This window comes from Herbaspirillum sp. GW821-FHT09A12, from assembly GCF_059418325.1.
The window spans coordinates 1-57534 of record NZ_JBWKPR010000013.1; the positions used below are offsets into that span (position 1 = coordinate 1).

The following is a 57534-nucleotide window of genomic DNA, read 5'->3' on the forward strand; positions in this document are numbered from 1 at the left end:
CTATGTCCCGGTACACGTGTTACCTATGTCTCAGGTCTATACAGCGGGCCAAAGAAAGTGAGCGGCTGCCGGGCCGCACCCGGCGCTCCCCTCCGACCGGAGAAAGAAAAGCATAGAGCCAGTACATCTGCACAAAGCAAAAGCAGACTACCCAAAAACATCAAACCAAACTACCCAACAGCCTTAACACAATAAGCAGAAATAGCCCGCAACACAGCATCGTCCTCACCAGCAGCCGGTACATCATCAATCCGCACTTGCGGATAAGCCTGACGCAGTTGCCCCAGCAATTGCGGCAAGTCACGCCGCACATGCCCCCCCTGCCCCAAAAAGACCGGCACGACGGTAATACGCTGCGCGCCGCCAGCCACGGCCTGCGCCGCGGCGGCAGGCAAATCCGGCTGCATCAGTTCCAGAAAAGCCAGTTGCACATTCACATCCGGCATCGCGGCCTGCACCAGCACGCGCAAACGTTCAAACGGCCCCGCCCAGGCCGGATCACGCGCACCGTGCGCGAACAGGATCAGGCTGTGGGCAATAGAGGCTGGCATGAGCGGCATGGCTGGCTGGGGCGTATGGCCTAGTTGCGTTCAACCCACCACAACGCGCCGATGGCCAGCACCATGAACAGCAGGCTGGGCAGCGCCGCCGTCACGAAGGCCGGCCAGGTATTGAGCAGGCCGAGGTGCGAGAACAGGCTGTTGATGAGCTGGAAGCACACGCCGATCATGATCCCGGTGAAGATCTTCAGGCTCACGCCGCCGGCGCGGAAATGCAGGTAGGCGAACGGCAGCGCCAGCGCCATCATCACGAAGATGGACAAGGGATAGACGATCTTCTTCCAGAACGCGATCTCGTAACGGTCGGTGCGCTGGTTGTTGGCTTCCAGGTGCTTGGTGTAAGCGAGCAGGTCGTAGGCCGACATGTGGTCCGGATCGGCGAACAGCACCGACAGGATTTCCGGCGTCACTTCCGATACCAGCCGCATGCTGTCCAGCCTGGTGGTCTTGATCGGCTCGGTGATCTTGCGATCCTTGTTGCCGTCGGCGAAGTCCGATTGCAGCACGCCGGAGAGTTTCCAGACATGGTCGCCCTGATAATCGCCGGAGGTTGCCGTGATCATGCGCGCCATGTGGAAATCCGTGTCCAGCTCGTACAGCTTGACGCCTTGGATGCGGCCGTCCGGCTGGATCGACTGAATGTTGATGAAGCGGCTGCCGGTGACATTGCCGTCCAGCCCCTGGTCCTTGATCACATCCTTGGCCCACATGCCCGAACGGAACTGCGACGACAGCGAGGCGCCCTGGGCCTGCAGCTTGAGTTTTTCGGCCCATTCGGAAGCCTTGGGGGCGATGATTTCGCCGAACACGATGGTCAGCGCCACGAAGCCAATACCGATGCGCGCCAGCACGCGCGCGGCCATGCCGGTGGACATGCTGGACACGCGCATGATGGTGAACTCGGAACGCGCCGCCAGTTGCGACAGCGTGTAGATGGTGCCGATCAGCACCGCCGTGGGCATCAGTTCATACACATTGCCCGGCAGCCCCATGACCACATAGAGCACCGCCTGCTGCAGCTGGTAGCCGTTGCGGCCGACCTGCTCCAGTTGGCCCATCATCTCGAAGAAGGCGAACAGCGCCAAGAAGGCCGCCAGGGCGAACAGCACCGAGCGGGTGATCTCTGTTCTGAAGTAACGTTGGATGACTCTCATGTCAGGCCTCGCGCTTGAAGATCAGGGCGCGGCGCATGGCCGACCAGATGACCGCCGGATGATAGCGGCTGTTGATATTGAGCCGCAGCACGAACATGCCCACGATCAGCAGCACCACCATCGCATGCACCGGCCACCAGGCCAGCATGAAGGACATGCGCCCCTGCGCCACCGAGGCCTGGAATACGCTGACCGTATTGCTGTAGACCACGAACAGCAGCAGCGCCACCAGCAGGCCCAGCGAACGGCCCGCGCGCGGGTTGACGAAGGACAACGGGATCGCCAGCAACATCAGCGACAGCCCCATCAGCGGCAGCGCGATGCGCCACAGCAATTCGCCGCGCGCGAAACCGTCGTTCTTGGCCAGCAGCTCATTCATCTGCATCGCCCGCGCCGAGCGGTCGCCGGCGGCGGCCTGCGACTGGCTGCCGATCAGCAGGCCGTAACGCTCGAAGTCGACGATCTGGAAATCCGGCAGGCCGGGGGCGCCGTCATAGCGGCGGCCCTGGCTCATGACCACGAACTTCTCGCCGTCCTTGTCGACCACGGTCTCGCCTTCCTTGGCCACCACCACGCTGTTCTTGCCGTCGGAATTGATGGTGTTGACGAACACGTTGCGCACCTTGGCGGCGTCGCCGGAAATGCCTTCGACGAAGAAGATGCGGTTGGCGCTGGCCGACTCCTGGAACTTGCCGGGAGAGACCCGCGCGATATCCTCACGCTTTTCAAAGCGTTCGCGGTATTCGCTGCTCTGCTGGTTGGCCCAGGGGGTGACGACGAAGGAAAGCACCGCCACCAGCACCACGATGGGCCAGCCGAACAGCAGCACCGGCTTGACCCAGCGCGTCAGGGAAAGCCCGGCGGAAAACCAGACCACGATTTCGGAATCCTGATAACTGCGGGTCATCACCAGCAACACCGAAATGAAACCGGTCAGCACCAGGATCACCGGCATGTAATTGAGCGACTGGAAACCGATCAGGGCGATCACGTCCTGCGACGCGACCTGGCCACCGGCGGCCTGGCCGAGGATCTTGATCAGCATCACGGTGAGCGTGATGGTGAAGAGCGTGGTGAAGACGGCACCTGCGGTGCTCGTCAATTCGCGTCGAAGTGCGCGCTGGAAAATCATGCGAAGCCGGGAACTTGTCTAATAGGTGGGCGTAAATGCGGAAAGATCCTGTCCGACCCGGCGCAACGTATCCGGGAGGCATCTCCACCGCACGTGGCGGCGAAATGGGCTCTATAATCGCCGGGTAAATCAAACAAAGGACGAACGATGGACTTTAGCACAAAAACATTGGACGCAAAAACCGCTGTAACCGCTGTCAAGACTGGCGCATTGGTGGTCGGCATCCATGAAAACCGCAAGCTGACCAAGGCTGCCGCCGCGCTGGACAAGCTGGGCGCGATCAGCGCCGCGCTGAAGTCCGGCGACATCTCCGGCAAACCCGGCTCGACCCTGCTGCTGCGCGGCGTGACCGGCATCGCCGCCGAACGCATCGTGCTGCTGGGCCTGGGCGCCGAAGAAGAGAACTCCGACAAGAGCTTCGCCGCCGCCACGCAAGCGCTGGTGCGCACGCTGGCCACGCTGGGCTGCGACGACGCGGCGCTGGCGCTGCCGTTTTCCGCGGTCAAGGGCCGCGACCTGGCCTGGGCCGTGCGCAACGTGGTGCTGGCCGGGCGCGACTCCATCTACCGTTCCGACGCCCTCAAAAGCAAGAAGGACCCCGCCCCCACCGGCGTGAAGAAAATTGCCTTCCTGACATCGGCAGCCGAGGCGCCGGCCGCCAAGGCCGCGGTGGCCGAAGCCGTGGCGCTGGCCAACGGCATGGCGCTGACCAAGGAACTGGGCAACCTGCCCGGCAACGTCTGCACCCCGACCTACCTGGCTAACACCGCCAAGAAGCTGGCCAAGGAATTCAAGCTGGGGGTGGAAGTGCTGGACCGCAAGCAGCTCGAAGCGCTGAAGATGGGCAGCTTCCTGTCGGTCACCAACGGCAGCGACCAGCCGCCCAAGTTCATCGTCTTGAAGCACATGGGCGGCAAAGCCAAGGATGCGCCGATCGTGCTGGTGGGCAAGGGCATCACCTTCGACACCGGCGGCATTTCGCTGAAGCCCGGCCTGAACATGGATGAAATGAAGTACGACATGTGCGGCGCCGCCTCCGTGCTGGGCACCTTCCGCGCCATCGCCGAACTGGACCTCAAGCTCAACGTGGTCGGCGTCATCCCGACCTGCGAAAACATGCCTTCCGGCCGCGCCACCAAGCCGGGCGACATCGTCACCTCGATGTCGGGCCAGACCATCGAAGTGCTCAATACCGATGCCGAAGGCCGCCTGATCCTGTGCGACGCGCTGACCTACGTCGAGCGCTTCAAGCCGGCTGCCGTGATCGACATCGCCACCCTGACCGGCGCCTGCATCGTGGCCCTGGGCCACCACAACTCCGGCCTGTTCACGCGCGAGGACGAGGCCCACGACCAACTGGCCAACGACCTGCTGGCGGCCGGCCGCGCCACCGGCGACACCGCCTGGCGCATGCCGGTGCAGGACGTCTACCAGGAACAGCTGAAGTCCAACTTCGCCGACATCGCCAACATCGGCGGCCAGCCCGGCGGCAGCGTCACCGCCGCCTGCTTCCTGGAGCGCTTCACCCGCAAGTACACCTGGGCCCACCTGGATATCGCCGGCACCGCCTGGAAGAGCGGCGCCGCCAAGGGCGCCAGCGGCCGGCCGGTGCCGCTGCTGACCACGTACCTGCTGAACCAGGCGCGCCGTAAGCCCTCCCGCGCCTGATGCACGGCGGCGCGCCTGGCATGAGCAATGTCCCGCACCTTGCATGCGATGGCGCCGCCTGAACATCGCCAGCACGGCCAGCCACCGCATCGCCGGTGGCTTTTTTTCTTGCCCGCTGCAGCAGCGCTGGCGCTGGCCTTGACGCTGCCGCCTGCGGCGCCGTCGCATGCAGCAGCAGCGGCGGCCTTGCCGCAGACCGTCTACTTTCCCTCCGCCGACGGCCGCACCGAACTGACCGGCTATCTCTTCGTACCCGCCGGCCCCGGGCCGCATCCCGCCATCGTGATGCTGCACGGACGCGGCGGCCCCTATTCCAGCAACATCAACGCCCAATGCACGCGGGTCGGCCGCGACATCGCCTCGCCCTGCGCTGCCGGCGCGCTGACGCTGCGCCATCGCGCCTGGGCAAGTTACTGGGCCGGGCGCGGCTACCTGGCCCTGCACGTGGACAGCTTCGGCCCGCGCGGCGTGGCCCATGGCTTTGGCCGCCACACCCACGGCGCGCCCGAACGCGCCGCCGTCAATGAGCTGGATGTGCGCCCGCTGGATGCGGAAGGCGCGCTGGCCTACCTGGCCGCGCGCGCCGATGTCGCGCCTGGCCGCATCATGCTGCAAGGCTGGTCCAACGGCGCCAGCACGGTGCTCAACGTGATGCACCGCCAAGCCTTGCGGCATGGCGACGGCAACCCCGCATTCGCGGCGGCGCTGGCCTTCTATCCAGGCTGCGGCCCACGCGCCCTGCTCTCGCAAACGCCGCGCATCGATCGACCGCTGCAGGTGCTGCTGGGCGCCGACGACGAGGAAGTCTCGGCGGCAACTTGCGAACGCGTACTGGCGCATGCCCGCATCGCGGCCGATACGCCGCCCCCGGTGGTCACCACCTATCCCGGCGCCACGCACGACTTCGACGATCCCGGCCGCCAGCGCCAAAGCCTGGACGCCAACCGCGCGGCGCGCCGGGATGCGCTGGAACGCCTCGGCCCCTGGCTGGAGCAGGCGCCATCCCGGTAATGCCCTGCGCATTGCCAGGCGAAACAGCCGCCAGGATTGCGCCCCAACCCGCCGGGGTCAATCCGGATACAATGGCGCGCAATATATCGCCATGTATCATCATGTAACGCCATGTTTATAGCCATGCTCCAGACTCATGCAGTGCCTGCCACCGGAAAAATAATGAAGACGTCGATCGCGATCGCCCTGGCCTTGTGGTGCGCCGCCCCCGCCATGGCGCAACAAACCGCCCCCGACAGCATCGACAGCGCCGCGCTGCCGGATCGCATCGTCGGCGACCTGGGCGCCGGCGTCTATCACCTCGAACGCAATGTGCTGGACAAGAGCGCCCACAACACCGTGCTGCCTTATGCCTATTTCGATTACGGGCGCTTCTTCGCCCGCCTCGATACGTTCGGCGTCAAGACCGCCAGGATCGGCGCCGGCTACCTGGAGCTGGCCGCACGCGTCAGTTTCGATGGCTTCGATGCGGAGCGCGGCTTGCAGCGCCGTTCCAATCCGATCCCGCTGGGCATCGGCACCTTCCAGGAAACGCCTTACGGCGCCTTTTTCCTGAACGCCTTCTACGATTTCAACCAATCGCACGGCACCCTGGCCGAAGCGATCTACGCGGCCCAGGTCGATGTCGGGCCGGTCAGCATCTATCCCCAGATCGGCGTGGAGCGCCGCAGCGCCAACTACAACAATTACTTCCTGGGCGTGAGCGCGGCCGAATCGGCCGCCAGCGGCTACCGCCAATACCATGCCGGCGCTTCCAACAACGCCATTGTCGGCCTGAGCGCCGATATCCCCGTCAATGCCGACTGGCGGCTCAATCTCACCTGGCGCCGCAAATGGCTTGGCAGCGGCGCCGCCGACAGCCCGATCCTCAACCACAAGATCGAAGACATGGGGCTGGTCGCGCTGAACTACCACTTCAAGTAAGCGCGGGTGAATGCGGTAAGATGGCGGACTTCGCCCGCACAGGCGGAACTGTCCGTTCATCACCTGCCATCGCTACCATGAAAATCGCCACCTGGAACGTCAACTCCCTCAAGGTCCGCCTGCCGCAAGTACTCAAATGGCTGGAAGAAAATCCGGTCGATGTGCTGTGCCTGCAGGAAACCAAGCTGACGGACGACAAGTTCCCCGTGGCGGAAATCGCGGCGGCCGGTTACATGGTCGAATTCTCCGGGCAAAAAACCTACAACGGCGTGGCCATCCTGTCGCGCCATCCGATGAGCGACATCGTCAAGAACAATCCGCTGTTCCCGGATGAGCAGCAGCGCATCATCGCCGCCACCATCGAAGGCGTGCGCTATGTGTGCGCCTACATCCCCAATGGCCAGTCGCTGGAGTCGGAAAAGTATCCGTACAAGCTGGGCTGGCTGGCGGCGCTGCATGCGTGGCTGCAACAGGAGCTGGCAACGCACCCGCGCCTGGCGCTGCTGGGCGACTACAACATCGCGCCGGAAGACCGCGACGTGCACGACCCGGCCGCCTGGCAAGGGCAGGTGCTGGTGTCGGAACCGGAGCGCGAGGCTTTCCGCAAGCTGCAGGCGATGGGCCTGACAGACGCGTTCCGCCTGTTCGAACAGCCGGAAAAAATATATAGCTGGTGGGATTATCGCCAGATGGGCTTCCGCCTCAACCGCGGCTTGCGCATCGACCATATCCTGCTCACGCAGGCATTGAAAGAACGCTGCACCGCCTGCGTGGTCGACAAGGTTCCGCGCAAATGGGAGCAGCCGTCCGACCATGCGCCGGTGATTGCAACGCTGGCGGATTAGGGCTTGTTTATTCACGCACACAGAAAGCAGGCCATATGAACGCGTCACGTCCTGTCGCCCTGGTGACCGGTTCAACCTCAGGAATTGGTGCGGCAATCGCGCGCCGGCTCTCAAACGACGGCTATTCCATTGTGCTGCATTCGCGCAGCTCGGCCGAGACGGGCCGCGCACTGGCCGGCGAACTCGGATCAGCCGCTTATGTGCAGGCCGATCTGGCTATCGATGCCGACCGCATCAGGCTCGTTCGTGAAGCCATTGCGACATGGGGCCGGCTCGACGTTCTCATCAACAATGCCGGAATCAGCCGCGTCATCCCGCACACCGACCTGGCTGCGGCCACACCCGATGTATGGCAAGAGTTGCATGAGGTGAATGTGGTCGCGCCGTTTCGCCTCGTCGCCGAAGCATCGGCTGCGCTGCGTGAGGCTGCCGCACGAGGCCGGCCGGGCTGTGTCGTCAATGTGAGCTCACATGCCGGTGTGCGCCCCAAGGGAGCGTCCATCCCCTATGCGGCGACCAAGGCGGCGCTCAACCATGTGACCCGCCTGCTGGCTTTATCGCTGGCCCCGGAGATCCGGGTCAACGCCGTTGCCCCCGGCCTGGTCGACACACCCCTGACTGCCGAGTGGACGCAGGCGCAGCAACTCTGGAAGGAACGCGCTCCCATGCGACGATCCGCCAAGCCGGAAGACATTGCACAAGTTGTTTCCATGCTGGTGGCGTCGAACTACCTGACCGGGGAAATCCTGTTATCCGATGGCGGCCTGAACCTGACCTAAGAACAGCGCAGGAACCCGCAACAGGTTCTCATGATGCATCTTCTTTCTTGTTGCGCATGTTTTTCTCGAACTGCACGTCCAGCTTGCTGACCCGCCTGGGCGTCTGCGGCCCATAGGCGTTGACGAAGGCGACAAAGTCGTCCAGCTCCAGCGCCTCGCTCAATTTCTCCATCGGCTTGCCCGCCACGCGCTGGACCAGTTGGAAACGTTCGTCCGAGGTGCGCAGCATCGAATACTGCTTGCTCTGGGCACGCCTGTTGAGGCGTTCGATGGCGCTGGCCGCGCGGGTCGATCTCATTGACCCGGCTCCGCCAGGTTGAGCTGCCAGTAAGCGACATCCAGCCAGCGGTCGAATTTGCGGCCGACCTGGCTGAAATGCGCGCACTTGACGAAGCCCATGCGCTCATGCAAGGCCACACTGGCGGGATTGGGCTGGGTAATGCCGCCAATCGCCAGATGCACGCCCAGCGGCTTCAACGCCTCCAACAGCCGCGCATACAGCCGCTTGCCGGCGCCACGTCCGGCGGCATCCTGGCGCAGGTAGACCGAACACTCGACCGAGTGGCGATAAGCCGCGCGCGGCTTCCATTTGCTGGCATAGGCATAGCCCAGCACGACGCCGTCCTCCTCGTACACCAGCCAGGGAAACTGCGACTGCACCTCGGCCATGCGCCCCTGCATGGTCTCCACGCTGACCGGTTCGGTCTCGAAGCTGATGGTGGTGTGTTCAACGTAGTAGTTGTAGATGCCGCAGATGGCTGCGGCATCGGAGGCCAGGGCGTGACGGATGGGATTGGGCATGATGGTCGGGGGAGCGTGGCGGCAAAGCAGGTAGTTTAACCAAAAGCGGCCCGCCACGCATGCCCGGCCCCGGCCCTGCCGGCCATCAGAAGCGATGCAGCATGCCAACGTTGAGGCCGACCTGGCTGCCGCTTTCCGAATACAGCCGGGACGAATTGCCGACGCCGATCGGATCGCCGCAGGGTATCCAGGCATAGGCTGCCGTGGCATACAGCTCGGTGCGCTTGGACATCGTATGCTTGAGGCGGGTGGCGAAGAGGTTGGGATTGCCGTTGCGGCCCATTGCGGCATTCCTGACATCGACGTGGTAATAACCGAACGCCAGGGTATTGCGGACATCCAATGGCATGGACAGCCCCAGCCAGATAAAGTCGCTGCGCCGGTCGGGGCGATCGCCGATGCCATGCTTGACGTGGCGGCGGTAACCGGCGTAGGACTTCAGCTTGCCGATCGGCGCCACGCCGGACAACGATACGTTTCCCGCACGGCTGTAGCCGCGCGCCAGGGTATCGCTGTTTTCCCGGTCGTAGGTCAGCGTCCAGCCGAAACCGGCATGGCGGTAATCCAATGCGGCGGAATATTTGGCGCCGGCCGATGCCTGGCCTGCCACTTCGCCCAGGCCGTAACTGGCGCCGAAGCGGTAAGGGCCGCTACGGCCTTCATACTTGATCTGATTCGATACCCGCCCCAGCGTACCGTCGCGCCGCCCGCCCCGCAGGTGCGTGCTGACGCCCGACCACGAGTAATTGCGGCCAATCGCATCATTGAGCTTGAAGTCGCCGGTGGTGCTGTCGCTGCGCCCCAGCGACAAACGCCCGTATGCGCCGGCAATGCCGACGTTGGCCTGGCGGTTAAATATCGAACGCGGATCCGCCATGCCTCCGGTATCGGGGCGAAAACCGCTTTCCAGCTGCACGAAGACCTTGTTGCCGCCGCCCAGGTCTTCTTCCGCGCGCAAGCCGATGCGCGAAGAGGAAGTGCCGCCCGGATGCATGCGCAAGATGGCGCCGCCATTCTGGCCCGCATTGTTGATGTATTCGACGCCGACGTCGATCCGGCCGTACAGCGTCACGCCAGAAGGATTGGCCGCGGCCGCGGGCGCCGCCGGCATTGACAGGAAAACGGCACATGGCAGTGCCACGCCGGAAAAGAGAACATTTCGCATCAGATTCGTCCATTGATTAAGGAAACGTCCGGCGCTGCAAACGCAGGGCCGGACGCGAATCGATGCTAAGAAGACTATGTGACCACCCGGTTACCGCCCGAGCCGCCAACGGCAATCTTTATACAACTCTCAAATCTTTTTCAATACATGTACTAACCGCGCCACGCCGCTTTCACCTGCTCCAGCGCCGCCGGGTCTTCAATGGTCGGCAGATCGCCCGGATCGCGCCCTTCGCAGATGGCCTGGATGGCCCGGCGCAGCAGCTTGCCCGAGCGCGTCTTGGGCAGCAGGCCGACGAACAGCACGCGGGATGGCCGCCCGACGGCGCCGATCTGCCGCTCCACCACGCCCATGATCTCGCCCTCCAGCGTCAGCTTCTGCTGCGGCGTGGCGGCGGCATCGGCATGCTTGAGGATGACGAAGGCGTAGGCCGCCTGCCCCTTGAGCTGGTCTTCCACGCCGACCACCGCCACTTCCGAGACATTCGGATGGCTGGAAATGCTCTCCTCGATTTCGCGCGTGCCCAAGCGGTGGCCGGCCACGTTGATCACGTCGTCGGTGCGGCCGAGGATGAAGTAGTAGCCGTCCGCATCGCGAATGCCCCAGTCGAACGTGGAGTAAGTCTCGCGCGCGAAGTTGCGCCAGTAGGTATTGACGAAGCGCTGGTCGTCGCCGTACACGGTCTGCATGCAGCCCGGCGGCAAGGGACCGTCGATCACCACCACGCCCTTTTCATTGGCGCCGCATGGCTGGCCGCTGGCCTCGTTGATGATGGCCATCTTGTAGCCGGGCATCGGCACGCCCGGGCTGCCCAGCCGCGTGGGCTTGTCATCCACGCCGCGGGCGATGGAGATGATGGGCCAGCCGCTCTCGGTCTGCCAATAATTGTCGATCACCGGCACGCCCAGTTCGCCGGCGATCCAGCTGGAAGTGGTTTCATCCAGCGGCTCGCCGGCCAGGTAGAGCGCCTTGAGCGACGAGGTGTCGTGCTTCTGCATGCATTCCGGCGGCTGCTTCTTCAGCACGCGGATGGCGGTCGGCGCCGAGAACATGCGCGTGACCTGGTATTTTTCGACGATGCTCCACCAGATGCCGGCATCGGGCCGGATCGGCAAGCCTTCATAGAGCACCGTCGCCATGCCATGGATCAGCGGGCCGTAGACGATGTAGGAATGCCCGACCACCCAGCCGATGTCGGAGGTGCAAAAGTAAGTCTCGCCGGGATTGCCGCAGAAGATATGTTGCATCGACGATGCCAGCGCCACCGCATAACCGCCGACATCGCGCTGCACGCCCTTGGGCTTGCCGGTGGTGCCCGATGTGTAGAGGATGTAGCTGGTCTCGTTCGATTCCAGCCAGGTTACCGGCACCTGCGTTGCCAGGTAGCGCTCGCGCAGCGGCGCGTAATCGACGTCGCGCTCAAGCGTGCGCGGCATTTCCGCCAGGCCGCGATCGGCCAGCAGCACATGCGCCGGCTTGTGCGCCGCCAGCCGGATGGCCTCATCGAGCAACCCCTTGTAGGGGATCACCTTGCCGCCGCGCGAACCGGCATCGGCCGAGACGATCAGGCGCGGCCTGGCATCGTCGATGCGCGAAGCCAGGCTGTTGGAGGCGAAACCGCCGAACACCACCGAATGCACGGCGCCGATGCGCGCGCAAGCCAGCATGGCGAACACCGCTTCGGCAATCATCGGCATGTAGATCAGCACGCGCTCGCCGCGCGCCACGCCCAGCGACTGCATGGCGGCGGCCATGGCCATGACCTCCTGCTGCAATTCGGCGTAGGTATAGGTGCGCTCGCTGCCGGTCTCGGTGGAAATGGTGATCAATGCGGGCTGCTGCGCCCGCTGCGGAAGATGGCGGTCGACCGCGTTGTAGCAGAGATTGGTCCGGCCGCCGATGAACCAGCGCGCAAACGGCGGCTGCGAATAATCCAGCGTTTGGGAGAACGGCTGCTCCCAGTGGATGCGTTCGGCCTCCCTGGCCCAGAAGAGCTCCGGCTGCTCGATCGACTGCTGATAGAATTCCTCGTATTGCATGACGTCTCCTCATGTCTTCGAATTGGAATCTGTTATTTGCCCGCTGTTGTTTGTTGGTGTTGCGGGCATCGCGACGATGACCACAGTGTGGCATCGCAAACTTACTTGCTGCTGAATAGCATGTTGCTCATTTGCGTGCGGCCGAAGCGGACAGCGGCGCGCGGCGCCGCATCCGATACCCGCAAACAGGCATCAGGCATCAGGCATGGAGATCGGGCGGCGAACGCCGCCCGGGAAGGAAAGGCGCGCATCCGTTACCCGTTACCCGACGAATGCGCCAACCGGAGACGGACTTACCTGGCCTTGCAGTCGTTGGCGAGCTGCTGCCCGATTTTGGAATTGAGCAACATCGACTTGGACGGAATCTGGATCCACACCAGCCCTTCGCTCTTGTTCTCCAGGCGTACGGCGCCGGTCGATGTGCCGACCGGGTTCATCAGGTACGAATTGCCCTTCCACACCAGCGTGACGCCGTCGGTGACGCGGCCATCCATGCGCAGCTCCACCTTGTTGCCCAGCTCGCAGTTGAAGTTGCCGGTGACCAGTTGCGTGGCCCAGGTGGGCTGGCTGGCGGCCGGCGCCTTGATAATCTGGGGCAGCACCGGCTTGGTGTCGGTCACCGGCATTTTTTCCGAAGCGCAAGAGGCCAGCACGGCGGCGGCGGCCAATACGGAACAAGACTTGAAGACGAAGGAGAGGCGCGAAGCGTTCAATACGGTCATCGGGATATCCAGGAGATAGTCAGATCCGGATACCGCAATGCAGCGAACCGGATCGGGAATGGCAAAACTGATCCGACCGCATCTTAACAATTAATTGCAACTCGCTCGACTTCTTCGCACGCTTGTTACAAATATCCACAACGGCCGGCGACGCATGGGTCGCCGGCAGGCGCTCCTTACTTGCGCTTGGAGATGGGCACGAACTTCAGGTCTTCCGGGCCGACATAGTTGGCCGACGGGCGGATGATCTTGTTGTCGACGCGTTGCTCGATGATGTGCGCGGCCCAGCCCGAAGTGCGGGCGATCACGAACAGCGGGGTGAACATCGCGGTCGGCACGCCCATCATGTGGTAGGACACGGCCGAGAACCAGTCCAGGTTGGGGAACATCTTCTTGATGTCCCACATCACCGTTTCCAGGCGTTCGGCGATGTCGAACATCTTGGTCGAGCCGGCGTCCCTGGACAGCTTGCGCGCCACTTCCTTGATCACCTTGTTGCGCGGGTCGGAAATGGTGTAGACCGGATGGCCGAAACCGATCACCACTTCCTTGTTCTCGACGCGGCGGCGGATGTCGGCTTCGGCCTCGTCCGGGTTGTCGTAGCGCTTCTGGATCTCGAACGCCACCTCGTTGGCGCCGCCATGCTTGGGGCCGCGCAGCGCGCCGATGGCGCCGGTGATGGCCGAGTACATGTCGGAACCGGTGCCGGCGATGACGCGGCCGGTGAAGGTGGAGGCGTTGAATTCATGTTCGGCGTACAGGATCAGCGAAGTGTGCATCGCCTTTTCCCATTGCGCGGACGGCTTTTCGCCATGCAGCAGGTGCAGGAAGTGGGCGCCGATCGAATCATCGTCGGTCTCGACTTCGATGCGCTTGCCGTTGTGGCTGTAGTGGTACCAGTACAGCAGCATGGAACCCAGCGACGCCATCAGGCGGTCGGCGATGTCGCGCGCGCCGGGGGTATTGTGATCGTCCTTCTCGGGCAGCACGCAGCCCAGCGCGGAGACGCCGGTGCGCATCACGTCCATCGGGTGCGAAGCGGCGGGCAGCCATTCCAGCGCCGCCTTCACATTGGCCGGCAGGCCGCGCAGCGCCTTCAACTTGGCCTTGTAGGCGCGCAGTTCGGCCGCGGTGGGCAGCTTGCCGTGCACCAGCAGGTGGGCGATCTCTTCGAATTCGCAGCTATCGGCCACGTCCAGGATGTCGTAGCCGCGGTAATGCAGGTCGTTGCCGGTCTTGCCGACGGTGCACAGCGCGGTGTTGCCGGCCGTCACGCCGGACAGCGCCACGGATTTCTTGGGCTTGAAGGCGCCGGCTGCCGGGGTTGTCTGCTGCTCGCTCATCGTGTTCTCCTCAGGGGTATCGGTTATGTATTGCTTATGCGTTGATGGCGCCCGGCTGGCCGCGCGCCATGTGATGACGTTTTCTCTTATTTGCTCTTCTGCTGCGCGAACAGCGCATCGAGCTTCTGCTCGTAGGTGTGGTAATCGATGCGATCGTACAACTCCATGCGCGTTTGCATGGTGTCGACCACGTTCTTCTGCGTGCCGTCGCGGCGGATCGCGTTGTAGACGTTCTCGGCCGCCTTGTTCATGGCACGGAAGGCCGACAGCGGATACAGCACCAGGCCGACGTCGGCGCCCTTGAGTTCATCTACGGTAAACAGCGGGGTCGAGCCGAACTCGGTGATGTTGGCCAGGATCGGCACCTTCACCGCATTGGCGAATTTCTTGTACATCGCCAGGTCGGTGATGGCTTCCGGGAAGATCATGTCGGCGCCGGCTTCGACACAGGCCACCGCGCGCTCGATGGCCGCCTCCAGGCCTTCGACGGCCAGGGCATCGGTGCGCGCCATGATCACGAAATTGTCATCGGTCCGGGCATCGACGGCGGCCTTGATGCGATCCACCATTTCCTGCTTGCTAACGATTTCCTTGCCGGGGCGGTGGCCGCAGCGCTTGGCGCCGACCTGGTCTTCGATGTGGATGGCGGCGGCGCCGAACTTGATCATCGACTTGACGGTGCGGGCGACGTTGAAGGCCGAGGCGCCGAAACCGGTATCGACATCCACCAGCAACGGCAGGTCGCAAACGTCGGTGATGCGGCGCACATCGGTCAACACATCGTCGAGATTGGAGATGCCCAGGTCGGGCAAGCCCAGCGAGCCGGCCGCCACGCCGCCGCCGGACAGGTAGATCGCGCGAAAGCCGGCGCGCTTGGCCAGCAATGCGTGGTTGGCGTTGATCGCGCCGATGACCTGCAGCGGGGATTCTTCCTGGACGGCCTTGCGAAATGCTGCGCCTGCGGAGTGGAGAGCCATGGTGACACCTTCTGGATGGGTTGCTGGATACGCTGGACCGGGCGCCAGGCAATCGCGGCGACGTTTCAGCGGACAAACTGGCAGACTGCATTGCAACGCCCGTGCCACACCCCGGATCGAAAAGCGAACCCCGCCGACGGCCTCCTCCCGCCCCTGGTTCCAAACGAAGCAAAATCAATGACTTAGGGGATTCCTTTCCCTAGCCATAACGCGACAGAGACTTGTTTCCCATGCTTAGATCGGACAGCGAAATGGTTTCATATGTGTTACATTTTTGTTTCATGAAACACCAAATGAAACACATCATCTTCCAATGAAACGCCCTGCCTATCGCGATGCCGACCGCCCGGCCGACAAACCCGTCATCTGGACGGTATCGGTTTCCCGCCTGTCCGAGCTGTTCCGCGACATCACGCTGGAGTTCGACGAGCTGGCCGACATCGAGCCCATCCACCTGGGCTTCGACGACGCGGTGCGCCACATCCGCGAACGACTGGCGACCGAGCGCTGCGACGCGGTCATCTCGGCCGGCTCCAACGGCGCCTACCTCAAGAGCCGCCTGCCGGTACCGGTGATCGTGGCCTGCGCCAGCGGCTTCGACGTGATGCAGGCGCTGGCCCGCGCCCGCAAGCTAACGCCGCGCATCGGCCTGATCACCTATCAGGAAACCATGCCGGCGCTGGCCGAATTCCAGCAGATGTTCGGCCTGGACATCGTGCAGCGCACCTATGCCACCGAGGAAGACGCGCGCGCCCAGGTCAATGATCTCAAGGCCGCCGGCATCAAGGCCATCGTGGGCGCCGGGCTGATCACCGACCTGGCCGAGGAAGCGGGCCTGCAGGGCGTATTCATCTATTCCTCGGCCTCGGTGCGCCAGGCGTTCGAAGACGCGCTGGAACTGGCGCGCCTGACCCAGCTGGAATCCACCCGCGGGCGCAGCCTGCCGGTGGCCGATACGCTGCGCGCGCGGCATCACATCAACGACCTGCGCGGCGAGTCGCCGGCGATGGAAATCGTCCGCCAGTCGATCACACTGTTCGCGCGCTCGCCGGCCACCGTGCTGATCCAGGGCGAAACCGGCACCGGCAAGGAACTGGCGGCCCAGGCGATCCACCGCGCCCATCCGCTGATGCAGGGCAAGGTACAGGCGGCGCATCCCTTCGTGGCGGTCAATTGCGGCGCGCTGGCCGAGTCGCTGCTGGAGTCCGAGCTGTTCGGCTACGAGGAAGGCGCCTTCACCGGCTCGCGCCGCGGCGGGCGCGCCGGCCTGTTCGAAGCGGCCAACCGCGGCACGCTGCTGCTTGACGAGATCGGCGAAATGCCGCTGCCGTTGCAGACGCGCTTGCTGCGAGTGCTGGAAGAACGCGAGGTGGTGCGGGTGGGCGGCACGCGCCCCATCCCCGTGAATGTGCGCATCATCAGCGCCACCCACTGCGACCTCGATGCGCGCGTGCGGGAAGGCCGTTTCCGCGCCGACCTGTATTACCGGCTGGGCGTGTTGCGCCTGCAACTGCCGCCGCTGCGCGAACGCCGCGAAGACATCGCGGCGCTGGCCGAATGGCACCTCAAGCACGCGCTGGCGGCGCTGGATGTGCGCCCGCACGCCAACCTGCACGCCGAGATCGCGCATTGCGCGCCGCTGCTGGCCGGGTACGCATGGCCGGGCAATGTGCGCGAGCTGCGCAACATGATGGAAAGGCTGGCGCTGTTTCTCGCCGCCGAACCGCTGCAGGCATTGACGCCGGCACTGATACAAGGCGTCGCGCCTGAAATCGCCGCGGCCGGCCTCCGGCAAGCGATGCCGGCGCCATCGCCATCGTCGGCGGCGTTGCCAGAACCGGCGCTGCCGGACATCCGGACGATCCTGCAGCGCTGCGGCGGCAACCGGGCGGCGGCGGCGCGCCAACTCGGGATCAGCCGCACGACGTTGTGGCGCAAGCTGAAAGAGGCCGGCGAATCCGAGCTACCATGACGACATGGCAACGGCGCCCCGCCGGCAAACTCATCAATCAGCTCGCCGTCGCCTGGCCGTAAATTATTTACGCCGCATGGAATTTCAAACACCTTCCCAGCGCCTGATAATCGGGCGCTTGCGCTTCTTGACAGCAAGTTCGCCCGCCGCCTATGCTCGGCCGCTGTAGCGGCTAGAGCCCTCAGTCGGCACGACTTGCCAAGCCAGGCGACGGCTGTCGGCCCCTTCCTGCAAGGCCCTGTCGCTCAGGGCGCTACTGCGCATTTTCATCCACAGGCGTCATTCAAAAAAAGGGAAGAACCATGACCACAACAACCGTTTCACCGACGGCCGAACATACGCATCCGCAGGCCAGGCGCGCCATCATTTCCTCGTCCATCGGCAATGCGCTCGAATGGTTCGATATCCTGATCTACGGCGCCTTCGCGGTCGTCATCGCCAAACAGTTCTTCCCGACCGGGAACGACACCGTCTCGCTGCTGCTGACCTTCGGCACCTTCGGCGTCTCCTTCTTCATGCGTCCGCTGGGCGCGGTGGTGCTCGGCGCCTACTCCGACCGCGTCGGCCGCAAGTCGGCACTGATGCTGTCGATCATGCTCATGACCATCGGCACCGCGCTGATCGCGTTCATGCCCAACTATGAAAGCATCGGCCTCTTGGCTCCGGCCGGCATCGCGCTGGGCAAGATGATCCAGGGCTTTTCCGCCGGCGGCGAATTCGGCAGCTCGACCGCCTTCCTGGTGGAACACGCGCCGCACCGCCGCGGCTTCTTCTCCAGCTGGCAGGTCGCCAGCCAGGGCGTGAGCCTGCTGCTGGCGGCCATCTTCGGCGCCGTGCTCAACAACATGCTCACAGCCGACCAGTTGGCCTCGTGGGGCTGGCGCGTGCCGTTCGTGTTCGGCCTGCTGATCGCGCCGGCCGGCATCTACATCCGCCGCCACCTGGACGAGTCGCCCGAGTTCAAGGATTCCACCGAGAAGACCGATGCTCCGCTGCGCGACACCTTCTCCAGCCAGAAGCTGCGCCTGCTAATCGGTTCGGGCAGCGTGATCATGGCCACCGTCTCGGTCTACCTGTCGCTGTACATCCCGACTTACGCGGTCAAGCAGCTCAGCCTGCCGGCATGGTCCTCGTTCGCCGCCATGTCGGTGGCCGGCATCATCATGGCGCTGGGTTCGCCGCTGGTGGGCGCCTGGTCCGACAAGATCGGCCGCACCCCGTTCATGATCGCCAGCAGCGCGCTGTACATCGTGCTGACCTATCCGATGTTCGTGTTCCTGACCAACTCGCCGGGCTTCCTACAATTGCTGTTGCTGCAGACCGTGATCGGCGTGCTGATGACCATGTACTTCGCCGCGATGCCTGCATTGCTGGCCGATATCTTCCCGGTCGCCACGCGCGGCACCGGCATGTCGCTGGCCTATAACATCGCCGTGACCATCTTCGGCGGCTTCGCCGGCCTGATCATCACCTGGCTGATCGACTTCACCGGCAACAAGCTGTCGGTGAGCTACTTCGTGATCTTCGGCGCCGTACTGAGCCTGTTGGCCAGCCTGTCGGCGCGCCTGGTGCTGCGCCTGCGCTGACGGCCTCGCCGGGCCGGCCTGCAAATGGCTGGCCCGGCGCACCGATGGCGCCCAGGCAGCGCCAATGAAAATGGCCCGCATCGTTGGATGCGGGCCATTTCTCTTTTCGGCAACGCCGTGCGGCTCAATCGTCTTCGGCGCCGCCGATGCCCAGTTCCTGGATCTTGCGGGTGATGGTATTGCGTCCGATCCCCAGGCGCACCGCCGCGTCGTTCTTGCGGCCATGCGTGTGCTTGAGCGCGATCTTGATCAGCGCCGCCTCGAACTGGCGGCCCAGGATGTCCATCACCTCCGGCTGTTCCTGCGCCAGCATGTGCGCGGCTTCGGCTTCCAGCAGGGAAATCCAGTTGGCGTGGCTGGCTTCGGCAGGCGCCGGGTAGCCGGCCTCGCCGCCCGCCGGCTGCGGCATGGCCGCCGAGGCCGGGGCCGACAGCGTCTGCGCCGGCTGCGGCGCATGCACGCGCTCTTCCACCAGGTCCTGCGGCAGGTCCTTGATCTCCACCGTCTGGCCGGGCGCCATCACGGTGATCCAGTTGCACAGGTTTTCCAGCTGGCGCACGTTGCCGGCGAACTCCAGCTGCGACAGGAACTGCATCGCCTGCGGCGACAGGCGCTTGGCCTCCACCCCCAGTTGACGCGCGCTCTGCGTGAGGAAGTGGCGCGCCAGGATCGGAATGTCTTCGCTGCGCTCGCGCAGGCTGGGCAAGCGCAGGCGGATCACGTTCAGGCGATGGTACAAGTCTTCCCGGAACAGGCCTTCGCGCACGCGATGTTCCAGGTTCTGGTGCGTGGCCGCGATCACCCGCACATTGGCCTTCAAGGACTGATGGCCGCCGACGCGGTAGAAATGGCCGTCCGACAGCACGCGCAACAGGCGCGTCTGCAAGTCCAGCGGCATGTCGCCGATTTCATCGAGGAACAGCGTGCCGCCTTCGGCCTGCTCGAAGCGGCCGCGGCGCATCGCTTGCGCGCCGGTGAAGGCGCCGCGCTCATGGCCGAACAGTTCGGATTCCAGCAGGTCCTTGGGGATCGCCGCGGTGTTCAAGGCGACGAAGGGCTGGCTGGCGCGCGGGCTGTGCTTGTGCAATGCGCGCGCCACCAGTTCCTTGCCGGAACCGGACTCGCCGGTGATCAGCACCGTCACGTTGGATTGCGACAGGCGGCCGATGGCGCGGAACACGTCTTGCATCGCCGGCGCCTGGCCGAGGATTTCGGGGGTCTGCGCGGCCGACTGCTCGACATCGATTTCGCGCAGGCTTTCGTCGAGCGCGCGGCGGATCAGTTCGACCGCCTTGTCGACGTCGAAAGGCTTGGCCAGGTATTCGAAGGCGCCGCCCTGGAACGCCGAGACGGCCGAATCCAGGTCGGAGAATGCGGTGATGATGATGACAGGGATGCCGGGATGCTTGGCCTTGATGGTCTGCAGCAATTCAAGCCCGGACGCGCCCGGCATGCGGATATCGGAAACCAGGACCTGCGGCGTACCGCTTTGCAGGGCTTGTATGGCGTCGCGCGCGCTGGAAAAACTTTGCGTGGCGAGATTTTCTCGGGCCAGGGCCTTTTCGAGAACCCAGCGTATCGATTCGTCGTCGTCAACAATCCAGATTGGCTTCATAAATAACTTTTCCTGCGTTGGTCATGCTGTTAATGCTTCTGTAGTGCAGCGTGGCGGCACACCGCAACGACAGCCCCCGATGGCGAATTGCTTCCATCACACTGGTTTGGCGCGCTGCCTGCGGCCATTGGCTCACGGCAGCGGTATTAGTATTCTGAAATCGGTACATCCCGGCCGGCTCTCGCATTCGATCACGCCCATGTGCTGGTGAACGAAAGTCTGCGCCAGCGTCAATCCGAGCCCGCTGCCTCCCTCGCGTCCCGACACCAGCGGATAGAAAATCCTTTCCTGGATGTCGGGGGGGATGCCCGGGCCGTTATCGATGATATGCAAGTCTAGTGCCAGCCGGTATCGCACCTTGGATAGCGTCACTTGCCGGCTCACGCGCGTGCGCAAAATCAGCTCGCCGTCGCCGGCGCGGATGCGTTCGACCAGGGCTTGCGCCGCGTTGTGGACGATGTTGAGCAGCGCCTGGATAAGCTGCTCCTTGTCGCCGCGGAATTCGGGGATGGAGAGGTCGTAGTCGCGCCTGATGGTCAGGCCCTGCGGGAACTCGGCCATGATCAGGCTGCGCACGCGTTCGCACACTTCGTGGATGTTGACGTCGCCCACGATGTGCGGATGGCGGTGCGGCGCCAGCAGGCGGTCCACCAGCGTTTGCAGCCGGTCGGCTTCCTTGATGATGACCTGGGTGTATTCGCGCAATTCCTTCAGGTGGCGCTCGGGCAACTCCAGCTCCAGCAATTGCGCCGCGCCGCGGATGCCGCCCAGCGGGTTCTTGATCTCGTGCGCCAGGTTGCGGATCAGTTCCTTGTTGGCCTGGCTCTGGTCGAACATGCGCTCTTCGCGGTCCAGCTTGAGTTGCTGCACGTTCTCGCGCAGCTCGAGCAGCACCGGCATGTCCGGGTTGTCCAGCGGCGTGACGATGGTATGCACCTGCAAGGGCTCGCGGTTGGCGCGTTCCAGCACCAGGTCCAGGCGCTTGTCGGCGAACTGGTGTTCGATGGCCTGGGAGAACAGCGCGGACAGTTCCGTGCCGTTGAGGAAGAGTTCCGAGAGCTTCTGCTGCGACAAGACCTTGAACGAGCTTTCCAGCAGGTTCTCCGCCGCGGCGTTGGCGTACACGATGCCGCCCCGGGCATCCAGAATGATCACCGCCGAAGCCAGCAGGTCGAGGCCGTCAAGCGAGGAGAAATTTGTCTTCATTCGGATTATTGTTGACCCTGAAATCGTTGGTGGCGGATGGCGGCCACTTCGCCAGCGCTTGTTGCATCGCAAAGGCGGCCGTCGGGCCCTGCATTTGCCAATCCGCGCTAATGCTCTAGCAAGTTTCGGGCAAGCCCGCATGCCGCCGCATGTTGTACATCAATCCTTGAGCGCCCGCTCAAGCGCGGCGACGGCCGCCGCGCTTTGCCCGAGCGCATCCTTCAAGGCCGCGCTGCGCGCCTGGTATCGGGCGTAGTTGCGCTCGTCGCCGCGTCGCTCGGGTTGGCCGTCGTTATATTCGCGCCTGAGCGCATCCAGCCTGCTGCGCTCTGCCGCCAGGCGTTCGCGCAACACGATGCGGGAACGCTCTTCATCGGCCGGCGCCGGCGGCGACAAATCCTTCCGCCCTGTGGCAACGCCATTGCCATTGCCATTGCCATTGCCGCTAACCGCGCCCAGCGGCGCCAGCACGCCCTTGCGGCAATGCGCCGCACGCGCGTCATCGCGGTATTCGACGCCGCCGCTGCCGGTGCATACGTAGATGTCGGCAGCGTGCCCCGCCGCCGCGCCGGCCAGCAGTGCCGCCGCCCATCCCCAACCACGCCTGCTCCTCATCGCATCCTCCGGAAAACCTCTACCGCCTTGTGACAAGACGGCGCGCGCTCCGGCTGCGCATAAACAAAAAGGGGAAGCAAGCTTCCCCTTTTTTTGAAGACCCGTCTTCGATTACAGCGAGTAGTACATATCGAATTCGATCGGGTGAGTGGTCATGCGGAAGCGTTGAACTTCCTGACCCTTCAGTTCCAGATAGGCATCGATCATGCTGTCGGTGAAGACGCCGCCGCGGGTCAGGAACTCGCGGTCCTTGTCCAGGTGGTCCAGCGCTTCTTCCAGCGAGGCGCAGACGGTCGGGATCAGCTTGTCTTCTTCCGGCGGCAGGTGGTACAGGTCCTTGGTCGCGGCTTCGCCCGGGTGGATCTTGTTTTGCACGCCGTCCAGGCCTGCCATCAGCAACGCGGCGAAGCACAGGTACGGGTTGGCCAGCGGGTCCGGGAAGCGGGTTTCAATGCGGCGGCCCTTCGGGTTGGCCACGTGCGGGATACGGATCGATGCCGAACGGTTGCGGGCCGAGTAGGCCAGCTTGACCGGGGCTTCAAAGCCTGGAACCAGGCGCTTGTACGAGTTGGTGCCGGGGTTGGTGATCGCGTTGAGCGCCTTGGCGTGCTTGATGATGCCGCCGATGTAGAACAGCGCCGTTTCGGACAGGCCGGCATAGCCGTCGCCTGCGAACAGGTTCTTGCCGTCTTTCCAGATCGATTGGTGAACGTGCATGCCGGAACCGTTGTCGCCGACCAGCGGCTTGGGCATGAAGGTCGCGGTCTTGCCGTAGGTGTGGGCGACGTTCCAGACCACGTACTTCAGGTTCTGGGTCCAGTCGGCGCGCTCGACCAGGGTCGAGAACTTGGTGCCGATTTCGTTTTGACCGGCGCCGGCCACTTCGTGGTGATGCACTTCGACTGGGATGCCCAGGGATTCCAGGATCAGGCACATTTCCGAACGCATGTCCTGGAAGCTGTCGACCGGAGGAACCGGGAAGTAGCCGCCCTTGACGGTCGGACGGTGGCCGGAGTTGCCGCCTTCGATCTTGGCGCCGGTGCTCCAGGAAGCTTCTTCGGAATCGATCTTGACGAAGGAACCGGACATGTCAGCGCCCCAGCGCACGCCGTCGAAGATGAAGAATTCTGGCTCCGGGCCGAAGTAGGCGGTGTCGCCCAGGCCGGAGGACTTCAGGTAGGCTTCGGCGCGCTTGGCGATGGAACGCGGGTCGCGGTCGTAGCCCTTGCCGTCGGACGGCTCGATCACGTCACACTGCATGAACAGCGTGGTTTCTTCCATGAACGGGTCGATGTTGGCAGTGTTCGGGTCCGGGATCAACAGCATGTCGGAGGCTTCGATACCCTTCCAGCCTGCGATCGACGAACCGTCGAAAGCGTGACCGGATTCGAACTTGTCGATGTCGAAATGCGAAACAGGCACGGAAACGTGCTGTTCCTTGCCTCGGGTGTCCGCGAAACGGAAGTCAACAAACTTGACTTCGTTGTCCTTCACCATCTTCAAAACCTCTGCGGCCGTCCTTGCCATGCGAATCTCCTAAAACGAGGAAGTAGTATAAATTTGGGGGGTTGAGCCGTTTTCTGCGACTGGATCTTTGCATTTGATACAACGGTCTTGCGCCGGAACTCAGACGCGGATGATAGCAGATTCCATGCCACCGCCCTTTCAAGGGCGGCAATAATGGAATATTTTAGGGAGCAGGGGCTGGACGGCCGTTCCCTTCAGTGCATGCAACTTGAATTTATGCATTATTTTAGTGCAAATTAACTGAATTGCACCAATAAACACCATTATGGTGCATTCAATGGTCAATACGCACTTATTTAGTGCCTCCGTGTAAAGAATCGATGCAGATCGATGCATCCACTGCGCCAAAAGAATTAATCTTTTAATTTATTTATAATTTTTAGCCATTTCCAACCCCGATAGTCCAACGAGGCGCCGATGACCCAAGAACAGATCCTCACCACTGCCAGCCAGCGCGCCCAGGACGGCCAGCTTCCCTACCGCGGGGCCGTCACGCCCCGGGAAGCCTTTGCCCTGATTCAGGGCAACCCCGCCATCAAGCTGGTGGATGTACGAACCAAGGCCGAACGCGACTGGGTCGGGACGGTGCAAATCCCGGCCGGGCAACACTTGTTCGTGCAGTGGAATTTGTATCCGGAGGGCAAGCCCAATCCGCAATTCCTCGAACAGTTGCAGCAAGCCGCAGGCCCCGACGAGGTATTGCTGTTCCTGTGCCGCTCCGGAGTCCGTTCCAGGCACGCCGCCAAACTGGCCAGCGAGAACGGCTATCGCAATTGCTTCGACATCGTCGAGGGTTTTGAAGGCAACAAGGATGCGGCCGGACACCGCAAGACAGTGGAAGGATGGTGCCAGGCCGGCCTGCCCTGGGTAGGCGCCTGAGGCGCCCGTCGGCAACCGGAGTGCCGATCAGGCCGCCAGCAATGCATCCAGCTGCGCCATCCGATCAACGATGGCGGCAAAGCCGGCGGCGCCGTTGCGCGTCGCCTCCTCGATGCGTTCCAGCGTCGTGACGATCTCCTCGCGCTGCATCGTCAGCGCCGCGCCTTTCATCCGATGCGCCAGGCGCTGGACGGCTTCGACGTCGGATGCGGCATGCGCCGCGCGCATCGCCGCCAGATCCTGTAGCGAGGTCGTGCGGAACAAGGCCTCCAGATCCACCGATTGCGCATCCACCGGCGCGCTGGCGGCAGGTTCGTCGACATCGTAATCGCACCATAGCGACAGCATTTTCTTGAACTCGCCGATCGGCAGCGGCTTGCCCAGGATGCCGTCCATGCCGCTGTCCAGGCACAGCTGCACATGGGCTGCGTCAGCCTCGGCCGAGATGCCGATGAGCGGGGTGTAGCCGGCATCCGGATTGCCCTCTTCCGCCTCCCGCACCCGCCGCGCCACTTCGTAGCCGTTCATGTCCGGCATGTAGCAGTCGAGCAGCACCAGGCCGTAACGTTGCGCCTGGATGGCCGCCAGGGCGGATTTGCCATCTTCGACGCCGGCCACGCGGCAACCGAACTTGCGCAACTGCTTTTCGATCACCATGCGGCTGGTCGCCGAATCGTCGACCACCAGAATCCAAGGTCCTTTTTCGCTCATTGGTCGCTCCGTCCTTATCTCAGTCTCTTGGTCTCAGAGGTCTTCAAGCTGGTGCTGAATCTTGAACAGCTCGCTGTCGTTGCGGACCCCAAGCTTGCGAAATGCCGCCTGTTTCTGGCCACTGATGGTCTTGACGCTGCGCGCGAACTTTTCCGCTATCTGGGTCACCGTCATGCCATCCAGGCAGCAGCGCAACACCTCGCGCTCGCGCGGCGACAGCTCCGAGTTCTCGGACAGGGAATCCGATACCGCCGCCCCTTCCCGGCCGCCCTCTCCCGGTTCGGCGGAAAGCATCGACGACAATTCGGCGGCCATGTTGTTGTTCAGGTGGACACGGCCAAGGGAGACGGTGCGTATCGCCTGTATCAGTTCCGAGAGCTCCTGCGATTTGCCGACAAAACCGCGGGCCCCGGCCTTCATGGCCAGGGCGACCGTGGCCGGGTTGTAATGCGAGGAAGAGACCAGGATCTTGCTGTCGGGAAAACGCACCTTCAAGGCGCGGATCAGGTTCAGGCCGTCAATGTCGTTGGCCCCCAGGGAGTAATCGATCACCAGCAGATCGGCCGGCGTGGTGCGCAAGGCCGCCATCATTTCCTTGCTGGTCGCAAACGATCCCACAATCTGAAAATCCGGTTCTTCGGACAAGCGCCCCGCCAGCCCGTAGCGGACCACTGCGTGGTCGTCCAGCAAGGCGATGCGAACCGTCGATGCAGATGACCATGTCATCATGGATTCCTTTTTTATCTGATGGCCCCAGCAAGCGCGACGTCCCGGCCCCGCCCTTCCCATCAGCAGCGAATGCCATCCCATGCGCCGCGAACCGGATGGCCGCGGTTGATCCCGCTCCAAGTGTACCAATAGCGCGTCGCGTCAAACGGGTGAATAAGACCATGATTTCCCCGGCTTCAGGCAGGCGCCCGCCTGGCATCGCAAGCCGGCGCCTGCGCGCCGCTGCGTGCCGCGCGCAGGAAGTCGGTCACCTTCATCGGCGGCGCGATATCGCCCTGCATCAGGCGGCATCCCATGTCGCGCAAGGCCTCGGATGTTTCCTGGTCGTCCACGCCGCAGGCCACGACATCCAGCCTCAGGCGCCCCCCGATGTCGAAGATGCTGTCGAGCATGCTGCGCGACAGGCCGTGGCGCAGCAATTGCCCGATCAGGCCGCCATCGATATGGATGCCGGTGAACGGCACCTCGGACAGCATGCTGATATTGGCGCTGCCCGCCCCAAAGCCGTTGAGCGACAAGCCGAACCCCTTGATGCGCAAGCGGTTGAGCGAAGCCGACAACGGCACCGGCAGCACCGGCGCGCCGATTTCCGTGAGGACGATGGAGACCTGTTCCGGGCTCAGTTGATGCTGCCGCACGCGGTCGGCGAGATAGTCCACGATTTCCGGCGTCTGCAGCGTCTGGGCGGACGCCTTGATGCTCAACGGCAGGCAATGGCCGGAAGCCTTCAATTTTTGCTGCACTCGCAGCACATGGTTGATGGTCCGGTAAAACAACACCAATCCCAGCCCCTGCTGCTCGATCAGCGCCGTGAATTGCTCCGAGCGCAATTTGCGGAATCTGGGATGGTTCCAGCGCACCTCGGCCGCGGCCGCGGCCATGCGCCAACTCTCCGGCGAGATCTGCGGGCAGTACCAGACATCGAATTCGTCGACATCGCAAATGGCCCTGAGCAAATCCTCGTCGGTGATGTTGCGCAATGCATCATCGGCGCCGACGCGCCGCTGGCGCCGACGCTTGCCCAAGGCGATCGCCAAGTCGACCACATAGCACAGGGCGATATTGGACAAGGGCTTGGGCAAGGCCTCCACGGCCGCAAAGCCGGCGTTCCTGGCCAACCGGATATGCGAATCCAGCATGCCCGCGCCCAGCACGCTGACCCACACCAGCATCGGAAACTGCCGCGGCGGCCCTTCCCGGTTGCGCGCCTGCTCCACATGGCGGACGATGAATTGCGGGCCATCCATGTTGGGCATGCCGATGTCGCAGAAAATCAGGTCGACCGCATGCAGCTCCATGAGCTGGATCGCCTCCCGGCCATCGGCGGCTTCCAGCACCTTTTGCGCCCCCATGCGCCTGAGATTGCCGGCCAGGACCGCCCGTTGAAGCGGTTCATCCTCTATCACCAGAATGACTAAATCCGAGATCGATTTCATGAGGTTTCAGGTTATTCCAATGCCGTTTTGGGTCATTTCACAACCTGCGATTCTGTGCCCGCGGCACGCCGCCTCAAATAAGAATCGTCTGGAATACCCCCCGAATAATTGTGAAAACACAATGAAATCCCGTTTCGCTCTTAAGGCGAAACGAAGGGTGATATCGATATTCCCCACCTCCACCGACGGACTGATTTAGAATCGGACAGACCAATCCTCAAGTCCCCCATCGATCATGAAAAGATGGATTTTCTGCACATTCTGGACACTCGCCGTCCCGGCTGCGGCTCTGGCCGGGACGACGGCGCAATTGCGCGTCACCGGCCGCATCGTGCCCAATGCCTGCGCGCTCAAGTTCATCGGCGGCGGCGTGGTCGATTATGGCGCCATCCCCTCCGGCACGCTCTCGCCGCACGCACCGACTTTGCTGCCCGCCAAATCGGTCGGCCTGCAAGTGTCTTGCGGCATTCCCGCCAGCGTGGCGCTGCGCCTGGTCGATAACCGTCCGCTGGCGACCACCGAGGGCATGGTCAAGACCTCGGCCCGCCCCAGCATGCTGCGCGACGGGCGCTATTTCGGCTTGAAAAACGAACAAGGCTTGCGCGTCGGCGGCTATGTGCTGCGTTTCGAAGCGCGCGGCGATGCCGCCGCGCCCAACCTGCAAATGAATGCGCCGGGCAATGCCGCCAGCGGCGCCTGGACGGTGCGCACCGATGGCATGCTGCTGCAGGACACGCTCTACACCTGGGCTGCCGGCGAGCGCAGCATCCCGGCAAAGATGCAGCAGATGGGCGCCACGCTAAGCATCCAGCCCGTCATCGACAGCCGCGGCGGCGGCCTGGACGACGATATCCCCCTGGATGGATCGGCCACTTTCGAGCTGGTCTACCTCTGAAACCGCCCCGCCCCTGCCACACCTCTCCCGATACAACCATGCCAGCCATCCACCTTCGTTCCCATCCGCTGCTGCGCCTGCTGCTTTGCGCCGGGCTGGCCCATGCCGGCGGCAGCGGCGCGGCCAGCATGGCGCCGCTGGAAGTCACGGTCACGCTGACGCCGGCCGCCTGCACGCCGACGCTGTCCAACGGCGGCGTGGCCGACTATGGGAAGATGAATGCCAACATCCTGCGCCAGGGCCAGGTCACGGCGCTGCCGGCCATGAACATGACCTTTTCCATCAACTGCGACGCCGCCGCCAAATTCAGCGTCAGGGTCATCGACAACCGCAGCGCCTCGCTGGTGCCCGGCATCGTTGCCGCCGGGTCGGGCGACGGCGCGCTGGGCGACGACTACAACTTCGGCCTGGGCAACGCCGCCGGCCGCCACATCGGCGGCTACTCCATCCGCTTCATGCCCAATACCTACACCGGCGACTATCGGCCGGTGAAGTTGATGTCCTCGCCCGATGGCAACACCTGGAGCGATGCCGGCAACGGCGCCGCCTCCAAGCGGCTGCGCTTCTCATGGGGGGCGGACAACGGCGCGGTCGAGGCCTACAAGGCGGTATCGGGAGGACTGTTGGTGCAACCCTATGTCAACAAGGCGGAAAACCTGCCCTTGGGCCAGGACATCCCGCTGGACGGTTCGGCCACGCTGGAGCTGCATTACCTGTAGCGCGGCCGGGGATACGGGAAAGCGCCCGGCTCGGCACGAAACGCCTAAAACAACCATAAACCGCCTGTTGTTCCAGCGCTTGCAGCCGACCGAAATCGGCGATGATGAAAAAGACAGCTTCGTTCTCGGGGGAAACAAGATGTACGCTTTAGCCATACAACAAAAACACATGCGCGGCCTGGCATGCCTGGCGCTGTTGGCATCGGCCTGCGCCGTCTTGCCCGGCGCCCGCGCCAGCGGCATGCTGCCGGAAACATCGGTGGTCATCGTCAACGAAGCCGATGGCGAAGCCAGCATGAACGTCAAGAATACCGATGCCGCCGCCACCCTGCTCTACACCTCCATCCAGAACCTGCCGGAAGACCAGGAACCGCTGCTGGTGGTTTCCCCGCCGGTGGCCCGCGTGGAGCCCGACCAGACGCAACTGGTGCGCTTCATCCTGCAATTGAAGGAACCGCTCAAGACGCAGCGCCTCAAGCGCGTCATTTTCGAGGGCATCCCGCAAAAAGGCGCCGATGGCGGCGTCAAGGTGACCATGAACGTGCGCCAGAACCTGCCGCTGATCATCCATCCCAAGAACCTGCCCCTGAACCGCGAACCCTGGAAACTGCTGAGCTGGTCCATCAGCGGCGATTCGCTGGTGATGCGCAACGACAGCGCCTATGTGGTGCGCTTCGCCCAGTCGGTGGCGCTGCTGCCGTCCATGGCCGAAGTCGACATGAGCCGCACCTATATCTTGCCGGGAGAAAAACTCACCGGACAGATTAAGGGCAACGCGGCGGGCACGACGGCGGTCCGCCTGTCGCCGGCGACGGTGTACGGTTTCTCGGTCGACAATTTCGACGCGCCGCTGGGCAAACCCTGAGCCCTGACGGGTGGCGACCGCGGACAACGGCCTGCCTTCTTCCGGTACGCGGCAACGGCATACCGGCGGGATAGTCGCGTCGCGCCTTGCGCCATGCCGGCGGCTCTTGCTTGCGCTCGGCGGCGGCCTGGCCGCCACGCTCCCCGCCTGGGCGCAACTGCCTGCGGGGTTCGACCTGGACATGCTGCGCGAGCGCGGCATCGACCCGCAAATCGCCGAATACTTCAAGGACGCCGCCCGCTTCCGCCCCGGCATCAACATCGTCACCTTGTTCGTCAACGGACAGCCGCGCGGACGCATCGATGCACGCTTCGACGACAAGGGCGAACTCTGCTTCGACAAGAACCTGCTCAGCAAGGGCGGCCTGAAGACACCCGAGAAAACCCTGCCGACCGCCGCATCGACCGCAGCAGCAGCAGCAACAGCAGCCGGGCAATGCTACGACTTCAAGGCCGCCTATCCGCAGACCGGGATCGAGCTTCGGCCCGGCAAGGAAGAAGTCGCGCTGGTGGTGCCGACCGATGCGATGCGGCCCAATGAAAGCGATTTCTCCGGCTTCGCCACCGGCGGCAGCGCCGCCCTGCTCAACTATGACATCGTGACCTCGCGCAGCCAGTTCGGCAGCAGCTCCAGCAATTTCCTCAGCGCCAACCTGGAATACGGCTTCAACACGCGCGACTGGATCGTGCGTGGGCGCACCATGTATGCGCGGCAGGACCAGTCCTCGCAGCGCCAGCACTTGTACGCCTATGCGCAGCACACGCTGGTCGACTACAAATCCATCTTCCAGAGCGGCCAGATCAACATCTTCAATACCGCCTTCGCCGCCGGGCCCATCACCGGGCTGCAGATCGTGCCGGAGACCGCGCTGTCGTCCGGCTCGATCAATAACGTGATGGTGGAAGGCATCGCGCAGACCCAGGCGCGGGTCGAGGTGCGCCAGAACAATGCCTTGATCTACTCGACGGTGGTGCCCAGCGGCCCCTTCGCGCTGACCGACCTGCCGCTGCTCAACGGCACCAGCGACCTGGACGTCACCGTGACCGAAGCCAATGGCGCGCAACGCCGCTTCACGGTGCCGGCGGCTTCGCTGCACGGCGGCAACCTGGGCATGCAGCGCGGCTATTCCTTCGCGCTCGGCAAGCTGCGCTCGCTGGGCAACTCCACCGGCCGGCAGCCCTGGGTCGCCACCGCCGGCGGCGGCTGGCCGCTGGGGCGCAACAGCACGCTGAGCGCCGGCCTGATGGGCGCCACCGGCTACCAGGCGGCAAGCTGGGGCGCGGACACCCGCATCGGCGACAATAACCTGAGCATTCAGCAGCGGCTGTCGCGCGCGCCCCGCGAGGGCGAACACGGCACCCAGTTCACGCTCGCCAGCAGCAGCATCCTGGCTGAAAACACCTCGCTGGGCCTGTCCACCACGCAGCAGACCCTGGGCTATCGCGACCTCAGCGACACCACCATCGACCAGCAAAAGGAGCTGGCCGAGCAATTGCTGCTCACGCCGGACCAGACTCCCACCACGCAATACGCGCGCTACCGCGGCCAGTACACGGCCTCGCTCAGCTGGAGCAATACGCTCCTGGGCGGCTTCAATGTCTCCTACTCCAAGTCGACCCAGTTCTACGGGCAAAGCACCCAGCGCGTCATGGCCTCGTGGGGACGCAACTTCGAGACCATCAGCGTCAACCTGAACATCGAGCACCAGATGGGCGGCACCGGCGCGCTGGCGGGCAACGCCAATACCTTCTACCTCACCGTCAGCATCCCGCTGGGCAAGCGCAGCGTGCGCACCTACGTCAACAACAGCAGCGGCTACCAGCGCCTGGGCGCGTCGTATAACGAGCAGTTCAACGACTACGTCAACTACACCGTCGCGGCCGAACGCAACCAGCAGACCAAAGACGACGACCTGTCGACCCAGGTCTCGATGCTGCCGCGCTATGCGCAGGTCAACCTCGGCTACGCGCGCTACGGATCGGGCAGCACCGCCTACAACGGCGGGCTGCGCGGCGCGATGGTGCTGCACCAGGGCGGCCTGACGCTGTCGCCCTACGCGGTGCAGGACACTTTCGGCATCCTGCAGGTGGGCGATGTCGCCGGCGTCAAGGTCAGCACGCCCTACGGCCCCGTCTGGACCGACTGGAAGGGCCAGGCCGTGATTTCCCAGTTGCCGCCCTACGCCAGCACCCGGCTGGAAATCGCCACCAAGAGCCTGCCCCGCAACGTCGACATCAGGAATGGACTCAAGCTGCTCGACGCCGGCCGGGGTTCGGTCAGCCACATCGGCTTCGATGTGCTCAAGGTCAGGCGCATCCTGCTCAACGCCAAATCGCCGGACGGCCAACCCTTGCCCAAGGGCGCTTTCGTGCTCGACGCCGACAACCAGTTCGTGACCACCGTGGTCGACGACGGCCAGGTGTTCCTGCTCAACGGCACGCCAACCGGGCCGCTGCGCGTTACCCTGCCGGACGAGAAGAGCTGCGTGCTGCAATACAGCTTGCCATCGGCCGCCGATCCCAATATGTTCTACGAGACGGCCGATGCGGTATGCCGGCCCGACATGCACGCGCAACCGAAAGGACTTCTCCATGCGCCGGTCTGATCCCACCCTTGCGCTGGCCACGCTGGCAGCCGCCCTGCTGGCCGCGCCGGCCGCCCATGCCGCCGGCGCCGACAATTGCCAGATGCAAATCAGCAACCCCAGCGTGGACTATGGCGCCACCACCCGCGCGGAACTGCTGAAAAGACAAGTCTCGCCGCTGATGATGAGCCTGGGGCGGCAAAGCGTGACGCTCACCGCCACCTGCAGGGTGCCGACGCTGATGACGCTGTTCTTCCGCGGCAGCGCCGCCGACGCCCATGCCTACCGGCTCGGCAATGGCGGCTCGTTCACCCTGCGCGTGCTCAATGCCCGGCTGGACGGCCGCGCGGTCGGGCTGGGCAGCGTCCTGGTGCCGGGCCAGCCGCCGGAGACCCAGGCCGATAGCCTGGCGCTGTCGCCCAACACCGGCGCGGTACCCATCATCAACGATGTGCCGGTCCGGGGCAGCTCGCTGCAACTGCAAATCGACATCGATGCCGGCATCTCGACCACCGACAGCCGCATCAACGACCGCACGGTATTGCGCGGCGACGGCAGTTTCGAGCTGGTCGAGCATTGACGTCATTCCCCCGCCATCCTCCCCCCATCCCCCCTCTTCCCGCCCCATTCCTGACAACCGCATCAGCTTTGTAACGCCGTGTAACGCTGCCGGATTCTGCCAACCTTAATCGGGCACGCGGCGTTATGGAACGAGTCATGCGCTATTTCAGTCCGTCGAGCCCGCACTTCCTCCTCTGAAAGTTTCCGACAGATAAACGCTCATTATCGAGGCCCACTCATGCGCCCGTTTCGCCAAGCCCTCCGCCCGGCCATGTTGCCGGCCACCCTGCGCCAGCGCTGCCTGCTGGTGTTGCTCGCCTGCTGCACCGCATCGGCGGCCGGCGCCGACCTGTCGCCGCAAGAGCGCGCCCTGCATGTGCTCGACCGCCTGGCCTACGGACCGCGTCCGGGCGACCTGGAACAGGTCGAGAAAATGGGCGCCAAGCGCTACATCGAATTGCAACTGCATCCCGAACGCATCCCGCTGCCGCCAGACCTGCAAGCCCGGCTGGCGGCGCTGCCGGCCCTGCAGATGACGCCGGCGCAATTGTTCGTCGACTATGGCCCGCCCTCGTTCGACAAGAACGCATCGAAAGAAGAAAAACAAGCCGCCCGCCAGCGCGCCGGGCGCGAACTGACGCCGCAATTCCACCTGGCGCGCCTGCTGCAAGCCACCGAAAGCCCGCGCCAGCTGGAAGAGGTGATGACCGAATTCTGGGCCAACCACTTCAACGTCTTCGAAGGCAAGGAATGGGTGCGCTACTGGGTCGGCGACTATGAGAAAAACGCCATCCGCCCTTATGCGCTGGGCAATTTCCGCGATCTGCTGGGCGCCGTGGCGCATCATCCGGCGATGCTGTACTACCTCGACAACTGGCTTTCCAGCGGCGTCGGCACGCCGGGCGCGCGCGGCAACTTCAAGGGGCTCAATGAAAACTACGCGCGCGAGCTGATGGAGCTGCATACCCTGGGCGTGGACGGCGGCTACCGGCAGGCCGACGTCATCACACTGGCGCGCATCCTGTCCGGCTGGACCATCGACGTCAACGCCATGAAAGGCGGCGCCGCGCCCTTTTCCTTTAACGCCGCGCGCCACGATGCCGCCCCCAAGGTGTTCCTCGGCAAGCCGCTCGCGGCGCGCGGCTACCAGGAGGGCGAGGCCGCACTCGACATCCTGGCCAACCATCCGTCGACGGCGCGCTTCATCGCCACCCAGCTGGCGCAGTATTTCGTCGCCGACCAGCCCGATCCGGCACTGGTGCAGAAACTGTCGCAGACCTTCCTGGCCACGCACGGCGATATCCGCGCGGTGCTGCAAACCCTGTTCGACAGCCCGCAGTTCTGGTCGCGCGCCAATTACCAGACGCAATTCAAGACGCCCTACCAGTTCGTGGTCTCGGCCCTGCGCGCCAGCGCCACGCCGGTGGTCAACCCCAGGCCGGTCAACGGCGCGCTGGGCCAGTTCGGCATGCCGCTGTACGGCTGGCTCACGCCGGAGGGCTACAAGTATTCCCAAGAGGCCTGGCTCAATCCCGACGCGCTGCTGCGCCGGATCAATTTCGCCGGCGGCCTGGTGAACGGCAAATCGCCCATCGCCCGCGCCGATGGGGCGCCGCCGCCCGCCAATGCCGATGCCCGCCCAACCGATCCGCAACAGTTGCTGGCCACGCTGGGGCCCGCCATCGCGCCCGACAGCGCGCAAAAGATCGATGCCGCACCGCCCAACCTGCAGGCCGGGCTGATTCTGGGCAGCCCCGACTTCATGAAACGCTAAGGACCAATATGAACCGCCGCGACTTCATCCGCTATCTCGGCGCCGCAAGCGGCGGCGCCATCCTGCTGCCGGTCGGCCTGTCCGGCTGCGCCGTGGCGCCCATCGGCGACCAGCGCATCAGCCGGGCCGGGCCGGCCAAGCTCGCCTACGGTTCGCCCCAGCCGCGTGCGCACGCCGATGGCGATGGCGCGCCGCGCATGGTGGTGGTGTTCCTGCGCGGCGCCGTCGACGGCCTGAACGTGGTGGTGCCGCATGGCGACCCCGAGTACTACCGGGCCCGTCCGACCATCGCCGTGGCGCACCCCGGCCAGGCCAACGGCGCCATCGACCTGAGCGGTTACTTCGGCCTGCACCCGGCGCTGCAGCCGCTGATGCCTTACTGGGAAAGCGGCCAGTTGGCCTTCGTCCACGCCTCCGGCTCGCCGGATGCGTCGCGTTCGCACTTCGAGGCGCAGGACTACATGGAAACCGGCACGCCCGGCCAGCACAATACGCGCGACGGCTGGATGAACCGGCTGATGGGCTACCTGCCGTCGTCGGAATCGCCACTGCAGGCGCTGGCGGTGGGCGACTCCACGCCGCGCATCATGAGCGGCAGGAACGTCGTCGCCAACCTGCAGACCGGCCGCGCCGCCGCCCGCCCCAGCCTGATCGACCAGCCGCGCATGATGCAGGCCTTCGCGCCGCTGTATGCCGGCGACGACCCGATTGCCCGCGCCTACCGCGACGGCATCACCGCGCGCCGCGAACTGATGGCCGACATCAACAGCCAGGAACAGCAGATGGCCAACAACGGCGCGCCGCTGCCCGACGGCCTGTCGATCGATACCGCGCGTCTGGGCCGCCTGATGCGCAACGACCCGCGCATCCGCCTGTCCTTCCTGGCCGTGGGCGGCTGGGACACGCACATCAATCAGGGCAACGGCGCCGGCCAACTGGCGGGACGGCTGGCGCCGCTGGCCACCGGCCTGGCGACGCTGGCGCGCGAACTGGGGCCGGCGTTCAACGACACGGTAGTCGTGGTGCTGTCCGAATTCGGCCGCACCTTCCGCGAGAACGGCAATGGCGGCACCGACCACGGGCATGGCAACGCCATGTGGCTGCTGGGCGGCAATGTGCGGGGCGGCAAAATCCACGGTCAATGGCCGGGGCTGAACCAGGCGGCTCTCAACGAAGGCCGCGACCTGGCGATCACCACCGATTTCCGCGCGGTGCTGTCATCGGTGGCGGAACACCATATGCGCATCAGGGACCAGGAGCTGGAAAAAATCTTCCCGCAATATGCTGCCGGCGGGCATGGGGCGCCTAATCTGTTTATATGAATATGGGAAGCTTGACGCCCTTCCCTCCCAAAAAAAATGCCGTTCAGGTTTGCACCGAACGGCATTTTTGCTGCAACGGCCAGGGACTTACTCGGCCTCTTCGATCCACGCCGCCTGGATCGCTTCCAGGATGCGCTCGCCCGAGCGGTTCGGGTCGTCGTCGAAACCGTCCAGCTCCATCACCCAGCGATGCAGGTCGGTGAAGCGGATGGTCTTGGGATCGATATCCGGAAACTTGTCATAGAGTTCCTCGGCGATCTGCTGGGTGTCTGTCCATTTCATGTTCGGTTCCCCGGATCAATGGTTTTCGGAAGCGTGGTTGATCGTGTACTTGGGGATTTCGACGGTCAGGTCGTCCTCGCCCAGCACCACCTGGCACGACAGGCGGGAAGTCGCTTCCAGGCCCCAGGCCATGTCCAGCAAATCCTCTTCCTTGTCGGTAGGGTCATTGAGGGTATCGAAGCCTTCGCGGATCACCACATGGCAAGTGGTACAGGCGCAGGACTTTTCGCAGGCGTGCTCGATGTCGATGTCGCTGTCGAGCAGCGCGTCGCACAGGGTCTTGCCGGCCGGCGCGTCGATTACCGAGCCTTCGGGGCACAGTACCGGATGGGGGAGGATGACGATCTGGGGCATAAGATGACTTTCAGCTATTCAATGGGTTACGACACTTCGTCGAGCTTCTTGCCGGCCAGCGCGGCATGCACGCTGCGGTCCATGCGGCGCGCCGCGAATTCTTCGGTGCCATGCGCCAGCGCTTCCACCGCGGCCTTGATGGCGAGGTGGTCGCTGCCTTGGGCAGTGGCGGATACCGCGGCCAGTTGCTGCTCGATGGCGACGCGCTCCGCTTCGCTCAGCAAGGCGCTGTCGACATTGAGCGCCGACTGTGTCGCCAGCACGATGCGTTCGGCTTCGACCTGCTCTTCGCGCAGCGCGCGGCGCTGCATGTCCTCGTCGGCCGAGCTGAAGGATTCCTGCAGCATGCGCGCGATCTCGTCGTCGGCCAGGCCGTAGGACGGCTTGACGCTGATCGACGCTTCCACGCCCGAGGTGATTTCGCGCGCCGACACCGCCAGCAGGCCATCGGCATCGACCTGGTAAGTCACGCGGATACGCGCCGCGCCGGCCGCCATCGGCGGGATGCCGCGCAGCTCGAAGCGCGCCAGCGAACGGCAATCGGCCACCAGTTCGCGCTCGCCCTGCACCACGTGGATCGCCATCGCGGTCTGGCCATCCTTGAAGGTGGTGAACTCCTGCGCGCGCGCGCAGGGGATGGTGGAGTTGCGCGGGATGACCTTCTCGGCCAGGCCGCCCATGGTCTCGATGCCCAGCGACAGCGGGATCACGTCCAGCAGCAGCCAGTCGTCGCCCGGCGCGCGGTTGCCGGCCAGCAGGTTGGCCTGCACCGCCGCGCCCAGCGCCACTACCTTGTCGGGGTCGATGTTGGACAGCGGGTTGGTCTTGAAGAACTCGCCCACGGCGCGGCGGATGGTCGGCATGCGGGTGGCGCCGCCGACCAGCACCACGCCGTCGACGTCTTCCACGCTCAAGCCGGCGTCGCGCAATGCCTTGCGCATCGGCGTGATGGTCTTGGCCACCAGGTGCTGGGTCATTTCCGCGAATTGATCGGCGGTGATGGACAGGTGCACTTGCTCGCCCGACTTCAGCGCGGCGTCGATATGCACTTCGGCCTTGCTCGAGAGCAGTTCCTTGACTTCGCGCGCCTTGACCATCAGCAACCGCGTATCTTCATCCGACAGCGGCTGCAGTTGCGCCTCCTGGCTGATCCAGCAGAACAGGCGATGGTCGAAGTCGTCGCCGCCCAGGGCCGAGTCGCCGCCGGTGGCCAGCACTTCGAACACGCCGCGGGTCAGCTTGAGGATGGAGATGTCGAAGGTGCCGCCGCCCAGGTCGTAGACGGCGAAGATGCCTTCGGAATTGTTGTCCAGGCCGTAGGCGATGGCGGCGGCGGTCGGTTCGTTCAACAGCCGCAGCACGTTGATGCCGGCCAATTGCGCGGCGTCCTTGGTGGCCTGGCGCTGGGCGTCGTCGAAGTAGGCCGGCACGGTGATCACGGCGCCGACCAGGTCGTCGCCGAGCGCGTCTTCGGCGGTCTGGCGCAGCGTCGCCAGGATCTGCGCCGAGATTTCCACCGGGCTCTTCACGCCGGCCACGGTCTTGATCTGCACCATGCCCGGCGCGTCCTGGAAGTCGTACGGCATGTTCTCGGCGTGGGCGATGTCTTTCAGGCCGCGGCCCATGAAACGCTTGACCGAGACGATGGTGTTGCGCGGGTCGGTGGTCTGCGCGGCTTGCGCCCGGTAGCCGATGTTGGCGTGGCCGTTGGGCAGGTAGCGCACCACCGAAGGCAGCAGCACGCGGCCTTCGTCGTCGGCCAGCACTTCGGGGATGCTGTTGCGCACGGTAGCCACCAGCGAATTGGTGGTGCCCAGGTCGATGCCCACTGCCAGACGCCGCTGGTGCGGCGCGGTGGACATGCCCGGTTCTGAGATCTGGAGTAAGGCCATAAGGGTTGGATCGGTTCGTTATTCAGGTAAAGCCATCCGGATGCCGAGGCCGATGAAGGCGCAGCCTGCGAGGCGGTTCAGATGGACGGAAGCGGAAGCGCGGCGGCGGAAGTAAGCGCCGACCGCGCCGGAAAACAGCGCAATGGCGCTGAAGATGACAAAGGCCTGGACGATGAACACCAGCGCCAGCAGCAGCATCTGCAGCGGCACGTGGCCGGCTTCGGCATGCACGAACTGCGGCAGGAAGGCGATGAAGAACAGCGTGACCTTGGGGTTGAGCATGTTGGCCAGCACGCTTTGCCAGTAGATGCGCTTGAGCGGCACGCCCGGCGCGCCCTCTTCCGAGGCCAGCGCGATGCCGGCCGAGGCCGAGCGCAGCGTGCGGTAGCCGAGGTAGGCCAGGTAGGCCGCGCCCGCGTATTGCAGCGCGTGGTAGGCCGGCGGATACGCCTTGATCACGGCGGCGAAACCCAGCACCGCCAGCAAGGTATGGAAAATCAGTCCGGAAGAGAAGCCGGCCGCCGCCACCAGCCCGGCCTTCTTTCCTTGCGCGATGCCGCGCGTGAGTACGTAGATGTTGTCCGGCCCCGGTGCCAGGGTCAGCGTCATGGCGGCCAGCAGGAACAGGAAGATATCGGGCATGTCGTCTCCGCTCTTTCGCCTCAGCCTTCGATCAGGGCGAATGCATCGCCGATCTCGTCGCCGAACTTGTCGAGGAACATCAACTGGCGCACCAATTGCGCGGCCTGGGTGTAGTCGTCTGCATCCAGCAGCTTTTCGATGCGCGCCACCTCGGCCTTCTTTTCGGCCGTCAGCTCGCTGTTGAGCCGCTCCAGCCCGTCGATGTCCTTGCCGGCCCTGGCATCGTCCAGGGTCTCGCGCCATTCCATCTGCTGCATCAGGAAGGCCGGCGCCATCGAGGTGTTCGATTCGGTCTGCAAGTCCACGCCGTGGAGTTCGCACAGGTAGCGCGCACGGCGCAGCGGGTTCTTCAGGGTCTGGTAGGCTTCGTTGGCGCGGGTGGCCCATTGCATCGCCACGCGCTTCTCGGCGTCGCTGGCGTGCGCGAACTTGTCGGGATGCGCCTGGCCCTGCACCTGGTGATACGCCTGCTCCAGCGCCTTCATGTCGACGGCGAAGCGCTGCGGCAGCTGGAACAGGGCAAAGTGATTTTTCATGACTGGAAAAATTCGGGGCCTAAAATATAAAAGCCTGTCGGACTTCAACAGGCTTGGCACATCGACACCGCGTTAATACTGGACACTGCCGTATCGTCCGCCGCACCTGGCGGGTCACTGGCGGAATGATCGGTGCTGTCACAGGATTCGGCTAAGCACTGGCCGCAGGCGATATGGCAGGCGCTGCGGCGGGAAATAACAATTACAACAACGAATTACAACGAACGACGCCGGCGACGCCTCAGATGCGGAAACTTTCGCCGCAGCCGCACTCGTCCTTGACGTTCGGGTTCTGGAACTTGAAGCCTTCGTTCAAACCTTCGCGGGCGAAGTCCAGTTCGGTGCCGTCAATGTAGGGCAGGCTCTTGGGATCGACAAAAACGCGGATGCCATGCGACTCGAACACGCTGTCTTCCGCGATCTGTTCGTCCACATATTCCAGCTTGTACGCCAAACCGGAACAGCCGGTGGTGCGCACGCCCAGGCGCAGGCCGATGCCTTTGCCGCGGCGCTCCATGTACCGGCTGATGTGTTTTGCTGCCTTCTCTGTCAATGTGATTGCCATGATGCCTGCCTTGCTGCTGTCAAATGGTGCCCGGGCCTGAATCAATCAGGCCGCGGCTTTCTGCTCGGCGCCGTGCTTGGCCTTGTAGTCCTGCACGGCGGCCTTGATCGCGTCTTCGGCCAGGATCGAGCAGTGGATCTTCACCGGCGGCAATGCCAGTTCCTCGGCGATCTGGGTGTTCTTGATCGACAGCGCCTGGTCCAGCGTCTTGCCCTTGACCCATTCGGTCACCAGCGACGACGAAGCGATCGCCGAGCCGCAGCCGTAGGTCTTGAACTTGGCGTCCTGGATCACGCCGTCGGCGCCCACCTTGATTTGCAGCTTCATCACATCGCCGCAGGCCGGCGCGCCGACCATGCCGGTGCCAACCGTTTCGTCGCCCTTTTCAAAGGCGCCGACGTTGCGCGGGTTCTCGTAGTGGTCGAGTACTTTTTCGGAATAAGACATGTTGTTGCTCCTTGAAGATGTTTCCACCGCAACCAGTTTCCAACTCCTGATGCATGCTGGCGGCGGCTGGCAGAATCCTGGTTTAGTGTGCGGCCCACTGGATCGTGGAGATATCGATGCCGTCCTTGTACATGTCCCACAGCGGGGACAGTTCACGCAGCTTGCCGACCTTGCTCTTGATCAGGTTGACGGTGAAATCGATATCTTCCTCGGTCGTGAAACGGCCGATGGTGAAACGGATGGAGCTGTGCGCCAACTCGTCGCTGCGGCCCAGTGCGCGCAGCACGTATGACGGCTCCAGGCTGGCCGAGGTGCAGGCCGAACCGGACGACACCGCAATATCCTTGATCGCCATGATCAGCGACTCGCCTTCGACGTAGTTGAAGCTCACGTTCAGGTTGTGCGGCACGCGGTGTTCCATGTCGCCGTTGATATAGGTTTCCTCGATCTCCTGCAAGCCACGGGCCAGGCGGTCGCGCAGCGCGCGGATGCGTTGCAGCTCGCTGTCCATCTCTTCGCGGGCGATGCGGAAGGCTTCGCCCATGCCGACGATCTGGTGCGTGGCCAGCGTGCCCGAGCGCAGGCCGCGCTCATGGCCGCCGCCGTGGATCTGCGCTTCGATGCGCACGCGCGGCTTGCGGCGCACGTACAGCGCGCCGATGCCCTTGGGACCGTAGGTCTTGTGGGCCGAGAAGCTCATCAGGTCGACCTTCCAGTTTTCCAGGTCGATCTTGACCTTGCCGGTCGCCTGCGCGGCGTCGCAATGGAAGATGATGCCCTTGGAACGGCAGAATTCGCCGATTTCCGGAACCGGCTGGATCACGCCGATCTCGTTGTTGACCAGCATGACCGAGACCAGGATGGTGTCGGGCCGCACGGCGGCGGCGATCTGCTCGACCGTCACCAGGCCGTTGTCCTGCGGCTGCAGGTAGGTCGCCTCGAAGCCCTGGCGCTCCAGCTCGCGGAAAGTATCCAGCACCGCCTTGTGCTCGGTCTTGATGGTGATGAGGTGCTTGCCCTTGGTCTTGTAGAACTGTGCCGCGCCCTTGATCGCCAGGTTGTTGCTCTCGGTGGCGCCGGAGGTCCAGATGATTTCGCGCGAGTCGGCATTGACCAGCCTGGCCACTTCCTCACGCGCCTCTTCGACCGCCTTTTCCGCCGACCAGCCGTACATGTGGCTGCGCGAAGCCGGATTGCCGAACTGCTCGCGCAGGTAGGGAATCATCTTGTCGGCCACGCGCGGATCGACCGGGGTGGTCGCCGAGTAGTCCATGTAGATCGGGAAGTGGGGAGCCTTGATGGTCTCCAACAGGCTCTTTTCCAAAGGTGCGTTCATAAGTTAAAGCTCCAAATCAGGCTGCTGCTTGCGGGCGGTGCATCACCACCACGCTTTGCTTTTCGGCGGAGCGGGGCTCCGCCAACTTGTGTTCCTTCTGCTGGTCGACCAGGTCCTGCAAGGACACCGAGTCCAGGTATTCGACCATCTTCTCGTTCAGGGTCGACCACAGGTCGTGCGTCATGCAGCGCGGGCCGCCCGGATGGGTGGCGCTGTGGCAATTTTCCTTGCCGCCGCACTGCGTCGCATCCAGGGGCTCGTCCACCGCGATGATGATGTCGGCGACCGACACCTCGGCCGCCTTGCGGGCGAGGTTGTAGCCGCCGCCGGGGCCGCGCACCGACTCCACGATCTGGTGGCGGCGCAACTTGCCGAACAGCTGCTCCAGATATGATAAGGAAATTTCCTGTCGCTCGCTGATCGCGGACAGCGTGACCGGGCCGTTGCCCTGGCGCAAGGCCAGGTCAATCATCGCGGTCACGGCAAAACGGCCTTTGGTGGTCAGACGCATGAAATTCCTGCTCCAGAAACAATTGAATCCCGGTTCCCTGAATTCCCGAATATTTGACTCAAGTATATCAAACCCGAGTAATCCTGTCAGGTACTAATTGCTGCCGGGAAGCCGGCCGCCAAGGGCGGGAACAGCCCCAAACATGCGAATGCCCGCCAAGTTCACGCTTCCGGCGGGCATTTTCCTGCTATCGGGCATTAACGATCTGGTAAGATGTCCCAACTCTTTTTTCATCTGGCGCCAGCGGAACTGACAAGCCCGCGACAACGGCCCAGCCAGACATCCGCCACCGGCATTTCAACTATAACGACATGGATGCAAGCGATACCCCCAACCCGCTGCTGCGCCCGCGCCGCAAGACCCAGAGCCTGTCGCAGGAAGTGGTCGCCGCGCTCTCGCAGATGATGGAAAACGGCAGCCTCAAGCCGGGAGACAAGCTGCCCACCGAATCCGAAATCATGCAAAGCCAAGGCGTATCGCGCACCGTGGTGCGCGAAGCCATCTCGCGCCTGCAGGCCGCCGGCGCGGTCGAGACCCGCCACGGCATCGGCACCTTCGTGCTGGAACCCAAGAAGGGTTCCAACATCAATATCGACCCGGCCACCATCACCACCATGCGCGACCTGCTGGCCCTGCTGGAACTGCGCATCAGCCTGGAAACCGAAACCGCCGGCCTGGCGGCGACGCGCCGCAGCGACGAACAACTGCGCGAGATCCGCGCGGCGCTGGACGCCTTCCGCGAAAACCAGTTGTCCGGCGGCGACACCGTCGGCCCCGACTTCCGCTTTCACTTCGCCATCGCCAACGCCACCGGCAACCGCTACTTCATCGAGATCATCAGCCACCTCGGCATGGGCGTGATCCCCCGCAAGCGCATCAACACCGCCGAACTGGCGCACGACCAGCAAGCCAGCTACCTCGACCGGGTGCAACGCGAACACGAAGACATCTATGAAGCGATCGCCCGCGGCGATACCGAAGCGGCGCGCGCAGCCATGCGCAACCACCTGACCAACAGCCGCGAGCGCCTGCGCCGCGCGCAAATGGAAGCCGAATCCGGCACCGCCGGCGCCCCTGCCGCCTGAACGGCCCGGCCGGCATGGGCCACTCCCCCCGCAGCAGCAGCCCCAGCAGCACCCCCAAGCCAGCACCTAAAAAATGCTGGCTTTCTTAAAATCTATGTTGTACGATGACTGATATCCTATAGGGATACGTAGCGAAAACAAGAATAAGCAGCACCTCCATCCAATTCTGAATGCTTAACGGCGTAGCGAAACCATGTACACACCCCAAGACCTGAAAACGATCCTCTCCTCCGGCCTGCTGTCGTTCCCGCTGACCGACTTCGACGAGCAAGGCGACTTCCGCCCGAAGACCTACATCGAGCGCCTGGAATGGCTGGCCCCGTACGGCGCCAGCGCCCTGTTCGCCGCCGGCGGCACCGGGGAGTTCTTCTCGCTGGTCCCGGGCGAGTACAGCGACATCATCCGCACCGCCGTCGATACCTGCCGCGGCAAGGTGCCCATCATTGCCGGCGCCGGCGGCTCCACCCGCGCCGCCATCGCCTACGCCCAGGAAGCCGAACGCCTGGGCGCGCACGGCATCCTGCTGATGCCGCATTACCTGACCGAAGCCAGCCAGGACGGCATCGCCGCCCACGTCGAGGCGGTCTGCAAATCGGTCAAGTTCGGCGTCATCATCTATAACCGCGCGGTCTGCAAGCTCGGCGCCGAAGCCCTGCAAAAGCTGGCCGACCGCTGCCCCAACCTGATCGGCTTCAAGGACGGCGTCGGCGAGATCGAACCGATGGTGGCGATCCGCCGCAAGCTGGGCGACCGCTTCACCTACCTGGGCGGGCTGCCGACCGCGGAAATCTATGCCGCCGCCTACAAGGCGCTGGGCGTGCCGGTGTACTCGTCGGCGGTGTTCAACTTCATCCCCAAGACCGCCGTGGAGTTCTACCAGGCCATCGCCAAGGATGACCACGACACCGTCGGCCGCCTGATCGACGAGTTCTTCCTGCCCTACCTGGCGATCCGCAACCGCAAGGCCGGCTACGCCGTCTCCATCGTCAAGGCCGGCGCCAGGATCGTGGGCCACGATGCCGGCCCGGTGCGCACCCCGCTGACCGACTGCACGCCGCAAGAGCAAGAAGAACTGGCCGCGCTGATCAAGAAGCTCGGCCCGCAATAAACCAAGTATCGCAACAGCAGCCCGCCAGGCCCGGAGACAAGGCCTGGCGGCGCTGTTCCATTTGGACAAGAAGATCATGCATATCCGCCAAATCGAAGGCATGCGCGTCGCCATCGCATGCGACACCGGCAAAGACCCGTCGGCCCCCGGCAACCCCTGGAGCCGCATGGAAACCTTGCTGGTCAAGGTCACCACCGACGACGGCCTGGTCGGCTGGGGCGAAGCCTTCGGCCACAAGCTCAACCCCGTCACCATGACGGCGCTGTCGCAACTGGTCGCGCCCGCGCTGATCGGCAAACCGGCCGATGCCGCCGCCACCTTGCTGCAAGCCCAGCAAGACTTGCACGGCTTCGGGCGCACCGGCCCGGTACTCTACGCCCTCTCCGCCATCGACATCGCGCTGTGGGATATCGCCGCCCAGCGCGCCGGCCAGCCGCTGCGCGCCTTGCTGGGCCACCACCGCGATATCATCGAACGCTACGCCAGCCTGGTCAGCTACGACAACCACCCGGCCGAAGTGGCGCGCCATGTGCGCCGCGTCCACGCCATGGGCTACCGCAAGATCAAGCTGCACGAAACCACCCTGCCCGCCTTCCTCGCCGCGCGCGAAGCCTTGCCGCCGGAGGTGGACCTGATGCTGGATGTGAACTGCCCGTGGTCGCTGGCCGAAGCCGGCGAAGTGGCGCGCCAGCTCAAGGGCCGCAACATCGCCTGGCTGGAAGAACCGATCTGGCCGCCCGAGGACGTCGACTCGCTGGCGCGCGTGCGGGCGCTGGGCGACGTCCCCATCGCGGCCGGTGAAAACGTGATGGGCGTGGAAGGCTTCCGGCGCCTGTTCCAAGCCGGCGCCATCGATTACGCCCAACCCAGCGTCACCAAGATCGGCGGCATCACGGCCATGCGCGAAGTCATCGCGCTGTCGCGGCAGTTCCCGGTCAAGGTGATGCCGCACTGCTTCTACTACGGCCCCGGACTGATGGCCACCGCACAGATCGTCGCCACCCTGCCGGCAGACATCCACCTCGAAGTGCCGTTCGTGCATTTCGAACAGCGCTTGCATCCGCATCTCGACTTCAGCACGCCCGAGATGCGCCTGCCCGACACCCCGGGCCTGGGCTTCACGCCCGACCTGGCGCTGCTGGCGGCCAACACGGTCGACAGCTTCCGACTCGGCCAATAACGGCCGGGCAACCCCGTGCGCCCTGGCGCACGGCAGTATCTTCATTAAAAAAACAACATCACACCTTGGAGAAGACAACCATGAAGTACCCCTATCGCTGGAACGTCGCCGCGCTGCTGTTCTTCGCCGGCATGCTCAACTATCTCGACCGCGCCGCCCTGGCCGTGGCCGCGCCGCTGCTCAAGACCGAACTGCAGCTCGATGCCGCCCAGATGGGCATCCTCTTCAGCAGCTTTTTCGTCGGCTATGCCGGCTTTTGCTTCATCGGCGGCTATGCCTCCGACCGCTTCGGCCCCAAGCGCGTCTTCACCTTCGCCGCCGGTTTCTGGTCGCTGTTTTGCGGCGCCACCGCGGTAGTCACCAGCTTTGCCCAACTGATCGTCTTCCGCATCTTCTTCGGCATCGGCGAAGGCCCGATGGGCTCGACCACCAACAAGACCATCAACAACTGGTTCCCGCGCAAGGAAGCCGGCACCGTGGTCGGCATCACCAATGCCGGCCAGCCGCTCGGCGGCGCCCTGGCGGCTCCCGTGGTCGGGCTGATCTCGCTGGCCTTCGGCTGGCACGTGTCCTTCGTGGTGATTGCGCTATTGGGCCTGGCATGGCTGCTGGCCTGGCAATTCATCTTCCGCGACGACCCGCTGCAACACCCCAAGGTCGGCGCCCAGGAACGCGAAGTCATCGCCGAGAGCCGCAAGTTCGTCGCCACCACCAGCGACACCAACGACCGCGGCATGCTGCATTACATCAAGTCGCCCCAGGTGCTGGCCATCGCGGTGGCCTTCTTCTGCTACAACTACGTCCTGTATTTCTTCCTGTCGTGGTTCCCCAGCTATCTCACCGATTACCAGCACCTGCCGGTCAAGGAAATGAGCATCATCGGCATCATCCCCTGGCTGGGCGGCGCCGTCGGCATGATCCTCGGCGGCGTGATTTCGGACCGCATCTTCCGCCGCACCAAGAATGGCCTGTTCGCCCGCAAGAGCGTCCTGATCGCGGCGCTGGGCATCGCCGCGCTGTGCGTGGTGCTATCGACCCAGACCACCTCGATGGCGGCGGCCGTGGCCCTGATCGCGGCGGCCAACCTGTTCTTGCTGATGGCGCCCCAGGCTTGCTGGGTGCTGATCCAGGAAATCGTGCCGCCCTCGCGGGTGGGCGGCACCGGCGGTTTCGTGCACTTGCTGGCGAACCTGTCGGGCATCGTCGGCCCGGCGCTGACCGGATTCATCATCCAGTACGGCGGCGGCTACCATGCGGCCTTTTTGCTGGCCGGCGGCATTGCCGCGCTGGGCATGCTGGTGGTGATCGTCGTCATCCGCAACCAGGCCACACCGGCCCCGGCCGTGCGCACGGCCTGAGCGGTCGCCGGTTACCGGTAATCGATTACCGGTTGCCAAAACAAAAAACCTTCGTCTCGCGACGAAGGTTTTTTTATGGACATACCCGCCATCCCGGCCGGATCAGAACTCTTCCCAATCCTGGCTATCGGCCTTGACGCGGCTGCCGCCGCCGGCCGGCTGCGGTGCGGCCCCGGATAGCTTGGGGGCGCCGGCCGGCGCCGCTTTCCTTGGCGCCGCGGCCGCCGGCGTTGCAGTTGACGGCGCCGCCGGGACGCTCTTGGGTGCGCTCTTGGATGCGATCTTGGCCGCAGGCGCCGGGCGCACCGGCGCGGCCTGGTGGTCGGCATCGATCTTGAAGATGCTCACCGCGCCCACCAGGTTGGCCGCCTGCGATTGCAGCGATTGCGCCGCGGCCGCCGCCTGCTCCACCAGCGCCGCGTTCTGCTGGGTCACCTCGTCCATCTGCGCGATAGCCTGGTTGACCTGTTCGATGCCGCTGCTTTGCTCGCGGCTGGCCTCGGCGATCTCGCCGACGATGTCGGTCACGCGCCGCACGCTGTCGACCACATCGCTCATGGTCATGCCGGCCTGCTCCACCAGCTGGCTGCCGGCATCCACCTTGGACACCGAGTTGTCGATCAGGCCCTTGATCTCCTTGGCCGCCGCCGCCGAGCGCTGCGCCAGCGAACGCACTTCCGACGCCACCACCGCGAAACCGCGCCCCTGCTCGCCGGCGCGGGCCGCTTCCACCGCCGCATTCAACGCCAGGATATTGGTCTGGAAAGCGATGCCGTCGATCACGCTGATGATGTCGACGATCTTGCGCGAAGATTCATTGATGGCCTGCATGGTGTCGACCACCTGCGCCACCACCTCGCCACCTTTGCTGGCGGTGGACGAAGCCGAATGCGCCAGCTGGTTGGCCTGCATGGCGTTCTCGGCATTCTGGCGCACGGTGCCGGTGAGTTGCTCCATCGATGCCGCAGTCTCTTCCAGCGAGCTGGCCTGCTGTTCGGTGCGCGAAGACAAATCCAGGTTGCCGGCCGCGATTTCCCTGGAGCTGGTATCGATGCTTTCCGAGCTGCCACGCACGCGCGAGACGGTATTGAGCAGGCTTTGCTGCATGCTGCGGATCGCCGAGAACAGGCGGCCGATTTCGTTGTTGCTATTGATATCCACCTTGGCCGTGAGGTCGCCGTTGGCAACCTGGTCGAGCAGGTGCACTGCGCGATTGAGCGGCGCGAGCACGATGTTGCGCAACATGAAATGCACCGCCAGCACCAGCGCCAGCGCGCCGACCAGGCCCGCCGCCACCAGCCACACCACCAGCTTGTATTCCTTGTCGCGCTGGTCGGCGGCCTGGTCGTTCAATTGCATCGCCAGCGCCTGGTACTTCTCCAGCGCCGCCGAGAAGCGGCCGCCGCCCGGATTGATCTGCTTGTCGTTGAGTTCGGAATAGCCGGCGGCGTCATCCGCCCTGAGCAGGTCGCCGGCTTTCTTCAGCAAATCCGACAAGGCCTTGGCCGAGTCGATCAGTTCCGCCTTGAGCGCCGGATCCTGGCCCGGCAGGTCGGGGAGTTTGGCAAAGTCATCCATGATCTTCAAGCCGCGCTCATACGTGGTCTGCGCACTCTTGAAAGCCGACTCCCTGACGCTGGCCTCGTTCTTTTCCCTCAGGTTGGCGTAGGCGCGCGTCAACGCCGAACGCGTGCGCGTGGTGTCCTTATAGGCATCGTTCACGAGCAGGGTGCGCTCGGCGATCAGATGCACAAACTCGGTCGACTGGTTGGCCCGGCCCAAGGCAAAGATGCCGACGCCGGCGCCGACCACGATCATGCATGAAAACAGCGCCAGCGCGCCCATCAGGCTGAAGCGAACCGTTACATTCCGCATTCCCACTCTCCACTTAATTTTTTCGCAACAAGATTGATCAAGGACCTTGCGACAGAAGATAGCGCAAGCCCCCGTCCCCCAATATCACGGTCAACAGGTGAAAACGCCCTTGTTTCCCCATTAGGGCGTGTTGCGCCCCGGCCCGTCGCAGGCTAACTTTCCCCACATCGATTTTGCAATGCGAATCCGCGCTCCGACCTGTCCTGGATCAAAGCGCGTGCAGATGGCGCCGCAAATCATTGCAATAACGACATCCCGGGCGGGAGCTGGCGGCGTAAAGGCGGATGGCTCAGGGCAGGTCGATGATTTCGACCCAGTTCGGATTGTGCCCCAGCGTATAGCGGAACAAGGGCGTCAGGGCGCCGCTGGCGCGGTCGATGGCATAGCTGGTCAGCGCGTTCGACTTCTGCCCCACCGCCAGCAGGAAGCGTCCTTGCGGGTCGATGTTGAAGCCGCGCGGCTGGGTTTCGGTCGGGAGGTTGGCCAGGCGCGTCAGTTTGCCGCTGGCGGTGTCGACGCCATAGCTGGTCAGCGTGCTGGAGGTGCGTTCGCTGGCGTAGAGGAAACGGCCGTCGGGCGTGAGGTGGAGGTCAGCCGTGGCCAGTTGCTCGCTGCTCTTGAAACCGTCGGGCAAGGCCGAGTCGGTCGCCGCCAGCTTGAGCGTGCCGGCCTTGGCATCGTAGGCGTAAGTGTTGACGGTGCCGTCCAGCTCGTTGGTGGAATAGACGAAGCGCTTGTCGTTGGCGAACACGAAATGGCGCGGGCCGGCGCCGGCCTTGGTGGCCACCGCTGGCGGGTCATTCGGCGCCAGCTTGCCGGTGGCGGCATCGAAACGGAACTGCAGGATCACATCGCTGCCGAGATTGGAGGCGAACAGGAACCGGTTGTCGGGATCGACCTGGGCCGAGTGCGCATTCTTGCCGGTCGGGATCACCGCCAGCGCCGGCGCTTGCACCGCGCCATCGGCGCCGATGGCGTTGACCGAGATCTTGTGGCCGGTGTACGAGGCCGCGAACAGGAACTTGCCGTTCTTGTCGGTGGCGATGTTGGCCATGTTGTCGGCCAGCGGCGCCGTGGCCAGCGCCTTGAGCTTGCCGCTGGCCTGGTCGATCGCATAGCTGGTCACCGAATACGGCTGCCCGCGCAGCGAAGCGTACAGGAAGCGATGGTCCGGGCTGATCGCCAGCGGCATCACGGTACTGCCGGTGGCGACCTTGTCGACCAGGTTGAGGCTGCCGTCGGCGTTGAGCTGCAGCACGTAGATATCCTGGCTGTCGGCGTTGGCAACGTAGGCGATGGTGGCCGCGCCGGCCTGGGCGGCCGCCAGCGTCAGGGCCGACGCCACAATCGCGGCGGCAAGGCGGCGGGATGTGCTGGATGTGGATGAGGTTTGCTTGGACATGGCGTCTCCTTCAAGGATGCTTGTTATTGGCGTACGCAAACCTCTGCGCGCAATAGCCGCGCATGGCTTGCTGCTTTCTTCTCTGCTGCTGGATAAAAAAAGGATCCGCAAGCGGATCCCTTTTCTGGAACATCAAGTCACCGGCGCCGGGTTGAACAGGGTCAGCGCATTGTGCAGCTTCCATTGTTCGGCCCAGGTCTTCTTCTTGCCGCTGGCCACGTCCAGCATCAGCTGGAACAGCTCCCAGCCGACGTCCTCGATCGTGGCCTCGCCGCTGGCGATGCGGCCGGCATTGACGTCCATCAGGTCATGCCAGCGGCGCGCCAGGTCGTTGCGGGTGGCGACCTTGATCACCGGCACCGCCGCCAGGCCATAGGGCGTGCCGCGGCCGGTGGTGAAGATGTGCAGGTTCATGCCGGCGGCCAGCTGCAGCGTGCCGCAGATGAAGTCCGAGGCCGGCGTGGCGGCGTAGATCAGGCCCTTTTGCCTGAGCTTGTCGCCCGGCGCCAGCACGCCCGAGATCGGGCTGCTGCCGGACTTGACGATGGAGCCCATGGCCTTCTCGACAATGTTGGCCAGGCCACCCTTCTTGTTGCCGGGGGTGGTGTTGGCGCTGCGGTCGACGCCGCCTTGCTTCAAGTAATTGTCGTACCAGTCCATCTCGCGAATCATGGCTTGCGCCACTTCCTCGTTGACCGCGCGCGAGGTCAGTTGGTCGATGCCGTCGCGCACTTCGGTCACTTCCGAGAACATCACCGCGGCGCCGGCGCGCACCAGCAGGTCGGTGGCGAACCCCACGGCCGGATTGGCGGTCACGCCGGAGAAGGCGTCGCTGCCGCCGCACTGCACGCCGACCACCAGGTCGGAAGCCGGGCAGGTTTCGCGGCGGCGCTTGTCCAGCTCCACCAGGCGCGCCTCGGCCATGTGCAGGATCGAATCGATCATGGAGTTGAAACCGACGTGTTCCGCATCCTGCAGGCAGACTACGTAGGGCGCGCCCTCCTTGTGGATGGGGATCATGTTTTCCGGCAGCAGGCGGTTGGGCTGCAACTTTTCGCAGCCGAGGCTGACCACCATGGCCTGGCCGCCGAAATTCGGGTTCAAGCTGATGTTGCGCAGGGTGCGGATGGGGATGCCGGCATTGGGCGCATCGATCGCCACGCCGCAGCCGTAGGTATGCTCCAGCGCCACCACGTCTTCCACGTTCGGGTATTTGGGCAGCAGCTCGGCGCGGATGCGCTTGACCGCATGCTCGACCACGCCGGCCACGCACTGCACGGTGGTGGTGATGGCCAGCAGGTTGCGCGTGCCGACCGAACCGTCGGCGTTGCGGTAGCCCTCGAAGGTATAGCCTTCCAGCGGCGGCTGCGGCGCCGGCTTTTTGGTAGCGATGGGCAGGTTGTCCAGCTCGCGCGCCGGCGGCATGCGCACCAGCGACTCTTCGATCCAGCTGCCCTTGGGGATGTCGCGCACGGCGTAGCCGATGGCCACGTCGTAACGCACGATGGGCTCGCCCTCGGCGAGGTCGCGCAAGGCGATCTTGTGGCCCTGCGGCACGCGGTCGACCAGGGTCAGGCCGTCTGGAAAGACGGTGCCGGCCGGCAGGCCGCCGTCATTGACGACGATGGCGACATTGTCGGTGTCGTTCATCATGATGTAACGCGGGCTGGCGGCTGCGCTGGCGATGGTATCGGTAGTCATGCTGTTTCCCAATGCGACGATGCTTGCTTTTGAAGATGGAACCGCGGCCGGCATGCTGCCCGGCCGCTTGCTGCGGATCAGGCGTCTTTCAGTTCGACGCGCTTGATTTCCTTGACGATGACAAGATAGCTGATCACGGTCACCAGCGCATTGACGCCGACGAACACCAGGGCGCCGGAGAAGGAACCGGTTTCCTTGAGGATGTAACCGATCACGATCGGGGTGGTGATGCCGGCCACGTTGCCGAACATGTTGAACAGGCCGCCCGACAGGCCGACGATCTGCTTGGGCGCGGTATCGGCCACCACGGCCCAGCCCAGCGCGCCCACGCCCTTGCCGAAGAAGGCCAGCGCCATGATGCCCACCACCATCCACTGCGCTTCCACGTAGTTGCACAGGATCATGGTCATCGACAGCAGCATGCCGCCGACGATGGGGATCTTGCGCGCCCAGGTCACCGAGAAGCCGCGCTTGATCAGGCGGTCCGAGATGAGGCCGCCGACCACGCCGCCGATGAAACCGCACACCGCCGGGATCGATGCCACGAAACCGGCCTTGAGGATCGACATGCCGCGCTCCTGCACCAGGTACACCGGGAACCAGGTCAGGAAGAAATAGGTGATCACGTTGATGCAGTACTGGCCGATATACACGCCCAGCAGCATGCGGTTGGACAGCAGTTGCTTGATGTAACCACGGCCTTTGGTCGAGGGGGCCGCCACCTTCCGGTTATCCATGTCGACCAGGCCGCCGCCCTGCTCGATATGCGCGAGCTCGGCCTGGTTGATCATCGGGTGATCCTTGGGGCTGTAGATGATCCTGCTCCAGATCCCCGCCAGCACCAGGCCGAAAATGCCCATCACGGTAAACACATGGTGCCAGCTGAACGCATGGACGATCCACGCCATCAGCGGCGTAAACAGCACCGCCGCGAAGTACTGCGCGGAATTGAAGATGGCCGAAGCAGTGCCGCGCTCATTGGTCGGAAACCAGGCGGCGACGATGCGGCCGTTGGCCGGGAAGGACGGCGACTCCGCCAGCCCCACCATGAAGCGCAGCAGGAACAGCGACACCACGGCGGCGGCCGTGCCCATCCAGGTCACCCCCGCCTGCAGGATGGTGAAGACCGACCACAGGGCGATGCTCCACATGTAGATCTTCTTGGAACCGAAGCGGTCCAGCAGCCAGCCGCCCGGCAATTGCGCCAGCACGTACGCCCAGCTGAAGGCTGAAAAGATGTAGCCCATGGTCACCGGATCCAGGCTCAGTTCGGTCTTCATCGCCGAACCGGCGATCGACAACGTAGCCCGGTCGGCATAATTGACCGTGGTCACGATGAACAGCATGAACAGAATCAGATAACGAACATGGCTGGCCTTGACCGCTCCTGCGGCAGCCGCCGTGATATTGCTTTGCGCCACTTTTTTCTCCAGATCTCGTCGCGCCTTCAAGGAGTCGTTACGCCAAGTCCCGCGGCTGCCTCCCATGCATGCGGCGCCGGATCATACCGGGCAAACATGACTGGGGAAACGGACGAGGATGGGCGGGCGTCTCTCTTTAGCGTTTTGTTTTAATGAAGGGATATTAATTGTTATAAGACATCGTACAACGATCAAGGCGAGTATATCAGGAGTCCATGCTTTGGCAATAGGCTTGTGGAGATCCCCCCGTAGAAATGATCGAATGGCCCGAATGGCTTGCTGGACAGGCTCTGCGGCACTCCACGCCGCCCTTTTCCAAGGGCCTTGAAGCGCCAGGATGCATGCGTGGCAAGCCGCGTAGCCCGGACGCAAACCGACGCTTGGCCACGCGCCACCCGAAGTTGTATGACAAGATCTATGCATGGCCATCCGCATATCCAGCCGGCGGACATGCGCACTGCGCGATACCCGGCAGGAAATAAAAAAGGGAAAGGCGAACGCCCTTCCCTCAACCAAGCGTTGCAGCCACAAGGGCCGCAACCAGTTTTCTCGCCGCCTGCGCTTCAGCCGTGCGCGTATGCCTTCTTGGGCAGACCCGCGTCAAGGTGGTCGATATCGCGCTCCGGGCGCATGGCCAGCGTGGACACCGCCCCGATCAGCAGGAACACGCCCGAACCGACGAAAGGCAGGTTCCAGTTGCCGGTCATGTCGACCACCGCGCCGAACACCAGCGGCGAGATGATGGTCGCCAGCGCGGCGCCGGTATTGAGCATGCCGCTGGCGGTGCCGGCGAATTTCGGCGCCACATCCATCGGTACCGCCCAGATCGGCCCGATGGTCAGTTCCAGCATGAAGAATGCGCCCGACAGGCACCATACGACCACGTTCACGTCATGGCTCATCATCACCGGGATCAGGAAGCCGAAGGCACCCAGCAGGCTCACCGCGATCACGCCCTGGCGGGCCAGGCGCAGGTTGCCGTATTTCTTCAGCACGCGGTCGCTGATCAGGCCGCCGGTGACATCGCCCACCACGCCGGCGAAGAACACGCCGGAAGCGAAGATGGCGGACTTCTTCAGGTCCAGGTGATAAGCGTTCATGAAGAAGATCGGCACCCAGCTGAAGAACAGCGTGTTGGTCCACACCTGGCAGAAGTAGACGAAGATGGTCGGCGACATGCGGCGCAGGATCTTCTTCCACGGCGTCGCCTCGCCGTTGGCGGCGGCGGTCTTGGCGTGCTCCGGCAGCTTGGCCAGTTCGGCCTCATTGATGGACCGGTGCTCGCGCGGGTTGTCCTTGTAATAGAAGGCCCAGATGAAGATCCACACCGCGGTCAGCACGCCGACGATGACGAAGGCGGCGCGCCACGAATGCAGCGCGATCAGCACCGCCACGATCGGCGGCGCCACCGCATTGCCCAGGCGCGAGAACGAGTGCGTAATGCCCTGTACGAAACCGCGGTCCTTGCGCGTGAACCAGTTGGCGATGGCGCGCGCCTGGGCCGGCAGCGCCGCGCCCTCGCCGATGCCCAGCAGCAGGCGCGCCAGCACCAGCGAAACCAGTCCGCTGACAAAGCCGGTGGCGATCGTCGCCACTACCCAGATCGAGCCGCAGAAGATCAGCGTCTTCTTGGCGCCCAGCTTGTCGGCGAACCAGCCGCCGATGATCTGGAAGATCGCATAGGTATAACCGAAGGCCGAAAACGCCAGCCCCAGCGTGGTATTCGACAGGCCCAGCTCATCCTTGATCGGCCCGGCGGCGGCGGCCAGGTTGACGCGGTCGAGATACAGGATGAATGACATGGCGCAGAAGATCGCCAGCATGATCTTCTGTACGTGGGTCGCCTGCCCGTGGTTGATGTTGGTTTGCATGGTCTCCTCGCCTCTGTGGACGTTGTTGCAACGCCGGCCCGTTGATCGGTGCTCGGCGCCAGTTGTTAGTGGTAACTTCAGACTCGGCCTGCGGCGCGCGTGCTGCCCATCCGGCAAGCCAGCACGAAGGCATTGGCCATGGCCGTCGGCTTGGCGATGCCCTGCCCCACGATGTCGTAGGCGGTGCCGTGCGCCGGGGTGGTGATGGGAATCGGCAAGCCGCCTTCCACCGTCACGCCGACGTCGAAGCCCAGCAGCTTGGTCGCGATCTGGCCCTGGTCGTGGTACATGGTGACGATGCCGTCCAGCTTGCCGGCCTTGGCGCGCAGGAAGATGGTGTCGGCCGGGTACGGGCCTTGCGACGGGCAACCGGTGTCGGCCGCCAGCTTGATGCCGGGTTCGATGACATCGATCTCTTCGCGGCCGTAGTTGCCGTTGTCGCCGTTGTGCGGGTTGAAGCCGCACACGCCGATGCGCGGGTTCGGGTTGCCGGCGGCACGGAAGGATTCGGTCAGCATGCGGATGGCGGCAGCCACGCCTTCGGGCGTGAGGTGCGAAGACACATCCTTCAGGGGCATGTGCGAGGTCACGCGGCCGGTCCACAGCTCATCCAGGATATTCAACTCTCCGCACAGGCCGTTGTAGTCGAGCAGCTTGGCGAACCAGCGCATCTCGTCTTCCTCGTGCATGCCGCCACGGCGCATGGCGCCCTTGTTCAGCGGCGCGAAGCACAGCGCGTCGGCGCGCCCTTCGGCCACCATGCGCGCGCCCAGCGTGAGCGACTCGAGGATGAACTGGCCGTTGGCTTCGGCGGCAACCGCCGGTTCGTACTGCGTGCCCTGCTGCGCCCAGTCGACGATCTGCAACCAATCCGATGCTGGCGGCAGCGGCAGGCCGGTCGCCTGGGCCGCGCGCGCCAGCGCCGGGGTGTTGCCGATCAGGCTGATGTCGGCGCGGGCGGCTGTGGCCGGATCGGCCAGCAGGCGCAACACCAGCTCGGGGCCGATGCCGGCCGGGTCGCCGACGGTCAGTGCAATGCGCGGCTTATGTAGCTTGTGTGGCTTGCTCGGCGCGGATGCGGAAGATGGGGATGCTGCGATGGACATGCCTGCTCCTGGGTCTCGTGGTTCTCGTGTCTGTTCGGGTCGCCCTCTGCGGGGTGCATGGCGCACTCTTGCGGGACGTTGGCCGAACTATACGAGCGGCAGGCGCCGTGCTTCCATCGCTATTTCGCTGAAGCTGGTTTCGCGTTTTGCGAAACCGGACGGGAAACCTTGCCAGGCTTGACTGCCCTGACAGCAGAGGCGGCCAGCATGGCGGCCACCGCCATGCCCGAACCCGACATCGCATGCACCGGCTGATGGCACAGCACGAAACGGCGCGTGGCCCACTCCCCTTCCACCGGCACGGTCTTGAAACGGTTTGCGCCGACCAGCAGGTCGGCCACCTTGTCCGGCATCAGGCCGATGCCGATGCCCTGCGCGATCATCGCCGCCATGCTGTGGAAGCTGCGCACCATGATGCGCATGTGCAGCACCTGGCCGCTCTGTGCCGCCAGGCGTCCCAGCGACAGCGACAAGGCGGCGCCTTCGGACAAGCCGATCACCTCATGCGGCAGGATGTCTTCGAGCGCGGCGCGCCGCTTCTTCGCCAGCGGATGGCCATGCGGCACCGCCAGCACCAGGTGGTCTTCGCGGTAAGCCTGGGTCGGCAGCATGGTGCCGCCCAGGGTGCTCTCATAGATGCCGATATCGGCCACGCCGCGCGTGACCGCCTCCACTACGCCCTGGCTGTTGGCTTCCAGCAGGTCGATCTTGATGCCCGGATATTGGTCCTGGCACAGCCGGATATC

52 protein-coding genes (1 of these 52 only partly in view) are annotated in these 57534 nt (G+C 64.2%); 19 read left to right on the top strand and 33 right to left on the bottom strand.

All coding sequences use genetic code 11. The features are described 5' to 3' along the window. Positions 1-170: 170 nt before the first annotated feature. The 3 genes from AC07N6_RS20415 to lptF are packed head-to-tail and all read right to left on the bottom strand — an operon-like array spanning position 171 to position 2846. Positions 171-560 carry a sirohydrochlorin chelatase gene (locus tag AC07N6_RS20415; RefSeq protein WP_494781988.1) on the bottom strand — a complete coding sequence of 130 codons (390 nt, stop codon included), beginning with the start codon at positions 558-560 and terminating at the stop codon, positions 171-173. A gap of 20 nt (positions 561-580) precedes the next feature. Beyond that, a complete protein-coding gene (gene lptG / locus AC07N6_RS20420) occupies positions 581-1714 on the bottom strand; it encodes an LPS export ABC transporter permease LptG (protein WP_494781989.1) in 1134 nt (377 codons plus the stop codon). 1 nt (position 1715) lies between these two features. Beyond that, positions 1716-2846, bottom strand: coding sequence for an LPS export ABC transporter permease LptF (gene lptF, locus AC07N6_RS20425; RefSeq protein WP_494781990.1), 1131 nt, complete (start codon positions 2844-2846; stop codon positions 1716-1718). Between the two features lie 147 nt (positions 2847-2993). Here lptF and AC07N6_RS20430 point away from each other — a divergent pair, with 147 nt between their 5' ends. The 5 genes from AC07N6_RS20430 (at position 2994) to AC07N6_RS20450 (ending at position 8073) form a co-directional block, all read left to right on the top strand. Continuing rightward, positions 2994-4514, top strand: coding sequence for a leucyl aminopeptidase (locus tag AC07N6_RS20430; RefSeq protein WP_494781991.1), 1521 nt, complete (start codon positions 2994-2996; stop codon positions 4512-4514). A 108-nt stretch (positions 4515-4622) separates the two neighbouring features. Beyond that, entirely contained in the window at positions 4623-5525 is a 903-nt protein-coding gene (locus AC07N6_RS20435) for a dienelactone hydrolase family protein (protein ID WP_494781992.1), read from the top strand. A gap of 162 nt (positions 5526-5687) precedes the next feature. Next, positions 5688-6449, top strand: a complete 762-nt coding sequence (locus tag AC07N6_RS20440; RefSeq protein WP_494781993.1) for a MipA/OmpV family protein — start codon at positions 5688-5690, stop codon at positions 6447-6449. A 77-nt stretch (positions 6450-6526) separates the two neighbouring features. Further along, positions 6527-7294, top strand: a complete 768-nt coding sequence (gene xth / locus AC07N6_RS20445; protein WP_494781994.1) for an exodeoxyribonuclease III — start codon at positions 6527-6529, stop codon at positions 7292-7294. 35 nt (positions 7295-7329) lie between these two features. Beyond that, positions 7330-8073 carry an SDR family NAD(P)-dependent oxidoreductase gene (locus tag AC07N6_RS20450; RefSeq protein WP_494781995.1) on the top strand — a complete coding sequence of 248 codons (744 nt, stop codon included), beginning with the start codon at positions 7330-7332 and terminating at the stop codon, positions 8071-8073. Positions 8074-8101: 28 nt separating this feature from the next. Here AC07N6_RS20450 and AC07N6_RS20455 read toward each other — a convergent pair whose 3' ends face one another. From AC07N6_RS20455 to prpB, 7 genes are all read right to left on the bottom strand, one after another. Beyond that, the gene (locus AC07N6_RS20455) at positions 8102-8371 is read right to left on the bottom strand and encodes a hypothetical protein (RefSeq protein ID WP_494781996.1); all 270 of its coding nucleotides are present in this window, start codon (positions 8369-8371) and stop codon (positions 8102-8104) included. Further along, positions 8368-8874: an arsinothricin resistance N-acetyltransferase ArsN1 family B gene (locus AC07N6_RS20460; protein ID WP_494781997.1), complete on the bottom strand. Its 507-nt coding sequence runs from the start codon at positions 8872-8874 to the stop codon at positions 8368-8370. Before AC07N6_RS20460 ends, AC07N6_RS20455 begins: the two co-directional genes overlap by 4 nt. Positions 8875-8959: 85 nt before the next feature. Further along, a complete protein-coding gene (locus AC07N6_RS20465) occupies positions 8960-9985 on the bottom strand; it encodes a porin (RefSeq protein WP_494786274.1) in 1026 nt (341 codons plus the stop codon). A gap of 206 nt (positions 9986-10191) precedes the next feature. Continuing rightward, entirely contained in the window at positions 10192-12078 is a 1887-nt protein-coding gene (locus tag AC07N6_RS20470) for a propionate--CoA ligase (protein WP_494781999.1), read from the bottom strand. Positions 12079-12371: 293 nt separating this feature from the next. Further along, positions 12372-12800, bottom strand: coding sequence for a hypothetical protein (locus AC07N6_RS20475; protein WP_494782000.1), 429 nt, complete (start codon positions 12798-12800; stop codon positions 12372-12374). A gap of 176 nt (positions 12801-12976) precedes the next feature. Continuing rightward, complete coding sequence (prpC, locus tag AC07N6_RS20480; protein ID WP_494782001.1) at positions 12977-14143, bottom strand: bifunctional 2-methylcitrate synthase/citrate synthase; 1167 nt, start codon at positions 14141-14143, stop codon at positions 12977-12979. 86 nt (positions 14144-14229) lie between these two features. Next, a complete protein-coding gene (prpB, locus tag AC07N6_RS20485) occupies positions 14230-15120 on the bottom strand; it encodes a methylisocitrate lyase (protein WP_494782002.1) in 891 nt (296 codons plus the stop codon). A gap of 313 nt (positions 15121-15433) precedes the next feature. On the opposite strand from prpB, the gene prpR reads away from it, so the two are divergent. Next, entirely contained in the window at positions 15434-17092 is a 1659-nt protein-coding gene (gene prpR / locus AC07N6_RS20490) for a propionate catabolism operon regulatory protein PrpR (protein WP_494782003.1), read from the top strand. Positions 17093-17394: 302 nt separating this feature from the next. Continuing rightward, positions 17395-18678, top strand: coding sequence for an MFS transporter (locus tag AC07N6_RS20495; RefSeq protein WP_494782004.1), 1284 nt, complete (start codon positions 17395-17397; stop codon positions 18676-18678). A 124-nt stretch (positions 18679-18802) separates the two neighbouring features. Here the strand turns inward: AC07N6_RS20495 and ntrC are convergent, their stop codons facing one another. The 4 genes from ntrC to glnA form a co-directional block, all read right to left on the bottom strand. Further along, positions 18803-20293 (bottom strand): nitrogen regulation protein NR(I), encoded by a 1491-nt coding sequence (gene ntrC / locus AC07N6_RS20500; RefSeq protein ID WP_494782005.1) that lies wholly within the window; start codon positions 20291-20293, stop codon positions 18803-18805. Positions 20294-20425: 132 nt separating this feature from the next. Then, positions 20426-21499 (bottom strand): nitrogen regulation protein NR(II), encoded by a 1074-nt coding sequence (gene glnL, locus AC07N6_RS20505; RefSeq protein ID WP_494782006.1) that lies wholly within the window; start codon positions 21497-21499, stop codon positions 20426-20428. A 159-nt stretch (positions 21500-21658) separates the two neighbouring features. Next, a complete protein-coding gene (locus tag AC07N6_RS20510; RefSeq protein WP_494782007.1) occupies positions 21659-22114 on the bottom strand; it encodes a DUF4124 domain-containing protein in 456 nt (151 codons plus the stop codon). A 111-nt stretch (positions 22115-22225) separates the two neighbouring features. After that, a complete protein-coding gene (glnA, locus tag AC07N6_RS20515) occupies positions 22226-23641 on the bottom strand; it encodes a type I glutamate--ammonia ligase (protein WP_494782008.1) in 1416 nt (471 codons plus the stop codon). 417 nt (positions 23642-24058) lie between these two features. Between glnA and AC07N6_RS20520 the strand changes: the two genes are divergently transcribed. After that, positions 24059-24520, top strand: coding sequence for a rhodanese-like domain-containing protein (locus tag AC07N6_RS20520; protein WP_494782009.1), 462 nt, complete (start codon positions 24059-24061; stop codon positions 24518-24520). Between the two features lie 27 nt (positions 24521-24547). Here the strand turns inward: AC07N6_RS20520 and AC07N6_RS20525 are convergent, their stop codons facing one another. The 3 genes from AC07N6_RS20525 to AC07N6_RS20535 form a co-directional block, all read right to left on the bottom strand. Continuing rightward, entirely contained in the window at positions 24548-25231 is a 684-nt protein-coding gene (locus AC07N6_RS20525) for a response regulator (protein WP_494782010.1), read from the bottom strand. Positions 25232-25264: 33 nt separating this feature from the next. Then, a complete protein-coding gene (locus AC07N6_RS20530; protein WP_494782011.1) occupies positions 25265-25957 on the bottom strand; it encodes a response regulator in 693 nt (230 codons plus the stop codon). Positions 25958-26136: 179 nt separating this feature from the next. After that, the gene (locus AC07N6_RS20535) at positions 26137-27396 is read right to left on the bottom strand and encodes an EAL domain-containing response regulator (protein ID WP_494782012.1); all 1260 of its coding nucleotides are present in this window, start codon (positions 27394-27396) and stop codon (positions 26137-26139) included. Between the two features lie 235 nt (positions 27397-27631). On the opposite strand from AC07N6_RS20535, the gene AC07N6_RS20540 reads away from it, so the two are divergent. The 7 genes from AC07N6_RS20540 to AC07N6_RS20570 all read left to right on the top strand — a co-directional run bounded on the left by AC07N6_RS20540 (position 27632) and on the right by AC07N6_RS20570 (position 36116). After that, positions 27632-28291, top strand: a complete 660-nt coding sequence (locus AC07N6_RS20540) for a DUF1120 domain-containing protein (protein ID WP_494782013.1) — start codon at positions 27632-27634, stop codon at positions 28289-28291. A 38-nt stretch (positions 28292-28329) separates the two neighbouring features. Then, positions 28330-29010, top strand: coding sequence for a DUF1120 domain-containing protein (locus AC07N6_RS20545; RefSeq protein WP_494782014.1), 681 nt, complete (start codon positions 28330-28332; stop codon positions 29008-29010). Positions 29011-29179: 169 nt separating this feature from the next. Continuing rightward, positions 29180-29875, top strand: a complete 696-nt coding sequence (locus tag AC07N6_RS20550) for a fimbria/pilus chaperone family protein (protein ID WP_494782015.1) — start codon at positions 29180-29182, stop codon at positions 29873-29875. A gap of 106 nt (positions 29876-29981) precedes the next feature. Then, positions 29982-32480 carry a fimbria/pilus outer membrane usher protein gene (locus AC07N6_RS20555; RefSeq protein WP_494782016.1) on the top strand — a complete coding sequence of 833 codons (2499 nt, stop codon included), beginning with the start codon at positions 29982-29984 and terminating at the stop codon, positions 32478-32480. Beyond that, positions 32467-33039, top strand: coding sequence for a DUF1120 domain-containing protein (locus AC07N6_RS20560; RefSeq protein ID WP_494782017.1), 573 nt, complete (start codon positions 32467-32469; stop codon positions 33037-33039). The genes AC07N6_RS20555 and AC07N6_RS20560 overlap by 14 nt, the downstream gene beginning before the upstream one ends. 219 nt (positions 33040-33258) lie before the next feature. After that, positions 33259-34794, top strand: a complete 1536-nt coding sequence (locus tag AC07N6_RS20565) for a DUF1800 domain-containing protein (RefSeq protein WP_494782018.1) — start codon at positions 33259-33261, stop codon at positions 34792-34794. An 8-nt stretch (positions 34795-34802) separates the two neighbouring features. After that, positions 34803-36116, top strand: a complete 1314-nt coding sequence (locus AC07N6_RS20570) for a DUF1501 domain-containing protein (protein ID WP_494782019.1) — start codon at positions 34803-34805, stop codon at positions 36114-36116. Positions 36117-36203: 87 nt separating this feature from the next. On the opposite strand, the gene iscX is transcribed toward AC07N6_RS20570, so the two are convergent. From iscX to iscR, 9 genes are all read right to left on the bottom strand, one after another. Further along, positions 36204-36398 (bottom strand): Fe-S cluster assembly protein IscX, encoded by a 195-nt coding sequence (gene iscX / locus AC07N6_RS20575; protein WP_494782020.1) that lies wholly within the window; start codon positions 36396-36398, stop codon positions 36204-36206. 15 nt (positions 36399-36413) lie between these two features. After that, positions 36414-36752, bottom strand: a complete 339-nt coding sequence (gene fdx, locus AC07N6_RS20580; RefSeq protein ID WP_494782021.1) for an ISC system 2Fe-2S type ferredoxin — start codon at positions 36750-36752, stop codon at positions 36414-36416. Positions 36753-36778: 26 nt separating this feature from the next. Beyond that, entirely contained in the window at positions 36779-38644 is a 1866-nt protein-coding gene (hscA, locus tag AC07N6_RS20585) for a Fe-S protein assembly chaperone HscA (RefSeq protein ID WP_494782022.1), read from the bottom strand. Between the two features lie 18 nt (positions 38645-38662). Beyond that, positions 38663-39286, bottom strand: coding sequence for a LysE family translocator (locus tag AC07N6_RS20590; RefSeq protein WP_494782023.1), 624 nt, complete (start codon positions 39284-39286; stop codon positions 38663-38665). A 20-nt stretch (positions 39287-39306) separates the two neighbouring features. Then, positions 39307-39822 carry a Fe-S protein assembly co-chaperone HscB gene (gene hscB, locus AC07N6_RS20595; protein ID WP_494782024.1) on the bottom strand — a complete coding sequence of 172 codons (516 nt, stop codon included), beginning with the start codon at positions 39820-39822 and terminating at the stop codon, positions 39307-39309. 241 nt (positions 39823-40063) lie between these two features. Further along, positions 40064-40387 carry an iron-sulfur cluster assembly protein IscA gene (gene iscA, locus AC07N6_RS20600; protein ID WP_494782025.1) on the bottom strand — a complete coding sequence of 108 codons (324 nt, stop codon included), beginning with the start codon at positions 40385-40387 and terminating at the stop codon, positions 40064-40066. A 45-nt stretch (positions 40388-40432) separates the two neighbouring features. After that, on the bottom strand, positions 40433-40834 hold the full coding sequence (gene iscU, locus AC07N6_RS20605) for a Fe-S cluster assembly scaffold IscU (RefSeq protein ID WP_050466091.1): 402 nt from the start codon (positions 40832-40834) through the stop codon (positions 40433-40435). A gap of 82 nt (positions 40835-40916) precedes the next feature. Further along, on the bottom strand, positions 40917-42170 hold the full coding sequence (locus AC07N6_RS20610; RefSeq protein ID WP_494782026.1) for an IscS subfamily cysteine desulfurase: 1254 nt from the start codon (positions 42168-42170) through the stop codon (positions 40917-40919). Positions 42171-42186: 16 nt separating this feature from the next. Then, complete coding sequence (iscR, locus tag AC07N6_RS20615) at positions 42187-42681, bottom strand: Fe-S cluster assembly transcriptional regulator IscR (RefSeq protein WP_141913145.1); 495 nt, start codon at positions 42679-42681, stop codon at positions 42187-42189. Positions 42682-42992: 311 nt separating this feature from the next. Here iscR and AC07N6_RS20620 point away from each other — a divergent pair, with 311 nt between their 5' ends. From AC07N6_RS20620 to AC07N6_RS20635, 4 genes are all read left to right on the top strand, one after another. Further along, entirely contained in the window at positions 42993-43766 is a 774-nt protein-coding gene (locus AC07N6_RS20620) for a FadR/GntR family transcriptional regulator (protein WP_494782027.1), read from the top strand. Between the two features lie 193 nt (positions 43767-43959). Next, positions 43960-44874, top strand: coding sequence for a 5-dehydro-4-deoxyglucarate dehydratase (kdgD, locus tag AC07N6_RS20625; protein WP_494782028.1), 915 nt, complete (start codon positions 43960-43962; stop codon positions 44872-44874). A 76-nt stretch (positions 44875-44950) separates the two neighbouring features. After that, positions 44951-46054: a mandelate racemase/muconate lactonizing enzyme family protein gene (locus AC07N6_RS20630; RefSeq protein ID WP_494782029.1), complete on the top strand. Its 1104-nt coding sequence runs from the start codon at positions 44951-44953 to the stop codon at positions 46052-46054. Between the two features lie 80 nt (positions 46055-46134). Next, positions 46135-47412, top strand: coding sequence for an MFS transporter (locus tag AC07N6_RS20635; RefSeq protein WP_494782030.1), 1278 nt, complete (start codon positions 46135-46137; stop codon positions 47410-47412). 102 nt (positions 47413-47514) lie between these two features. On the opposite strand, the gene AC07N6_RS20640 is transcribed toward AC07N6_RS20635, so the two are convergent. The 7 genes from AC07N6_RS20640 to AC07N6_RS20670 all read right to left on the bottom strand — a co-directional run. Further along, positions 47515-49287 (bottom strand): methyl-accepting chemotaxis protein, encoded by a 1773-nt coding sequence (locus AC07N6_RS20640; RefSeq protein WP_494782031.1) that lies wholly within the window; start codon positions 49285-49287, stop codon positions 47515-47517. Between the two features lie 289 nt (positions 49288-49576). Then, complete coding sequence (locus tag AC07N6_RS20645) at positions 49577-50689, bottom strand: lactonase family protein (RefSeq protein WP_494782032.1); 1113 nt, start codon at positions 50687-50689, stop codon at positions 49577-49579. A gap of 132 nt (positions 50690-50821) precedes the next feature. Continuing rightward, positions 50822-52390, bottom strand: coding sequence for a galactarate dehydratase (garD, locus tag AC07N6_RS20650; protein ID WP_494782033.1), 1569 nt, complete (start codon positions 52388-52390; stop codon positions 50822-50824). A gap of 77 nt (positions 52391-52467) precedes the next feature. Next, a complete protein-coding gene (locus tag AC07N6_RS20655; RefSeq protein ID WP_494782034.1) occupies positions 52468-53811 on the bottom strand; it encodes an MFS transporter in 1344 nt (447 codons plus the stop codon). Between the two features lie 563 nt (positions 53812-54374). Beyond that, positions 54375-55682, bottom strand: coding sequence for an MFS transporter (locus AC07N6_RS20660; RefSeq protein ID WP_494782035.1), 1308 nt, complete (start codon positions 55680-55682; stop codon positions 54375-54377). 77 nt (positions 55683-55759) lie between these two features. Further along, positions 55760-56788, bottom strand: a complete 1029-nt coding sequence (locus tag AC07N6_RS20665; RefSeq protein WP_494782036.1) for a 4-hydroxythreonine-4-phosphate dehydrogenase PdxA — start codon at positions 56786-56788, stop codon at positions 55760-55762. Positions 56789-56907: 119 nt separating this feature from the next. Beyond that, positions 56908-57534: the 3' portion of a LysR family transcriptional regulator gene (locus tag AC07N6_RS20670; RefSeq protein ID WP_494782037.1), read on the bottom strand. The gene runs 384 nt beyond the window's last position; the window shows 627 of its 1011 coding nt (coding positions 385-1011); the start codon falls outside the window, past its right edge — the gene reads right to left on this strand; the stop codon is at positions 56908-56910.

Coding starts and splice junctions, on each gene's coding strand:
- AC07N6_RS20415 (WP_494781988.1), bottom strand. CDS start 560: ATGCCGCTCATGCCAGCCTCTATTGCCCACAGCCTGATCCTGTTCGCG.
- lptG (WP_494781989.1), bottom strand. CDS start 1,714: ATGAGAGTCATCCAACGTTACTTCAGAACAGAGATCACCCGCTCGGTG.
- lptF (WP_494781990.1), bottom strand. CDS start 2,846: ATGATTTTCCAGCGCGCACTTCGACGCGAATTGACGAGCACCGCAGGT.
- AC07N6_RS20430 (WP_494781991.1), top strand. CDS start 2,994: ATGGACTTTAGCACAAAAACATTGGACGCAAAAACCGCTGTAACCGCT.
- AC07N6_RS20440 (WP_494781993.1), top strand. CDS start 5,688: ATGAAGACGTCGATCGCGATCGCCCTGGCCTTGTGGTGCGCCGCCCCC.
- xth (WP_494781994.1), top strand. CDS start 6,527: ATGAAAATCGCCACCTGGAACGTCAACTCCCTCAAGGTCCGCCTGCCG.
- AC07N6_RS20450 (WP_494781995.1), top strand. CDS start 7,330: ATGAACGCGTCACGTCCTGTCGCCCTGGTGACCGGTTCAACCTCAGGA.
- AC07N6_RS20455 (WP_494781996.1), bottom strand. CDS start 8,371: ATGAGATCGACCCGCGCGGCCAGCGCCATCGAACGCCTCAACAGGCGT.
- AC07N6_RS20460 (WP_494781997.1), bottom strand. CDS start 8,874: ATGCCCAATCCCATCCGTCACGCCCTGGCCTCCGATGCCGCAGCCATC.
- AC07N6_RS20465 (WP_494786274.1), bottom strand. CDS start 9,985: ATGCCGGCGGCGCCCGCGGCCGCGGCCAATCCTTCTGGCGTGACGCTG.
- AC07N6_RS20470 (WP_494781999.1), bottom strand. CDS start 12,078: ATGCAATACGAGGAATTCTATCAGCAGTCGATCGAGCAGCCGGAGCTC.
- AC07N6_RS20475 (WP_494782000.1), bottom strand. CDS start 12,800: ATGACCGTATTGAACGCTTCGCGCCTCTCCTTCGTCTTCAAGTCTTGT.
- prpC (WP_494782001.1), bottom strand. CDS start 14,143: ATGAGCGAGCAGCAGACAACCCCGGCAGCCGGCGCCTTCAAGCCCAAG.
- prpB (WP_494782002.1), bottom strand. CDS start 15,120: ATGGCTCTCCACTCCGCAGGCGCAGCATTTCGCAAGGCCGTCCAGGAA.
- prpR (WP_494782003.1), top strand. CDS start 15,434: ATGAAACGCCCTGCCTATCGCGATGCCGACCGCCCGGCCGACAAACCC.
- AC07N6_RS20495 (WP_494782004.1), top strand. CDS start 17,395: ATGACCACAACAACCGTTTCACCGACGGCCGAACATACGCATCCGCAG.
- ntrC (WP_494782005.1), bottom strand. CDS start 20,293: ATGAAGCCAATCTGGATTGTTGACGACGACGAATCGATACGCTGGGTT.
- glnL (WP_494782006.1), bottom strand. CDS start 21,499: ATGAAGACAAATTTCTCCTCGCTTGACGGCCTCGACCTGCTGGCTTCG.
- AC07N6_RS20510 (WP_494782007.1), bottom strand. CDS start 22,114: ATGAGGAGCAGGCGTGGTTGGGGATGGGCGGCGGCACTGCTGGCCGGC.
- glnA (WP_494782008.1), bottom strand. CDS start 23,641: ATGGCAAGGACGGCCGCAGAGGTTTTGAAGATGGTGAAGGACAACGAA.
- AC07N6_RS20520 (WP_494782009.1), top strand. CDS start 24,059: ATGACCCAAGAACAGATCCTCACCACTGCCAGCCAGCGCGCCCAGGAC.
- AC07N6_RS20525 (WP_494782010.1), bottom strand. CDS start 25,231: ATGAGCGAAAAAGGACCTTGGATTCTGGTGGTCGACGATTCGGCGACC.
- AC07N6_RS20530 (WP_494782011.1), bottom strand. CDS start 25,957: ATGACATGGTCATCTGCATCGACGGTTCGCATCGCCTTGCTGGACGAC.
- AC07N6_RS20535 (WP_494782012.1), bottom strand. CDS start 27,396: ATGAAATCGATCTCGGATTTAGTCATTCTGGTGATAGAGGATGAACCG.
- AC07N6_RS20540 (WP_494782013.1), top strand. CDS start 27,632: ATGAAAAGATGGATTTTCTGCACATTCTGGACACTCGCCGTCCCGGCT.
- AC07N6_RS20545 (WP_494782014.1), top strand. CDS start 28,330: ATGCCAGCCATCCACCTTCGTTCCCATCCGCTGCTGCGCCTGCTGCTT.
- AC07N6_RS20550 (WP_494782015.1), top strand. CDS start 29,180: ATGCGCGGCCTGGCATGCCTGGCGCTGTTGGCATCGGCCTGCGCCGTC.
- AC07N6_RS20560 (WP_494782017.1), top strand. CDS start 32,467: ATGCGCCGGTCTGATCCCACCCTTGCGCTGGCCACGCTGGCAGCCGCC.
- AC07N6_RS20565 (WP_494782018.1), top strand. CDS start 33,259: ATGCGCCCGTTTCGCCAAGCCCTCCGCCCGGCCATGTTGCCGGCCACC.
- AC07N6_RS20570 (WP_494782019.1), top strand. CDS start 34,803: ATGAACCGCCGCGACTTCATCCGCTATCTCGGCGCCGCAAGCGGCGGC.
- iscX (WP_494782020.1), bottom strand. CDS start 36,398: ATGAAATGGACAGACACCCAGCAGATCGCCGAGGAACTCTATGACAAG.
- fdx (WP_494782021.1), bottom strand. CDS start 36,752: ATGCCCCAGATCGTCATCCTCCCCCATCCGGTACTGTGCCCCGAAGGC.
- hscA (WP_494782022.1), bottom strand. CDS start 38,644: ATGGCCTTACTCCAGATCTCAGAACCGGGCATGTCCACCGCGCCGCAC.
- AC07N6_RS20590 (WP_494782023.1), bottom strand. CDS start 39,286: ATGCCCGATATCTTCCTGTTCCTGCTGGCCGCCATGACGCTGACCCTG.
- hscB (WP_494782024.1), bottom strand. CDS start 39,822: ATGAAAAATCACTTTGCCCTGTTCCAGCTGCCGCAGCGCTTCGCCGTC.
- iscA (WP_494782025.1), bottom strand. CDS start 40,387: ATGGCAATCACATTGACAGAGAAGGCAGCAAAACACATCAGCCGGTAC.
- iscU (WP_050466091.1), bottom strand. CDS start 40,834: ATGTCTTATTCCGAAAAAGTACTCGACCACTACGAGAACCCGCGCAAC.
- AC07N6_RS20610 (WP_494782026.1), bottom strand. CDS start 42,170: ATGAACGCACCTTTGGAAAAGAGCCTGTTGGAGACCATCAAGGCTCCC.
- iscR (WP_141913145.1), bottom strand. CDS start 42,681: ATGCGTCTGACCACCAAAGGCCGTTTTGCCGTGACCGCGATGATTGAC.
- AC07N6_RS20620 (WP_494782027.1), top strand. CDS start 42,993: ATGGATGCAAGCGATACCCCCAACCCGCTGCTGCGCCCGCGCCGCAAG.
- kdgD (WP_494782028.1), top strand. CDS start 43,960: ATGTACACACCCCAAGACCTGAAAACGATCCTCTCCTCCGGCCTGCTG.
- AC07N6_RS20630 (WP_494782029.1), top strand. CDS start 44,951: ATGCATATCCGCCAAATCGAAGGCATGCGCGTCGCCATCGCATGCGAC.
- AC07N6_RS20635 (WP_494782030.1), top strand. CDS start 46,135: ATGAAGTACCCCTATCGCTGGAACGTCGCCGCGCTGCTGTTCTTCGCC.
- AC07N6_RS20640 (WP_494782031.1), bottom strand. CDS start 49,287: ATGCGGAATGTAACGGTTCGCTTCAGCCTGATGGGCGCGCTGGCGCTG.
- AC07N6_RS20645 (WP_494782032.1), bottom strand. CDS start 50,689: ATGTCCAAGCAAACCTCATCCACATCCAGCACATCCCGCCGCCTTGCC.
- garD (WP_494782033.1), bottom strand. CDS start 52,390: ATGACTACCGATACCATCGCCAGCGCAGCCGCCAGCCCGCGTTACATC.
- AC07N6_RS20660 (WP_494782035.1), bottom strand. CDS start 55,682: ATGCAAACCAACATCAACCACGGGCAGGCGACCCACGTACAGAAGATC.
- AC07N6_RS20665 (WP_494782036.1), bottom strand. CDS start 56,788: ATGTCCATCGCAGCATCCCCATCTTCCGCATCCGCGCCGAGCAAGCCA.